Below are 57,671 nucleotides of genomic sequence, written 5' to 3' on the forward strand. Positions count from 1 at the left end.
AGATCTTCATACGACATGTTTTCAGCATCCATAAAATCAAATAAAAAAAACTTTCCAATGCTTCTCAGATATTCTTCATAAGCTAGGGGAAGTTTCCCTTTTTTATCGATAAGAGCTTTGATGTCATCATCATTGCACCCTGCAATTCCTTTTGTATTCTTGTCTATTTTAAGAATGGTCAAATATTCTTTTAAAGTTTGAAAATACTCTTTGTAGATATTCATAATTTTTATTGTATGCGTTTTTGTTTTTCACTTTCCTTAATGGTCCTCTCCAATCTCGACAACCTCGTTTTCTCCTGTTTGGCACTCATAATCCAGTGAAGCATTACTTTTTTATAAGATGGAGCCTGGCTGTTAAAGAATTCCCACGCTTTTTTGTTCGCTTTAAATTGCTTTTCAAATTCAAGATCGAGCATTGCCAGCTCTTTTTCATGAGAATAAATGGCTGATTTTTCCTCTTTTCTCAATTTGAAAGCTTTCAAGCCTGCCGCACTCATTAGACCTGCTTTTGTGAGTTCTTCGACTTTTTTAATATTGATAGCACTCCAGATACTTGTGGGTTTTCGGGGAGTGAAACGGATGCTGTAGCTTTCCTCATCAATCGATTTTCTCACACCGTCTATCCAGCCAAAACATAAAGCCTGATCTACAGATTCGGACCAGGTCATAGAAGGTTTCTTTGTTCCGACCTTGAAAAATCCAACGAGAAGTTCTTTTTCGTGTTGATGATTTTCCTCAAGCCAGTTTCGGAACTCTTGTGGGGTTGGGAAGAATGTTGGTGACATTTAGGTTAATTTATTTTGCAATTTCAATTTTTACAATCTCATTAAATTTATCTCCTTTGCTGTAAGTAACTCTTACGTTTAGATTATTATATAAGTCATTACTTCTGTCACCTCCGAAATGATTAAATTCAGATATGGCATTTTCAGAATATTGAAAAACCACAGAATTTACTTCAAAACTATCAATTTTTTGCTTTCCTTCTAATCTTTCTTTGTAATTGGAAATTTTACCTTCTACTTTTCCCAATTTTTCCGATTCAAGAAGTTTTGTAATTCGTTCTTTTGTATTATCAGGAGTGAAAAATCTTAGATAAATATATCCGGGAAGTGATGTTACAATGAATAAACTTATTAAAACTAAGTAAAGCTTTTTATCCTCGTTCTTCTGAAATTTCAATACTAAGAAAAATGCAATTCCTGAAAGAATAAATAGCATTAAACAGACTGAGTAAGATTTAATCGAATTACTTGGAGTGTCTAGAAGTGACCAATAAGTATAATATTCCACAGTTATTTGAATGAATGATTTGACTCAAATTTAACACATTTTATGCAAGTGATGGAGCATGTAAAATAAAATTGTAACATTTTGTAATCATAACAATAGATGTAATATTCAGGAATTTTTCAGAGGTTCCTTTTTGATTGCTTACATTTGTATACATTCTTGTCTTTAAGAATGAAAATGAGTTTATTTATGACCAACGGAAAATACAACGAGACCATTCATACAGATCCAAATAATTACGAATATATTACAATTTCTAATGACGAAAATAAGGTAAGAATCTATACATTAAAGAATGGCTTAAAAGTTTTTTTAGCCCAGAATTTTGATGCACCAAGAATTCAGACCTATATTCCGGTGAGAACGGGAAGTAACAATGACCCTTCTGATAATACAGGATTAGCCCATTATCTTGAACACATGATGTTTAAAGGAACATCAAAGATTGGAACACAGAACTGGGAAAAGGAAAGTGAGTTATTAAATCAGATATCAGACTTATACGAGCAACACAAAGCTGAATCAGATCCCGATAAAAAGAAAGAAATCTATAAAAAAATAGATGAAATTTCTCAGGAAGCAAGCCAGTATGCGATTGCCAATGAATATGATAAGGCAATTTCATCATTGGGAGCAACAGGAACCAATGCGCATACCTGGTTTGATGAAACGGTATACAAGAACAACATCCCCAATAATGAGCTTGAAAAATGGCTGAAAGTTGAAAAAGAAAGATTCTCTGAAATCGCTTTGAGACTTTTCCACACTGAACTGGAATCTGTATATGAAGAATTTAACAGAGCTCAGGATAATGATTCGAGATTGGTGAATTATGAACTGATGGATGCGCTTTTTCCAACCCATCCGAACGGACAGCAGACAACACTGGGAAAACCGGAACACCTGAAAAATCCTTCTATGAAGGCAATTCATAAATATTTTGATGAATATTATGTGCCTAATAATTATGCGGTGGTTTTAGTCGGGGATTTAGATTTTGAAAAAACGATTCAGCTTATAGATCAGTATTTTGGAGCCATTCCTTACAGAGAGCTTCCGAAAAAAACTCCGGTTACTGAAAAACCGATTACAGAAATTGTAAAAAGAACGGTGAAAAGCCCGACTACATCCAGAGTACAGTTAGCCTGGAGAACACAAAGCTACGGAACCCGGGAAGCGATATTAGCGGATATTGTAGCCAATATTCTGAGTAATAGAGGAGAAGCCGGATTACTGGATTTGAATATTAATCAGACTCAAAAACTGCTTTGGGGGCAGGCTTTTTCTGTAGGATTAAAGGAATACGGATATTTTTCCATTGTTGCCGTTCCTAAAGAAACCCAGACTTTGGATGAAGCTAAAGAATTGGTTTTAGAGCAGATTGAATTATTGAAAAGCGGAGATTTTCCGGATTGGATGCTTCCTGCTATTATCAACGACTTTAAGCTGCAGAGAATGAAAACCCTGGAAACAGCAGACGGATTGGCAACTAATCTTTATGATACTTACATTAAAGGAAGAACCTGGGAACAGGAACTCAATGAAATGGATGAATATGCTGAGTTTACAAAAGAAGATGTAGTGAATTTTGCCAATGAATTCTTCAGGGAAAATTATGTAATTGTATATAAAGAAAAAGGAATTAATGACAGGTTAATCAGAGTTGAAAATCCAGGAATCACCCCTGTGAAAATCAACCGTGAAAATCAATCTGAATTTTTACAACAGATTCTGGCGGAAAAAACTGAAGATATAAAGCCTGAATTTATTGATTATCAGAAAGAAATTAAAACAGATGTAATTAAAGATAAAAAAATAAGTTTCGTTAAAAATAAATATAATGATATTGCCCAGGTTCATTTTATTTTTCCTTTTGGAAGCGATCATGACCGCGATTTGGGAATTTCTACTCAGGTTCTTCAGTATTTGGGAACTGATCAGTTTTCACCCGAAGATCTTAAAAAAGAATTTTTTAAAATCGGGGTTTCCAATGATTTTAAAACCACCAATGACCAGCTTTTAATTTCTTTAAGCGGGCTGGAGGAGAATATAGAAAAGGGGATTGAACTTCTTCAACATTGGATGTATAAGATAAAGCCTGATCAGGAAATTTATCAGCAGTTCGTAGAAACTGTTTTAGAGAACAGAGCGGCTGTAAAAAAAGATAAAGGCCGGATTATGGCGGCTTTAACAAATTATACAAAATTAGGGGCGCTCTCACGGTTTACAGATGTTATTTCTGAGGAAGAGCTTAAAAATACTGATGTTGAAGTATTCACTGATAGGATGAAAAATCTGTTTAAATTCCCTTATCAGATATTTTTCTACGGGAGAAATTTTGAAAACTTTATGACTTATATTGGTAAATATACGGAGAATGCAAGTCTTCAGATTTCGGAGCCGAAACAATATCCGGAACCGGAAACAATGGGAAATGTTTATTTTACCAACTATGATATGGTGCAGATGGAAATGAGCAAAGTGGGACGGGGAAATCCTGTAAATATTGAAAACTTTGGGAAAATCAACGTCTTTAATGAATATTTCGGTAGAGGATTATCGTCCATCGTGTTTCAGGAAATTCGTGAAAGTAAAAGCTTGGCATATTCTGCCTATGTTTCTTATGCTCCTAATTCAGAATTGAATCATCCAGATTATATCACAACCTATATTGGAACACAGCCAGATAAGTTACAGATTGCGGTAGATACCATGGCAGAATTGATGAGTGAGCTTCCTGAAGTTCCCAGCCAGTTTGAAAATGCCCGAAATGCGGCGTTAAAACAAATTGCTTCAACCAGAATTACAAGAACCAATATCTTTTTTAATACACTGAGACTGAAAAAACTGAATATTCACTATGATTTTAGAAAAGATATTTATCATCAGATTCAAAAGCTGAGTTTTGAAGATCTGAAACAGTTTTATAATAAAGAAATTAGACCCATTCATTTTAATACAGCCATTATCGGAAAAAAAGAAAATCTGAATATGGAAGCCGTAAATAAAATGGGAACCTTTAAAGAAGTAAGCCTGAAAGATATTTTTGGACATTAAAAAAATAAAACCCCCGAACATTCTCGGGGGTTTTATTTTGTATTGATATAGTAAAAACTAATTATTTTACAACTTTCATTTCATCAATCAGCCATTTTGAATCGGCATATTTATCGATGATGAAAAGAATGTATTTGGTATCCACCATAATGTTTCGGCTGAAACGAGGGTCATAATTGATGTCACTCATTGTTCCTTCCCACTGTCTGTCGAAGTTCAGCCCAACAAGGTTTCCGTTAGCATCCAGAGCAGGGCTTCCTGAGTTTCCTCCTGTAGTATGGTTGGTTGCTGTAAATCCTACCGGAACATCTCCTGTTTTATCTTTATAAATTCCGAAGTCTTTTTTGTTGTAAAGATCAATCAGTTTCTTAGGAACATCGAATTCATAATCACCGGGAATATATTTTTCCAATACGCCTGCCAAATGGGTTTGGTAGTTATAAGAAACAGCATCTCTCGGGCTGGATCCTTTTACTTTCCCATACGTTACACGGAGAGTAGAATTGGCATCCGGAAAGAACTTTCTGTCTTTATCGGTTTCCATTTGCTGTGCCATGAATGTTTTCTGTAGCTCATCGATTTTACCCTGTAAAGAAGTAAACTGAGGATCTGCTGTTTTCATGTAGGTTTCTCTCAGGGTAACATAAATCTGATAAATAGGATCTTTTTTCAAGGTCTTAATTAATTTATCCTGATTGGAAAATGCTTTTTCAATATCTTTGGTAGTAGAAGCTCCGTTTACTTCAGTTCTTCCTGTAATGATTGAGTTTTTAGAGGCGTCTTCAATCATTTGAATATTCTGAGCTTCATTCTTATACTTATCAAATCCTGCAGGTAAGAATTGAGGAGCTGTTTTATTGGCATATAATGCTAACAATTTTGCTGTAACCTTTGCATCCAATTCAGCACTGTAATCTTTGTAGAAAGAAGTTAATCTGTTTTTGAAAGAAGTGGTTGATTTTTCATCCATTCTACCGGCTTCTACAGACGTCACATAATTGTAATAAAGATTAGCCAGCATTAATGTTTCAGCATTTCTTAAAACTTCCGTGTAATAAGCGTTGTTAAGTGCATAAGGAGCCTGATCGTTGTACAATTTATTAAGCTGGTCCAATGTAGATTTGATCTCATGGTTTTTAGCCACCAAAGAACCTTCATACATTACTTTTTTCTCAACTGCATTAGATTTTTTTAACCCTTCAACTTCACCGATCCATTTTTTCCAGTAATTAGCTACGGAAGCATATTTTGAAGCATATTTGATACGTGTGGCATCATCAGTACGCATTTTTTCGTCCAATGTTTTTAACGCTACATCTCGTACTGCAATTCTTGCCGGATCGATTTCCTTCATGATTTTTTCAACAGCAATGGCCGGTAAATATTCCGTAGTTCTTCCCGGGAATCCGAATACGAAAGTGAAATCATTTTCATTTTTATCCTTAATGGAAACCGGAAGATAATGCTTCGGAACATAAGGAACATTGTCTTTTGAATATTCTGCAGGCTTATTATCTTTTCCTGCATAAATTCTGAACATAGAGAAATCTCCCGTATGTCTTGGCCAAACCCAGTTATCGGTATCGCTTCCGAATTTTCCGATACTTTGCGGAGGTGCACCTACTAATCTGATATCTTTGTAAGTTTCAATAGTATAAGCGTAATACTTATTTCCGTAATACATAGACTTTACAGAAATAGACTGGTAAGGTTCTATTTTTTGAGAGTTTTTGTAAACCTCGATATTATTGGCGATTTTTTTTGAAAGTTCAGGTTCTGTTAATTTATCCGTTCCTTCAAGAATTTGTTGGGTAACTTCTTTAATATCTACGATGAAATCTACTGTAACACCGGGATTAGGAAGTTCTCCATTCGTATTTTTCGCCCAAAAACCATTCGATAGAAGGTCGTTTTCTACCGTAGAATGAGCCTGTATCTGTCCGTATCCGCAATGGTGATTGGTAAGAAGCAGTCCTTTTGGAGAAATAATTTCGGCAGTACAGCCTCCGTTGAACTGTACTACAGCATCTTTAATACTTGGTTTCTGAACATTGAATATATCTTTAGCAGAAATTTTCATTCCCAAGTCTTTCATTTCCTTTTCATTAAGCTCTGTCGGGATCCACATTCCGCCGTATTGCTGGGCAATTCCTAAAGAAAAACTAAAGAATGCCGAAGCAATGAGAATATTACGTTTTATCATTACAAAAAATTTTGCCTAAAAATACATAAAATTAATTTTTTACTAAAGAAAAAGACCGCTTTTGAGGCGGTCTGGTTATTTTTTTGCTTAAAATTGGTAGGCAATAATTTTTTCGTCTTCCATGAGATTTTTCATTAAAGCTTCATGATGGGTGTTATTTCCTGTAATAACCCACGTTGTGGCAAGATTTCCCTGAGTATACTGTTGTTTTGAAAGAATGAATTTTAAATTGTTTTTTGCAAAAAGTTCTTCACAATGTTTGATATCGTGATAATCTACAACGGCAATTTTATATTCCCTGATTTTATGTTTTTTATCAATGAATCGTTCAAAATAAGTTAAAGAATTTAATACCAATAATACTAAAGCAGTTCCCAGTAAGGCAAGGTAAACATATCCGGAACCGACTGCCATTCCAATGGAAGCGGTTGCCCAGATTGTGGTTGCGGTTGTAATTCCCCCAATTTTATTATCATCTTTAAAAATAACTCCGGCTCCCAAAAAACCGATTCCTGTAATGATATTGGCTGCCAGACGATCCGGATTATTAATTCCTATTTTCAAGGATAGAACGGTGAACAAACAAGATCCAAAACATACTAAAATAAAGGTTCGCAAACCCGCCGATTTGTTTCGGTATTCACGCTCCGTTCCGATCATGATTCCTAGCACAACGGATATGAAAATCAATAACAGTTCATTCTGGATAACATAATGGTCTTTTAAAAATTCCATTCTTAAGATTTTAAACTTCCTTGATTAAAATTACAATAAAATCTTTGATAATAGGCTATGGTTTATAGAGCGTATCTTAAAACATCGGATGTGCGTTGGCAGATTTCTCAGGAACAGTTTCATGAACGTCCCAATGTTCAGCAATTTTCTTGTTTTCAATTCTGAAAATATCAATTACGGATTGCAGTTTCCCGTCTGGCAAAACATCTCTAACATGAAGGAAAACCAAATCACCTTCTGCTGCAATATGCTGAATATCAATTTTCGTTTTTGGCTCATTTTGCAACCAAACCTTTACTGCTTTTTCAAATGCTTCCGAGCCATCGGCAACATTGGGATTATGCTGAATGTAAGTCGGTAAAAGATAATGATCAATATTGGTAAAATCATGATCTCCGAAAATCTTCTGATAAAAATCTTTTACCAGCTTTTTATTGTACTCAAGGTCAGCTGCTGATGCTTTTTTACTTTGTGCACCTAATCCTGCTGAAAAAAGAAATAATCCTAGTAAAACGATAGTTGTGATAGCTTTTCCCATTTTTTTAATATTAATGTCTAACAAAGATAATTAAAATGTAATAAAAATTATTACACTTTGGTGGCGAATTTTAAAATGAAGAAAATAACTCTTATTAAAATTTAAAAATATTATGCATTAATCAGATCCAAAAACTGCTTGAAAAATTTACCTATAGTGAAGTAAAGAAACGGGATTAGAAAACTCTAATCCCGCATCTTAATATCATTACAGCTTTGATTCAACTTAATTTTTAATAAATTTCTGGGTTGTAATTTTATCTTTTGTAGAGAATTTTATAATATAATTACCTCTTGTAAGGTCTGAAACATTGATTGTATTGTTTTTTACTGAAGTTGTTCTTAAAATTCTTCCGGCCGTATCATAAATTTCAGCTTTTATAATTTCACTTTTAGATTGAATATTCAAAAGATCTTTTACAGGATTTGGATAAATGGTAATATCGTTGTTTCCTTCCCCGATTTCGTTGGTAGCCAAAACATTTTGAACAGTAGTTGTGTATGTATTCGTAATGATCGGCTGGTTGTAATCGAAGTAGATTTTTGCAGTATTGCTAAAGCTGTTTCCGGTAGTTAAAGTAGATTTTGTTTTAATTTTAAATGAAACATATCCATCATTAGTCGCATTATTAAATGGAAGTTGAATATTCTCAAAGATAAATTCTACAATATTTGGATTCGTAATTCTTGTTACAAAATTATGACTTGCATTCAAAGGAGTCAATGTTGACAGATCCAGTTTTGAAGTATCTATTTCATCTTTGACTACAATATTCTGTGCATTGGCGGTACCAGTATTTTCAAATCTGATTAGGTAATGCACATAGTCTCCTACCTGAACCTGAGTAATAGAAGGTCCTTCTAGACATGTTTTATCGTTTGGATCGAAAGCGTTGACTACAGTTTGATTTAATGTAAAGGTATTATCTGAAGGAGTTTCATCTGTTGCTCCGTTAATTTGAGTGGTATAATGAAGAATATCACCCCCGTTTAAAGGAGGAGTCTGTGTCGGCGTATTTAAATGCATGGTTACCGTGATTTCTTTCGTTTCAAATGGAAGAAGATTGGTGAAATTCCAATTTAAAACTCCTGTTGATTGAGAGTTGGGAGTAATGGTCGCACTTATATAATGACTGATATTGTCATTATACGTGAAACTTAAAGTTCCCGATTGTGTAGAGGTTCCCTTGTTTTTGTAGATGATTTTATATTTAGCATCAAAACCCGGTCTAGCAACAGTAATAGGAATAATTACTGTCTCTAAATCGTTATGAGTTCCATTTGCCGTTATGCAGAAATTCTGATTTAAAGGGCTTGTTTGTGTTGGAAAATTTGCAGTGAAGCTGGTTGGAGAAATATTAAAATAACTTGGATTTTCTAAGACAGGGGAAAGTGTATGTGATCCTGCTATTACTGGAATAGAATAATTACCAGAATTGTTGGCAATAAAACTTCCTGTTACAGTTCCATTCGTAATATTAAATTGTTGAAAAGCTTTATTCAGATCATTTATATCACAACCGTTATTGTTGTAATCATATTTTGTATTCCCTTGTATTGTATAAAAATTTCCTCCGGGTGTGAAAGAACAATATGAGTTTAATACAACATTTGGTTGATTATAATAAACTAAAAGTGAATTTATCATTCCAAGCTCAAAATCATCAACACAAATATATTTTAAATTTGGTGTGTTTGAAAAAATAGGGGTTGCATTTTGAGTATAATTATTTTTACCATTTTTAATATTAAAACTTATAAGATTAGGATTATTAGAAAAATCGAAATAGCTGAGCTGTGTAAGTTGTCCTGCATCAATGGTGGTGAATAAATTATTATTTACATATAGGCTTATTAAGATAGGAGCCGCTCCCAATGGAATTGTTGTAAGCTTATTATTATTAGCAACAATGGATAGTAAGTAATTGTTGTTATTTAAATTTAATGACGTAATCAAATTATTATTACATTCTAAGTTTTTCAGATTGGGGAAAAGAGAAATATCAAGTGAAGTTAATTGATTTCCACTACAAGAGAGAATTTGTAAATTTGGAACATTAATAACTGAAAAAGTTGAAACCTGATTGTTAGCAAAAGAGATCGTCTTCAGATTACTTAAATTATTTAGAGAAAGATTAGTAAGAGTATTGTTGGAAACATTAATAGATTCAATATTTGATAATCCTGATATTTGTAGGTTGGTCAAAACATTGTTAAAAGCAATTAATGATGTGAGATTAATAAACTGATTAATCCCTGTAAGATCAGAAATCGCACTACTGGGATTACCGGGGTTGCTGCTAGTACCTCCAATATTTAATTTATACACATTCAGTGCTTCTGAAACCTGAATTTCGTTATCTCCATTCGTATCAATTACAATAGATTGGTTTGAGCTGTTAATTGCTATGTTATTGGTTGTATTTGCCGATAGAAGTCTGGCTTTAAAAACAGGATCCGGAATGTTTACAATTTGTGCCTGAAACACAGAAAATAACAATACCAAAATTAAAAAGTAATTTTTTTTCATATAAATTATTAGTTTTAAATTCTTTTCAGAGTGAAAAACAAAAATATACCATTAAGATTGAATCTCAATGGTATAAAATGTTAAATTATTAAAGATATTATTTTTCTATCAGATCCAAAAACTGCTGCTCATCCAGAATTTCAATCGTTCCGATGTCTTGTGCTTTTTTAAGTTTGCTTCCTGCTTTTTCACCTACCACGAGATAATTAAGGTTTTTAGAAACTGCAGAAATATTTTTCCCGCCATGTTTTTCTACCATTTCTTCGGCAGATTCTCTTGTGAACAAAGATAGCTTCCCTGTGAAAAGAAATGTTTTTCCTTCTAAAGTGTTGGATAAAACTTCATTGGTGCTTTCTCCTTTTTCTAGTTGGACTCCGTAGGATTTTAGTCGTTCTATCATTAGAATGTTTTCGGAATTGGCAAAGAAATCTACGATGCTTACCGCGATTTTTGTTCCGATGTCTTCCACCTGACAAAGTTCTTCTACCGTCGCATTTTTCAATTCTTCAATAGTAGGGAAATTCTTAACCAGTTTTTTAGCGACCGTTTCACCCACATGCTTTATCCCAATTCCATATAATACCTTTTCAAAGGGGATTTCTTTTGATTTTTCGATTCCGGAAATGATATTCTGTGCAGATTTTTCGGCCATTCTTTCCAGTGGCAAAAGCTGCTCTTTCTTTAAAGTATAAAAGTCTGCCGGATTTTCAATCAGCTTTTCTCTGTAAAGCTGCTCGATGGTTTCGCTTCCCAGGTTCTCAATATTCAAAGCTTTTCTGGATACATAATGGATCATTCTTCCCACAACTTGTGGTGGACAGTGAAGTTCATTCGGGCAAAAATGAATCGCCTGGTCTTCAATTTTTACCAACTCTGTTCCGCATTCAGGACAATGCTTGATATATTCAATTTCCTTACTTTCATCTGTTCTTTTCTCAGTATTTACTCCGACAATTTTTGGAATGATTTCTCCACCTTTTTCTACATAAACGAAATCGTTTTCATGTAAATCAAGTTTTTTAATGATATCTTCATTATGCAAAGATGCCCTTTTTACAATCGTTCCGGCCAGCAAAATAGGTTTCAGATTGGCAACCGGAGTGATGGCTCCTGTTCTTCCGACCTGATAAGAAACACTTTGCAGTTCAGTTTCCACTTTTTCAGCTTTAAATTTATAAGCCATTGCCCAACGTGGAGATTTTGCCGTATATCCAAGCTGTCTCTGTTGTTTTAATGAATTGACTTTTAAAACAATACCGTCAATTTCAAAAGGTAGGTTATGTCTTTCAACATCCCAGAAAGTAATGAATTCTTTTACCTCATCCAAAGTCCTACATAATTTTGCCTGCTGAGAGGTTTTGAAACCCCAGCTTTGTGCTTTCTGAAGCAGTTCCCAATGCGATTCGGCAGGAATATCTTCGGAAATAAACTGATATAACACTGAAGAAAGTCCGCGTTTTCTCACTTCGCCGCTGTCCTGCATTTTTAAGCTTCCACTGGCTGTATTTCTTGGATTCATGAACGGATCAAGCCCTTCTTCCTCACGTAATTTATTGATTTTATCAAAGTTTTTTCTGGTCAGATAAATTTCACCGCGCATAAAGAAATGTTCAGGAAAATCACCTTTTAATTTCAACGGAATATCCGAAATGGTACGGACATTAGCTGTAATTTCATCGCCCTGAAACCCGTCTCCACGAGTGACAGCCTGCGCTAATTTCCCGTTTTCATACAAAATAGAAATGGAAGCCCCGTCATATTTAAGCTCTGCAACAAACTCTACGGGTTCATCAATGGTTTTGATAATTCTTTTTTCCCAGTCTTCAAGATCATTAAAATCATAAGAATTGTCCAGAGAATACATTCTGAATTTATGCTGAACCGTTGGGAAAACTTTTGTTATTCCTCCTCCGACACGTACGGTAGGCGAGTTTTCATCATAAAACTCAGGATATTTTGCTTCCAGATCACGGAGTTCTTCCAACAGCATATCAAAATCAAAATCTGAAATTGTCGGAGTATCAAGAAGGTAATAGTTTTCATTATGCTGATGAAGCTCTTTGCGTAGATCTTCTATTTTTTGTTGAATGTTGTCGGACATTGGGTTTCTATCTTTTAAGCAAAAGTAATTAAAGTAATCGCATTTAAAAAATAGGTGAATTAAATATTCTGAGAAAATTAAAATCTATTAATACAGCCTAATCTACTGATTAAATAGCTGATAAAATGCCTGTTTACAATGGTTTAACATAATGTTATTATTTAATTGAAAAAATGTTAAAATTATCTTAAACACCTGACCTTGAGGGTCGATATACCTTTGCACAGCTAATTTGACAAAATGAGAAAAGTAAAGATTGTATTGGGATTATTGTTCTTGAGTTTCGGAACACTGGCGTATGCACAAACCACGCAGGCGTCGATTGTAGGAAAGGTAACTGGCGTTGGAAAAACGGCTCAGGAGAAAGTGAAAGTGACGATTATTAATGAATCTACAGGTTTTAAAACCGAAACTGAAACCAACTCAAAAGGAGAGTATATTTTCAAAGAAATTCCTTTGGGCGGACCTTATACGGTAATCGTAAATGATGAGAAAAGAGAAGGATACACGGTGAATTTCGGAGATCAGGTGACGGTAAATATGGATTTAGCCAGTGAAAAAAGAATCGAAGAAGTGGTTGTTGCCGGGAATCTTAAGAATAAGATCGGAAATCTTGGCGCTGCAACTGCAATTACCGCTAAGAATATTGGAATCTTACCGGTGAACGGAAGAAATTTTGCGAGCCTTACCGAGCTGTCTCCTTTGAGCGGTAAAAATGGAAACTTATCCGGGCAATTAAGTTCTTCCACCAACTTTACCATTGATGGAATGACGGCAAAAAACCCAACTTCTGCAGGAGCTACAACCAGCCGAAGCGGTGCTCCATTTTCTATTTCAATTGAAGCCGTGCGTGAATTTAAGATTACCACGAACCAGTACGATGTCACATTGGGAAGAAGTGGTGGTGGAACAGTAAGTGCGGTTACAAAATCAGGGACTAATAAGTTTTCAGGAAGTGCTTGGGAATATTTGAGAACCAACTGGCTTTCCAGTCCGTATGATATTCGCGGAAATAAAAGGAATAATGATTTCTCAACTTCTCAGTTCGGTTTCTCATTGGGAGGTCCGATCATTAAAAATAAATTACACTTCTTCGCAGCATGGGATCATCAGTTGGATTCTAGGCCGTTGATTATTGCTGATATTAAATCGAATGAAGATGAAGCGAGATTCAATATTACCAACCAGACTCTTAACCAGTTCCTGGATATTGCCAGAGCAAAATATGGTGTTGGAAATACACCGCAGTTCGGAAGTTTTGATAAAGTACGAAACTCGGATGCCGCATTTTTACGTTTGGATTGGCAAATTAATGATAAACACTTATTGACATTAAGAAACAATTTTACATATGATCTGAATAAAAATGGATTAGGAGATAATACGGCGATCAATTTCTTTGAATCTTATGGGAATGACAAAAACTTAGATAACAGTTTACTATTGACGTTAAGATCAAATTTAAAACCTAATTTAACCAATGAATTGAAGACTCAGTATTTATATACTTCCCAGGATAGTTATCAGAATGATGAGTTAGGTCATCCGGTTCCCAGAGCTATAGTGGAAGGAGTCGCTTCAAAAATTTATGATAATAGTACGAAAACCACGAGTATTCAGATTGGTGGCCACCGATTCGGTCAGGAAAGTTTCAGAAATAATGTATTCCAGCTGGTAGACAATTTATATTACAATACGGATAAAGTAAAATATACATTCGGAGCTGATTTAATGTATACAAAAGCAAGATCTGTGTATGGAAGTGAAGTGAACGGGAAATTTTATTATCAGGGAATTAATGCTTTTAATAACATGATCTCCAACAGGTATTACAGGGAAGTTCCTTTGCTGGATGATACTTCAGTTAAGTCCAGTATCTGGAATATTGGGGTATATGGACAATTTCAGACAAAAATTGCAACCGGTTTAGACTTTATGGGAGGTTTGAGATTGGATTACGGAGGATATCCTAAAGCTGAATTCAATCAAAAACTGTATGATGAAATGGGAATCAGAACGGATAATAAAATTAAATCTTTTGTAATCCAGCCAAGATTCCAATTTGATTGGAATATTAATGAAGCAAATAAAGACTATGTGAAATTCGGAGCCGGAATTTTCTCATCTGATATCAATAATTACATGATTATTAATAATTTGGTGTTTGACGGGAAACATTTGGCAACATTGGATGTAAATCCTTCTCAAATTGGGCTTACTCCGAATTTTATAGAATATAGAAATGATTATAGTACTGTTCCTAGTCTGGCTCAATATCAGCTTCCAACAATTAATTATACAGGAAAAGATGCTAAAATCCCGATTATATACAAAGCTAATTTTTCTTATACCCATTTCTTTAATGAAAGATTCAGAGCGGGAGTTGCGGGATATATGGCATTAGGAAGAAATAATTATTTCTATTATGATCGTAATATGGTAACAACTCCTTTCATTACTTTGGCTAACGAAGACGGAAGAGGAGTCTATGTGCCTGTAAGCGCCATTACAAACAATACTAATAATACGGTAACCCTTGACTGGAAAGAGGGAAGAATTAATAAAAACTTCGGAAGAGTTCTGGAATTGGTAAGTGACGGAAAGGTAAATCAGTTTTCATTTGTAGTAGACACAAGTTATCGTTACTGGAAAGATGGAGAAATTACAGCAAGCTACACGTGGTCTGATATTAAAGATAATACATCTTATAACGGAAATGTAGCGAACTCAGCCACTTTATCAACTCCGGTTCAGAGCGATCCAAGAGATTTGAGAATGACGTACTCAGACAACCAGTTTAGAAATAAAGTAGTGATCTACGGAAACTCACCTACTATTGCCGGATTTACTTTAGGGATCAGATATTCGGGAATCGGAGGAACTCGTTTTTCTTTAACTGCAGGAGGAAATATTAATGGAGATTTCGTAGATTCTAATGACCTGGCTTATATTTTTCCAAACTTAACAGAGTCCTTGCTTAATGATCCTGAAGTAGGAAAGGCATTGAAAAACTATATTACAGATTATAATAACAAAATTGCTGAAAGAAACGGAGGTAAAAACGGGTTTTATGGAGTTTGGGACGTAAGAGTGGTGAAGAAAATCAAATTTGAAAAAATTGGGGCATTTGAACTTTCTGTTGATATTTTCAACGTTGCAAATCTACTCAACAGAGAGTGGGGGGTAAACAAATCCTATACAAATATGGCTTTGTACAGAGCTACAAAATTCAATACGACAACCCAGCAGTTTGAATATGTAAGAAATACAAACGGATTGGCTCCGCTATCAGGAAATCCTTATCAGATTCAGGTAGGCGCAAAGTACTCATTTTAATAAATTAAATATTACTTTTATCTAAAAGTTTCAAAGCTTTTTATACAAACTATCAAATTATATTATGAAAAAAATTATCTTAGGGTTAGCAGTTTTAAGCACAGTCGTAATGAAGGCACAAACCCAGATTATTGCACACAGAGGATATTGGCAGACACAGCCACCCACAACGGAAAATTCATTAAAGTCGTTGGAAAATGCTCAGCATCTGAAAATATACGGATCTGAGTTTGATGTAAGAATGACCAAAGATGGCGTTTTGGTAGTCAACCATGATGAGCATCACGGAAAAATGGAGATTTCGGAAACTGATTTTAAAGAACTGGAAACCCTGAAATTGTCGAACGGAGAGAAATTTCCCACTTTAAAAGACTATCTAAAGCAGGGTAAAAAAGACAAATCGCTGAAATTGATTGTAGAAATAAAGCCGGATAAGACAAAAGAAAAAGAAGATGAATTAACGGCAAAGACCCTTAAGATGATCAAAGAGATGAAGCTTGAGTCTCAAAGTGAATTTATCTCTTTCAGTCTGAACATTTGTAAAGAGATCAAAAGGCTTGAGCCCACATTTAAAGTGCAGTATTTAAGAGGAGAATTATCTCCCGAACAGATTAAAAATGAAGGTTTAGATGGTTTGGATTATCACTTTAGTATATTCCAGAAGAATCCTACCTGGATCTCCAAGGCAAAAGCTTTGGGACTGATTACCAATTCCTGGACAGTGAACGATGTTGCTGTGTATGAAGAATTAAAAAAACAGGGAATAGGTTTCATTACAACCAATATTCCTGATCAGTTAAAAGGTAAATAATCGTTTTTATCAGAAGATGTTTTATACAGTCTGTTTCTTTAGAGACAGGCTTTTTCTGTGTTAATCTGAAGATGGGTAAAACTTTATCCAGAAGGGAAAAGCTTTATTTTATCAGGAAAAGACAATAAAGATATGCAAATACAATGTTGATTCGATATTAAAAATACATAATTATTTTAAGTAAATGATAACCAGTGTTTTGGTGTTTTTTGTTCAAAATGAATTAATATTTGGTTTAATGATTCTTTAATAAATGTTAAAACATTGTTAAAACCCTTATGGACAGGTCGTTTTAATTTTGCGCAAACAAAAAGGATATGCGTAAAGAGACTCAAAAGTTACTGGTTTTGTCACTGTTAGGATTAGTCAGTGTCAATCTAGCGGCTCAGCAAAAAGCTAAGAAAGATACCATTAAAAGTATTGATGAGGTGGTTGTAACAGCATTAGGGATTAAAAGACATGATAAATCTTTGGGATATGTTGCTACAAAAGTAGAGGGAGAAGAATTTACCAAAACTCAGAATAATAACTGGGCACAAGCTTTAGAAGGTAAAGTGGCCGGTTTGAAAATTCAGACAGCGGGATCGGGCCCGTTGGGGACTTCTAAAATTACATTAAGAGGTGCAATTTCTATGAACCTGGATCAGAATGGAGCGCTTATCGTAGTAGATGGAGTACCATTAGGAGGAACCAGCACAAGCAATGGTAGTGATGCGTATGCAGCGGGATCGGGTGGCGATGTACCCGTAGACTTCGGAAATAATTTTAACAGTATCAACCCGGATGATATTGAATCGGTAACGGTATTGCAAGGAGCTTCTGCGGCAGCTTTATATGGTTCTAGAGGAGCAGGCGGGGCCATTATGATTACGACAAAATCAGGAAAAAATAAGAATGGAAAAGTAAATGTAACCTTTAATTCTTCCTCTAGTTTTGATTCAGTTTTAAAATGGCCGGATTATCAGCATGAGTACGGACAGGGAACTTTGGCGAAAAATTCTGCAGGACAATACTATTATTCTTATGGAGCTTCAGCAGATGGAGTAAGTACAGGAGGAACGAGTAGTGCTTTCGGGCCTAAATTTAACGGGCAGTATTATTTTCAATATGACCCAACCATAGAAGGACAAAGTAAATCGAGACAGCTCTGGAGATCTTATGATAATAATGTGAAAGATTTTTGGCAGACGGGGAGCACTTATTCCAATACATTAGGAGTAGAAGCATCTAATCAAAATACAGCTTTCAGGACATCTTTAACCTATCAAAAAAATGAATGGATGATGCCTAATACGGGATTCGACCGTTTTAATTATGCATTGTCACTAGACCATCAGCTGAACTCAAAGCTGAAAGTGGTTGGAAAATTTGCTTTCAACAGTACGAAAAGTGACAATCTTCCGGCGACGGGATATAACAACCAGTCGATTTCGTATTTCATGATTTTCCAGAATCCGAATGTAGATTTGGCTTGGTATAAACCTGTTTGGAAGCAGGGGCAGTATCAGATTGCACAGATTCACCCTTTCAGTTCTTTTATTGATAACCCTTATCTTATTGCGTATGAAATGCTGAATGGTTTAGATAAAAAATTTATCAATAGCAATATCACTGCGACTTATAGTTTAACGAAACAATTTGATATAATGCTTCGTTCCGGGTTAGAAGTAACCAACGAAAAAAGAACAACCAAAAGACCTTGGAATTCCGCGAACTATGCTCAAGGGTATTACAGAGAACAATACATCAAAAATTCCGAGTACAACACAGACTTATTACTTACTTACAAGAATAAACTAGGCAAATTAAACTATAATATTTCTGCCGGAGGAAATATAAGATACAACGAATACGTTCAAAACGATTATAAAGCAACTGGCCTTAGAGTGGCAGGTTTATATGAACTTACGAATGCAGTTTCTTTACAATCTCTGTTTCCAATTCCTGGAGATAAAGAAATGAACAGTATTTATGGTTTGGTAAACTTAAACTATAATAATATTTGGTTTGTAGATGTGACGGCAAGAAATGACTGGAGTAGTGCTTTACCAAAAGAAAACAGGTCTTATTTTTATCCATCTGTAGCCACTTCATTTATTCTTTCCGATGCATTGAAATTGAAGTCAAAATCATTTAACTATTGGAAATTAAGAGGTTCCTGGTCTCAGGTAGGGAATGATACAGAACCTTATAAACTTTATCAATACTTCAATTCTAGTGGCTTTACAGGTGGGGCAGAAACCAACAATGTTTTGCTGAATGCCAATCTGAAGCCGGAAATGAATACCAATATTGAAGCAGGGATGGATTTTGGATTCTTTAATAACCGTTTGAATTATATTGTAACGGTTTATCAAAATAATACTAAAAATCAGATTATTCCGGTACAAACACTTGCAGAAAGTGGCTATACTCAGAGAATGATCAACTCAGGAGAAGTAAGAAACCGGGGTGTTGAGATGATGCTTACCGCTACACCGGTAAAATCCAAAGATTTCTCTTGGAATGTTTCTGCTAACTGGTCTTTAAACAAAAACAAAATACTTTCACTTCCTGCTGAATTTCAAGGGCAGCCTTATACCATGTCAAGTGTTGGAGGAGTTTTATTTTACAATGCTGTTGTAGGAGGTTCTTTAGGAGATATGTATGGATATAAATTACAAAGAGCCCCGGACGGACAGGTAATTTACGGAGCAGATGGTCTTACTGCGAAATCTACAGAAATAGAATACGTAGGAAATGCCTATGCTAAATGGAGGATTGGTTTACAAAACTCTTTCAGGTATAAGAACTTTGCTGTGAGTTTCTCTATTGATGGGCAGTACGGTGGTAGAGCGTATTCACAATCACATCACAAAATGTCTGAGCAGGGTAAGCTTACCAATACTTTGATGGGAAGAGAAAATCCTGAGGGAATGATTGTAGGGCAGGGTGTTGTGCAAAATGCAGACGGAAGCTTTTCTCCAAATACAAAAGGAGTACTTCTTACCAGTTATTATGCGGACTATTACAGAAGAGCCAATATTGAAACTAACTCGTTCGATACCTCTTTCGTTAAACTAAGAGAAGCTAATATTACTTATTATTTCCCTAAAGACTTAGTAAAATCTTTAAAAATGACAGATTTAAGTCTTTCAGTTTTCGGTAGAAACCTTTGGATGTGGACAAAATTCCCACTTTTCGATCCTGAAGCGGCCACTTTAAATAATGGCTCTATCACTCCTGGAGCAGAAGTCGGGCAGTTACCGACAGCCAGAACAGTAGGGATTCAACTTAATGTTAAATTTTAAAAACCTAATCATCAGATAGTCTTTCAAAGATTTTTAAGACAATTCTAAATGACATTTAACAACTATAAATCTACATAATGAAAAATATAATACTTAAATTTTTTGGTCTTTTTGCAGTAGCCTGTACTTTGACTTCTTGCGACAGGAATTTTGAAGAAATAAATACAGATACCAGTAAGTTGTATAATCCTACCGCAGGAAGTTTGCTTGCACCGGTGCAGTATAATATGGCTTCAACGGGATATATGAGGGCCAATGATTTTACGTTTGATATCATGCAGGAGGCTATTGATTTTCCCAATGAATCAGTAACTAACGTAAGCCGATATTATATCAGTGAATCTACAGGAACAGGTTATTGGAATAGTTCCTACAAATGGCTGAAACAAGTAAGAGATATTTACAATCTTGCCACAGCGCAAAACAACAAAAACTATCAGGCAATTGCTATGGTGATGAATGCCTGGCTGTATGCTAATCTTACCGATACTTTTGGAGACATACCTTTTTCTGAAGCATCACAACTTGCCGAAGGAATCAGTCAGCCAAAATTTGATAAACAAAAAGATATTTATATAAAACTTCTTGATGATCTAAAAACAGCCAACTCTCTTTTTGTAACAACCACAACTCTTACAGATACCGATTTGTTTTACAATGCCAACAAAGACGTAAACGGAATCCTGAAATGGAAAAAATTCTGTAATTCACTTTCATTAAGATTGTTGACCAGAATCCTGAAAAAGAACGGTGAGATTAACGTATATCAAAGAATAAACGAAATTGTAAACGACCCTACAACATATCCCATTTTTACCGCAAACACAGACAGTGCAATGCTTGGCATTACAGGAATTGAGCCTCTGAGTGCTCCTATCGCGAGATATCAGGATTTTACTACAGGACGTGCTGCCGGAGAATTTTTTATAAATACAATTAAAAATAATTCAGCGACTGATCCAAGATTAGCGAGGTTTTTTTCTACGGCGAAAGATCTTGCCACCAACGCAAGTTTAGGGTATAAAGGAGCTCCTGTAGGATATGCAGCAGGAACTACTTTTAGCTATCAGCCTTCTAACGTGAGTGCTACAAACTTGGCGATTGCCCCTTTTAATATTTTTGTTATGCATTATTCTGAATTACAATTTATCCTTGCAGAATTAGCATTTAAAGGAATTATCACGGGAAATGCACAAACTTATTACGAAAAAGGAGTCCAGTCTGCTATTGAACAATGGGGACTTACCATGCCTGCAGGATATTTGACAGGTGCTAATGTTGCCTATAACAATACTTTAGAAAGAATCATGATTCAGAAATACCTTGCTCTTTTTTTCGTAGATGGACAACAGTGGTTTGAGCAAAGAAGAACAGGTTATCCAGTAATGCCTAATAACGGGGGATTGCTTAACGATGGCAAAATGCCACAGAGACTTTTATATCCGCCGTTGACAAAAGTATTAAACACAGAAAATTATCAATCGGCAGTTCAGTCTATGGGTGGAGATAATATTAATGTAGTTAACTGGTGGAATCAATAAACTTTCAAAAAGAATAAAAATGAGTACAAAACTTATAATGCCGTGCCTTTTAATTTCAGCAATAGCATTTTCACAAACTTCTGTTTCGGGATATGTGTATGAAGATATCAACAAAAATCAGAAGAAAGAAAATAAAGAAAAAGGAATTGAAGGAGTAGCGATTTCTAATGGGGAGCAGGTTGTTTTAACCGATAAAAATGGAAGATACAGCTTACCGGTTCAGGAAGGGCAAACGATTTTCGTGATTAAACCTTCAGGGTATATGACTCCCGTAAATGAAAATAACTTGCCTCAATATTATTATCAATATAAGCCTAAAGGTTCACCTGCAGATTTTAAATACAAAGGTTCTGCTCCGACGGGAGAGCTTCCGAAAGAAATTAATTTCGCTTTAAACAGGCAGAACGAAAGCAAAAATTTTGATATTCTGGTTTTCGGAGATCCGCAGCCTTATACGGAAAAGCAGTTGGATTATTTTAAAAGAGCGATTGTCAATGAGGTTAAAACGACCAAGAAAAATGCAGTGTTGGGAATCAGTTTAGGAGATTTGGTGGGAGATGATCTAAGCCTGCAAAAACCTTATGCAGAGGTAATGGAGGAGATCGGTTTGCCTTGGTACAATGTGATGGGAAACCATGATATGAATTACGAAGCTAAAGAAGACAGGCTTTCTGATGAAACTTTTGAATCAAATTTTGGACCTGCTAATTATTCTTTCAACTATGGAAATGTTCATTTCATTGTTTTAGACGATATTTTATATCCGGATCCTAGAGACGGAAAAGGCTATTGGGGAGGATTCCGTGAAGATCAGCTGAAATTTGTGGGAAACGATTTGAAACTCGTAGATAAAAACAAATTGATTGTTGTCTCTTTCCACATTCCATTGGAACATAAAAATGAAGACAATTTCAGAAACTCGGACCGTCAGAAATTATTTGATTATTTGGCTCCTTTTCAAAATGCATTGATTTTATCAGCGCATACGCATATTCAACAACAAATTTTCTACGGAAAAGCGGCAGGTTGGAGCGGCTCAAAAGATCTTCATGAATACAACGTAGGAACAACCTGCGGAGATTGGTGGTCCGGAACTTCAGATGATTTGGGATTACCGACCTCAACCATGAGAGACGGTACCGCAAAAGGATATTCTTTTATCAGCTTCAATGACAATCAATATAAAGTTAAATACAAAACAGCTGGGAAACCGGAAGATTATCAGATTAATCTATATGTTCCGAAAGTAATTCCTTACCCATCAAAAACATCTGCGAAAATCTTGGCTAATTTCTTCATGGGAAGCAAAAAAGACAAAGTGGAATACAGGATTGACGACGATAAGTGGGAATCAATGGACTATGATGAAACCTTAGATCCGAATTTTGTAATGTCGGTGTTCAAATGGGATACCACACAAAATATTTTCCCGGGAAGAAGACCTTCAAATCCGGAAATCTCAAAACACATCTGGACAGGAGATTTCTCTAAAAAGCTTTCTTTAGGAAAACATAAAGTTGAGGTAAAGGCGACGGACATGTATGGAAATCAGTTCTCAACATCACAGGAATTTGAGGTTCAAAACTCAATTCTTATTCCTTAATTTTTCAATTTTTATTATACTTTCAAATGAAGCCGGCCCTTTTTAGGGCCGGTTTTGCTTTTCATTAAAGACACTCCAGCTGCTTAAATGTTATGCTTAGCTTGCCGAAACATCCTTTATATGGATACGTATAAAATTTAGGTTTCATCAACATTATCCAGATCATCTTTCGTAAATTTGCTTACACGAATAAAATACTATTTAATATGAATATAAGCGGAAAAAATGCCATCATTACAGGTGGAGGAAGAGGATTAGGAAAAGCGGTAGCATTAGCATTGGCCAATGAAGGAGTGAATATAGGAATTACCGGAAGAAACGAAGAAAACCTTAAAAATACGGTAGAAGAAATCAAAAATATTGGGGTAAACGCAGCTTATGCCGTTTTTTCTGTTGACAATGAAGCTGAAGTAAAATCAGGAATCGAATCTCTGGCAGAACAATTGGGTGGAGTTGATATTCTGATTAACAATGCAGGAATCGGAGACTTCGGTTCCATTGAAGAAATGCCTTCCGAAACTTGGGAACAGGTGATTAAAACCAATCTTTTCGGAGTATATTATGCTGCAAAAGCAGTTCACCCGTTCCTGAAAGCAAAAGGAGAAGGAGATATTGTTAACGTAGCCTCTACAGCAGGTTTGAAAGGCGGACCGAATATGTCAGCGTACGCCGCTTCAAAAGCAGCGGTGGTTTCCTTATCACAATCGATGATGGCAGAATGGAGAAAACAGAATATTCGTGTGATCACACTTACGCCAAGTACAATTGCTTCTGATATGTCCATTCAGGGAGGACTTACAGACGGAAATCCAGACAAGGTGCTTCAGCCGGAAGATTTCGCAGAATGGGTAAGAGATATTCTGAAAATGAACAGACGTGCTTTGATAGCAAATGGTTCTATTTTCTCTACAAATCCATAGAATTCGAAATTCAAAGTTTAGAGTGTAAGGTTTAAAATTAGCAGCAAAGAATTTTTCCTCTATTCTGATAAAGAATCAATAGGAGCGGGCTTTAGCCCGCTTTCTGTTTTCATGGGCTCTATATGGCTTTAGCCAAAGCTTAGAATTTTCCTGCAATAAGAAATCTGTATCATCTTCGTAATCTGTGGAATAAAATCTTCACCAATAAACTTTCCTGGTACATTCATTCAAAAAACGTAAAAATCCCTGATTCCAGCCAAATTTACTTCATCATTTTTTTAACAATAATAACATTAGTATTTTTGCAGCAAATTATTCACATGCAAAATTATTTAGAATTCGATTTTAAAATCTCTCCGCTTCAGCCCTGGAATGAAATATTAATGGCTGAGCTTATTGAGATAGGCTTCGACAGTTTCACAGAAGAGCTGGAAGGGATTTTGGGGTATATTCAGAAAGACTTATTCAATGAAGAAGATCTTAAGGCACTTCCGCTTTTCCAGAATGAAGAAGTAAAAATAGAATACACTTTTCAGGAAATGCCGAATATCAACTGGAATGAAGAATGGGAAAAGAATTTCGAACCGATCAATATTGATGATAAAGTATTAATCAGAGCAGAATTCCATGAATCTGTTCCGGGAATGCATGAGATTATCATTCAGCCCAAAATGTCGTTCGGAACGGGACATCATCCTACGACCCATTTGATGATCCAGCAAATGATGGATATCGATTTCAACGGCAAAAAAGTATTGGATATGGGTTGCGGAACCTCTGTATTGGCGATTTATGCAAAACAAATAGGAGCGGGAGAGACCAAAGCGATTGATATTGACGAATGGTCTGTGGAAAACTCAAAAGAAAATGCTGTAAGAAATAATGTAGAGTTAGATATCGAATTGGGAACTGCTGAAAATTTAGGCAAAGAAAATTACGATATTATTCTAGCCAACATCAATAGAAATATCCTTATTTCAGATATCCCTACCTATGTTTCGGTACTGAATGAAGGTGGTAAATTATTGCTTTCCGGACTATGTTTCTTTGATGTAGATGATATTCTGGAAGTTTGTAAAGAAAATGGCTTAGAACTTAAAAAACAGCTTCAAAGAGAAGAATGGGTAAGCTTATTGCTTGAAAAATAACCACATTTTTTAACCTTAAACTTAGCCTAAACCTAAATTATGAAAACCTTATTCACTGTTTTATTTTTATTCATTATTCAGATTTTTTCCGCGCAGGAAGAAGATTACGAATACGCCAACGGAGTTTTCCATTTTGAAGAAAATAAAACACAGAAAATATTTACGGATTGGACAAGAATCCGACAATCTCCCAATGTGAATGCTCAGATTTTGGATTCTTTGCAGACGAATCAACCGATTGTAATTCTTAAAAAAGAAGAAGCCATTCTGAAGTTGGGAGAAAGAAGAGCCAATTGGTATAAGATTTCCTATCAGAAAGGAGATAAAACTTCCGAAGGTTATGTTTGGGGTGGGAACCTTTGTGTGGGCTACAGAAATAAAAACGGCTATGATTTTCTATTTGGCTTAACGAAAACGGTCAATAAAAAAGACAAACAGTCTCCCGAAATAACGGTCCAGCAAAATATTGCATCGATAAAAGTGCTGGAAGGAAATACTTTGATTGATGAGGTTTCTTTCGAGACGGGTTCAGGTGAAAGCCTGAGTTTTGGGACATTTAATATTGAAAGCAATCATAAATTGCAAAACGTGGAACTGACATTAAAAGCAACTGTTTCCGGCGAAGCATGCGGAATTCCGAGTTATGACCAATATGTTTTGTTTAAAGATAAAAAGATGATTGTTCTTCCTCAGCTTATGAATGTTGGAGATGCCGATATATATTATCACAGCGAAGAATTTGTTTTCCCGAATGATAAAGGCGGAGTTCCGAATGCCTTTATTTTTAAAATGGAAGAAATGGAAAAAGATGACAGGGATCGTGAAAAGAAGAAAAGAGCTTCAAAGACGTATCTTTGGGATGGAAGTTCTTATAAATTGAAATAGAAAAATTTAAAATAAAAACACCTGCTTTAAACAGGTGTTTTTTTATTTAATCAGCCTTATTTTTCAGCAACATCAGAAGGCTATATGCGCCTTTCTGTACAATTTTTTTATCCTTTAAATAATCTGCTTTTAAAATTTCCGTGAAGTGATCATCTGCAATTCCGGTATTCACGGGAATCATCTTATATTTTTTATGGCCCAAATCTTTAAAAATATAATTTTTATTTTCAAAAGAAACAACGGATTCATTAGGAAGACCTATTGTATAACGACTGTTCACGGTAACTTCGGCATTAATGTACATTCCTTTGATAAATTCAGGATTCGGACTTGAAAGTTTCGCAACAGCCATCGACGAACCTCCATTTTCAATACTCGGAACAATACTTATAATTTTTGCAGCCGATTTTTTATCAGGGTTTTGATTGTTGTACACTAAGATCTCCTGTCCGATTTTTACATCATTGACATCATTTTCAAAAACCTTTAATTCAAGCAGTAAACCGGAAGGATTGATAAGCTCAAACAACGTATCCGAAGGATTAATATACTGCCCGTTATTCACTGAAATTTTGCTTACAAAACCACTGAAAGGAGCATAAATATTAATCCTGCTTCTAATATTGGATGAATTTAAACCTTGGGCATTGATTCCAATCATTCTTAGCTTTTCTTCCAGTCCTTTCAATGTTGCATTCAACGTAGAATAATCTGCCTGAGCTATTTGCAGGGTTTTATCACTGCTTGCTTTGCTGGTATTCAGATCTTTTTGACGGTTGAAATTCAGTCTTGCAGATTCCAGTTGTGCTTTGGTTACCAGATAATCCTGTTGAAGCTGAATAAACTGTTGATCTTCAACTACAGCCAAAACCTGTCCTTTATTGAAATGACTTCCGTTAATCACATTGATCGACTTAATATGACCGCCCATAATGCTGGAAACCGAACTGATATGAGACGGCGCAATTTCCACTTTCCCATTTAGACGAACGAGTTTTTGCATTGTTTTTTCCTGAATCATTGTTGTTGTTAAACCAACCGATTGTATTTGCTGATCTGACAATTGAACTGTATTTTGGTCTTTCTCTTTGAATTTTGTGTTTTCGTACACCGTTTTTTCTTCCTCTTTTTTTCCTGAGCAGGAAGTTAAAGCCAGGATTATGCTTAAACTGAAGATTGCTATATTTTTAAGATACATTTCGCTGTTATTTTGATAGTAAGAAATTAAGTTCCGCGCCGATTTGATTGAGCTTCTCGAGATTGTCTATATAATCAACCTTGGTTTTTACAGCCTGGTTGGTCAGAATAACCCAGTCCAGATAATCGATCTCACCCACTTCCATTTGCTTTTGAGCAGTTTTTAAAATCGTTTCAGACTTAGGAAGCTGTTTCCGTTCATAATTTTCAACGATTTTTAGTTGATTGGTATAAAGAGTTACCTGTTGTCCGAATCTGTTTTTCAGTTCAATTTCTTTTAATTGATATTGATTTTCAGAAATCGCCACTTTAGCTTTTGTTGCTTTGGCCAGTGCTCGTTGACCTTTTGTAAACAAAGGAATTCCGACACCGATCTGAACTGCATTAAAACGGTTGTTATTAAGGTTTTTCATGCTTTGGTTCGTGTATCCAATCAATAAGTCCGGCAACAGTTTAGATTTTTCAAGCTGGGCTTCTGCTTCGTTGACTTTAATTTGCTGATGTAAATATTGCAATTCAGGATGTTGCTTAACCATTTCTTCTGAGACCTGAAGATTAATATTCATCGTTGGTTTATCAGAAATTGGCTGATACTGTGAATCTGACTGAAGCAGTAACTGAAGCTGAAGTTGGGCAATATTCAAATCATTTTCAAGCATATTCAATTGATTTTTTGCCTGTTCCTTTTGAATTTCAGCGGTAGATTCTTCCATAATATTGGCTTCTCCTTTTTTCAGTCTCAGGCTGGCTTTATCGGCAAAACTGCTGTACAGTCCGCTGATGTATTCAATCACTTTTTTCTTTTCCTGAAGCGTCAGAATTCGGTAAAAAACATCGGAAACTTCCTTCGTCAGTTGGGCTTTTGTCAGACTTTGGTTGATAACACTCGCATTCCATTCCGCATCCAACATTTGTTTTCTTTTAGTATAAACCGTCGGAAAACTGAAACGTTGGGAAATGGAGAACGAATTATCAGTTTCAACACCATTGATTTGCCCGATTTGTGTACTGACTTCTGTTTGGGGAATATCTAGATAACTCGCCTTTAATTTTTCCTGATATTCAGAAACTAATCTTGAATTTTTTAAAGTCCCGTTTTGCTGAAAAGCTTTTTCCAGAGCCTGTTCGTAAGTAATATTTTCCTGTGCGTTCATCATTCCGAAAGAAATCAGGAATAAGAATGCCGCTATTTTTTTATGTTGGTTTGAAAATTTCATTTTAATTACATTATAATTGATTTATGAATGAGCCTGATACTTTTTCTTTTTACTGATCCGTTCAAATAAGACATACAGAATGGGTAAAACGAATAAAGTCAGAAGCGTTGCAAGCATCAAACCTCCGATAACTACGGTTGCTAAAGGTCGCTGAACTTCCGCTCCGGCTCCGTTACTGATGGCCATCGGTAAAAATCCTAATGAAGCCACAAAAGCGGTCATTAAAACCGGACGAAGACGGATTCTCGTTCCCATCAAAACGATCCGGCTTAAGTTGGTAACACCATCTTTTTTCAGACGGTTGAACTCGGAAATCAAAACAATTCCGTTCAAAACAGCCACTCCGAAAAGAGCGATAAATCCAACGCCGGCACTGATGCTGAAAGGCATTCCTCGCAGTGCTAAAAAGTAAATCCCTCCAATTGCAGACAATGGAATCGCTGTGTAAATCAGCAAACTGTGTTTTACAGAACCGAAAGCAAAGAACAGCAATAAGAAAATCATGACTAGAGAAATCGGAACGGCAATTCCTAATCTGGATTTGGCTTCATTTAAATTTTCAAAAGCGCCGCCGTAAGAAATGGTGTACCCTGCGGATAGCTTTAAGTCTTTATCAACCTTCTGCTGAAGCTCTTCCACGATACTTTGAACATCTCTTCCTCGAACATTAAATCCAACCACGATTCTACGTTTTGTATTCTCTCTTTGAATCTGATTCGGACTTTCTTTTAATTCTACTTTTGCCAGTTGAGACAAAGGAATTTGTTCACCATTCGGAGTCGGAACCAATAGATTCTGAATGCTTGAAATATCTTTTTTGTGCTCATTATCCATTCTTACCACCACATCAAATTTTCTTTCCCCTTCATATAAGGCCCCTGCAGTTTGTCCTGCAAAAGCCATATTGATGACCCGGTTAATTTCCGCCACGGAAATATTATAACGCGAAAGTTCAGCCCGGTTATAGTCAATCACCACTTGCGGAGCACCTACAACAGGCTCCAGATATAAATCCTGAGCACCATTGACGGTTGAAATAATTCCGCCTAATTTCTTCGCATACGTTGCGAGGCTGTCTAGATCTTCACCATAAATCTTACATACCACATCCTGTTTTGCTCCTGTCATCAGCTCATTGAAACGCATCTGAACCGGAAACTGAAAACTGGCGGTAAGTCCTGGAATGACCTGTAAAGCTTTATTCATTTTCTCTGAAAGTTCAGGGAACGAATGCGCGGAAGTCCATTCTTTTTTAGGTTTTAAAACAACAATCATATCGCCTCCGTCCATCGGCATCGGATCGGTTGGGATTTCTCCGCTTCCGATTTTCATCACGACTTTCTGAACTTCAGGAAACTGTTTTAATAAAATCTTAGCGGCTTGTGTGGTTACTTTTTTTGTTTCTTCGATATTGCTTCCCTGAAGAATTCTCATTTCCACTGCAAAGTCACCTTCTTCCAGAGATGGGATAAATTCTCCACCCATTTTTGAAAGCACGAAAACGGCTCCTGCAAACAAAATAATAACCGTTGCAATGATTGTTTTTCTGAATTTTAAAGCTTTAATCAATAATTTCTGATGACCAGTTTCCACTTTTGCCATCACTCTGTCAGAAATATTGTCTTTCGTTTTTTTCTTTCGGCTTAATACCAGGGAGCTCATCATCGGAATATAAGTCAGTGACAGTAAAAATGCACCAATTAACGCAAAAGCAACGGTTTGCGCCATCGGCTTGAACATTTTTCCTTCGATTCCCTGTAGCGTAAAAATAGGTAGGTAAACAATTAAGATAATGATCTGTCCGAAAACGGCACTGTTCACCATTTTTGTCGCCGAACTTGAAACCTGGGCATCCATTTCAGATTTTGAAAGCATATTGTCTTTTCCGAAATGTTTTTTGTGGGCTAACTGATGCAGAACGGCTTCCACAATGATTACAGCACCATCAACAATCAGTCCGAAATCCAAAGCACCGAGACTCATTAAATTTCCTCCGACTCCGAAAATATTCATCATAATAATCGCAAAAAGCATCGCCAAAGGAATTACGGAAGCCACTAATAATCCTGCTCTGAAATTTCCAAGGAATAAAACCAGAATGAAAACGACAATTAAAGCGCCTTCCATTAAATTGGTTTTTACGGTACTGATGGTGTTGTTTACCATTTTCGCCCTGTCTAAAAATGGCTCGATGACAACACCTTCCGGTAAAGATTCCTGAATCTTGTCTAGTTTTTGTTTGATATTTCCGATTACTTCATTGGCATTTTCTCCTTTTAACATCAAAACAATGGCTCCGGATACTTCACCCTCGTCATTATAAGTCATCGCACCATATCGTGTTGCAAAGCCAATATTCACCTTCGCAACATCTTTAATATGAACCGGAATTCCTTCTTTTGTATTGGAAACCTGAATATTATTTATATCTTCAATGCTTCCTAAAAGACCTTCACTACGGATAAAAAGAACGGTTTCTTTTTTTTCAATATAAGCTCCTCCTGTGTTTTGATTGTTCTTTTCCAACGCATCAAAAACATCATTAATGGTGATATCAAAAGCCTGAAGCTGATTAGGATTGATGGCAATTTCGTACTGTTTTAATTTGCCTCCGAAACTGCTGACATCGGCGACTCCTTTTGTCCCTAATAATTGTCGGCGAATTACCCAGTCCTGAATGGTTCTCAGTTCCGTTTCATTATAAACGTGCTCGTAACCTTTTTTAGCCCTGACTACATACTGGAAAATTTCTCCCAATCCCGATGAGATAGGTCCTAATTCCGGTTTTCCAATTCCTGCGGGAATATTTTCCTGAACCAGCTGTAAACGTTCCTGAACTTGTTGTCGAGCCCAGTATACATCTGTTTTATCGTTAAAAACAACTGTTACTAAAGATAGTCCGAAACGCGAAAAGCTTCGGAGTTCTGTAATTCCGTTGATGTTGCTGGTAGCCTGTTCTATCGGGAAGGTTACCAGTCGTTCGATATCTGCTGCTCCGTAAGATGGTGCCACGGTAATAACCTGAACCTGATTACTTGTAATATCGGGTTGTGCATCTATGGGAAGTTTGGTCGTTTCATAAATTCCAAAAAGGATAAGCGCAATAGTAAACAGCGCAATGATGAGTTTATTCTTTACAGAAAACTCAATGATTTTATTTAACATGAAAAATGTATTAATTGAACTAAATAGAAATCGACTGCTCTAGGTGAATCCTAAAACATTGATATTTAACTTAAAATCAATTAACAAAAGCGGGGTGGCTGGAAAATACGGGAAAGATAGCTGCTCGATTTATCTTTTTCCTCAAAAATAGTGGGTTTGGGAGAAATGATGATCTCTTTGATTTTTTCGATACGGTAAGTATCCTGTGGAAGCTGAGCGTGAATCATCAGTACAACAGACGGATTGATAAAAGGCAATTTTTGATCGGTATCCCAGTCTGCATCTTTATGATGGTTGTCATAATGCTCAACCATAAATTCTGAAAAGCTTCCCTGGTATTCCATTAAATGCTCTATCAATACAGGTACTTTCAACACTTCCGAAACATTGGTCGTTGCAAATACATATATCATTGAGCATAGTATGGAAAACCATCTTAACATGTCTGCAAAGATAAGATTTTTTAGTGGTAATCAGGGGTAGAGTTTGTTAAATTTCAGTTTCGGGGTAATGATTTTCATTGATTTTATAATAGCTTTAAGTGTTTTTAATTTTTTTATATAAAGTAAATCATAACGTGAAATAAAAGAGACAGCATATGAAGCTTTTTTTGAATCTACAATAAATAATTATTAGATTTGGATGCTGGATTCAGGTAATCCATAGAAAATAAATGATGAAAAATTGTGAGATGATGAATGTATTTGAAAGCTACCTATTTTCAACCGGAGAATTATCAGCTGAGGAAATTAACTATTCTAAACAGTTCTTCAAGCCGGTCCGCTTAAAAAAAGGTGATTTTTTTATTCGTGAAGGTGAAATCTGTCTCCATATTGGATTTATTGCTAATGGAGCAGTAAAAGCATATGCAATTGACCAGGAAGGAAAAGAAAATATAACCTGCTTCAAGTTTGAAAATGAGTTTGTCACGTCGTTTCCGGAGTTTGTTGCACAGGAAAAATCCAGAAGGAGTATAAAGACTATAGAAGATAGCTTAATCTATACAATAAGCTACGCTGATTATCAGCATCTGCTTGGTCAGTTGACCACCTGGAATGGAGTGATAAAATCAGTGATAGAGAAGGAGTATAAACAAAAAGAAAGTTATCTGCTGAATTATAATAATAGATCGGCTGTCGATAAATACCGTCATGTTCTGTCCAGCGAACCTATACTTGTTCAGCGTGTAGCAACGCAGGATCTGGCATCGTATCTGGGCATCACACAGCGATCACTGACAAGGGCGAAAGGGCAAATCCATAGACCAAATGTATTATAGGACAAATGTCCTTATCCGATCAGGCGCATCAACATAAATTTGCACAAAAAAATTATGTTACGTCAAATTGCTCCCAAAGTGTTCCAAATTCCACTGATGCCACGAAATAGCATCAACTGCTATATTATCGAAGGTGTATTGGTAGATTCAGGAATACGCAGTTCATATACCACAATAAAGAAAGCTCTCCGGGAAGTCCCAGTTTATCAACATATTCTGACGCATGCTCATGCGGATCATCAGGGATGTAGTGATCAGATATGTGCAGAGTTCTCAATTCCATTACTCTGTCATCCCGATGAAGTTTTCAGGACTGAAACGGGCATGGTGACCAATGATTATCCAACTCCTCAACATTGGATCGCAAAACTGCAGCAAAAGTATTGGGCAGGTCAGGGACATCAAGTCGACCAAACTATTGTTGAAAATGATAGTATCGGGAATTTTAGGGTCATAGAGACGCCTGGACATTCGCCCGGACATATTTCTTTATTCCGCGAGAGGGATGGTGTATTAATCATTGGAGATTCAGCGACAAATATGAACCTGCTTACTACAGTGGCTGGTTTGCGGCTTCCGCCAAATATGTTCACCACAGATCAACAGCGCAACATCAAATCACTCCAAAAATTAGCACAATTGAACCCTTCCGTTATCTGTTTCGGTCACGGACCAGTCCTGCAAAATACAAATCGTAAGTTCGAGCAATTTGTGGCTAGATTTTAAAGCAACGACTTTAATGTATACATTGGGTTTAAAAGTAAAATTTTTATACTCCAACATTCTCTATATGGTTTGGAAAATTAGACTCCGAAATGATATTTACAAAGTGTATAATAACAAAAAACCTCACAATTCTTAATTGTGAGGTTTCGTGAGCGCGAAAGGATTCGAACCTTTGACCGTCTGCTTAGAAGGCAGATGCTCTATCCAGCTGAGCTACGCACCCTAAAATATTTTGATTGTCGGGGCGGCAGGATTCGAACCTGCGACCTCCTGGTCCCAAACCAGGCGCGATGACCGGACTACGCTACGCCCCGATTGAAGTCATCTTTTAACAAGAATTACCTTGTTTTTTGTGGGTGCAAATATAGAATGTTTTTTTTAATTATGAAAATAAATGTACAATAATTTTTTATTAATTTTTTTGAATTGATTATTGTTGTTTTTATAAGATTAATAATCATTGCTTTAAGTGAAAAGGTTTGCAATTTAAAATCTAATTTGTTTTGGATTAGTATGAGGTGAAAAAATAAAAATGGATTGAAGATTAAAACGTCGTGCTTCATCTGTGGAAATATTTTAAAACAGAAAGTTGAAAAGTGGTAAAAATATAAGAGACCGAAAATATATTATAACCTCAAAAGTATAAAACTATAATTATTGGTTTGGGTTTTGTTCGACTCTCCTTCGAGACTTGTTCGGGTGAACTTCTTAAAAAAGTCCATTTTTCCGAAGAATTCTCGAAGCTGATCCGAAGAACACCCGAAGAAAAGGATAATATCAGTCAGAACCAACCAAAAACCAATTGCTGTTTTGATAAAGGATTGAATACGTATTTCTGCTATACTTTCGTGTTTACCCTCTCGGAAAAAATAGAAGTAGCCTAGGTAGATTAATAAATAAACCGTCTAAGATAAAAACACGACAGACTTTGTCGCTGCACAATAATACCTTTGTTTCAGCGTTATCAGCGATAAATTAACACTAAAATAACCAGATGAATTTCCGAAATATTTCAATACAAACCCTGTTCATATGAAGTAAAAACCATATTTTTGCAACGTTTTTAAAAAATTAATAACAGTAAACTTAAACATACACGGGATGAAAAAACTCTATATCGGTGCATACCTTCTATGCACAGTTCTGAGCCTATCCGCTCAGGAAGTTCTATGGCAGAAAGACATCAAATCTAATACCCAGGATTTTCTAAGCCAGGTGACTCCCACCGTAGCCCTTCAGTACTTAATTACCGGAAGCTCCATTCAGTCTAAAAGCCTGTCGCAAGCAGCCGGCAGCCAAAAGCAGAACAACGGTTACGATTTCCATCTCGTAAAACTCAATCAACAGGGCGAAGCCGTCTGGGAAAAATACTTTGTAGGCAAGAACCATGATTACCTTTCCGCATCCCTTTCCACTCAGGATGGAGGCTTTGTTCTCGCAGGAACTTCCTATTCAGGCAAAGGGCTAGACAAAAAAGACGACTCCAAAGGAGGCTCCGATATCTGGCTTATCAGAATCAATGAATTCGGAGATGAATTATGGCAGAAAACCATTGGAAGCACTTCCGATGAAGAAGCCAGAGCCGTCATTCAAACCACTGACTTAGGATTCTTTGTCGCAGGAAACGTTCAAAACTCCGCGCAAGGTTACGGTTCCAAAGATGTTCTTGTCATTAAACTAGACAAAGACGGAAAAGAAATTTCCCAACTCATTTTAGGCGGAAAAGGCTTAGACGAAGTAGAAAAAATGATTCCCACCAGAGATGGAGGAGTTTTACTCGGAGTCTATTCAAGGAGTTCCGAGGTTCGAGGTTCGGGTTCCGGGTTACAGAATTCGGAGACAAATTCAGGTACTGGCAGTACTACCACGAATCCCGTATCCCGTCACCCTAAATCCACGAATAATCAAGGAGAAGGCGATTACTGGATCATTAAACTCAGCAAAGACGGCAAAGTAGAATGGGAAAAGAACTATGGCGGAACAGGAGATGATCACTTAAGAACTATGGCTATGACCACTTCAGGTTTTATCATCGGAGGCGAAAGCCGTTCAGAAAGATCAGGCAATAAAACCGTAGGCGTAGAAGAAGGTACCGACCTTTGGCTCATCTCCTTAAATGAAAAAGGCGAAGAAATCTGGCAGAAATCCTACAATTTTAAGAACAGGGATGTTTTAATGGGCATGCATGTCATCTTAGGCCACAATGAAAGAGAAAAAAATAAAGACCTAACCAAAGGAATCTTACTCGGAGGCTATACCCAGGCAGAAGGCAGGATAGAAACCGATGATGAAACATTCTGGATGCTGTATGTAGATGAAAACGGCAATGAACAGTGGCGAAAACACGTCAAAGGAGAATCCAGAAAAAGAGAAGAAAGATTAGCAGATATTAAATTAAACCGGGACGGATCCATTATCCTGGCAGGAACCAGTGCCGAAGAACTGGGCAAAGAGAACTGGAAAATTGTAAAGCTTGGAGATCAGCAAGTAGACCAATTAATAGAAAAGCAGGATATCAACATCTATCCGAATCCCGTATCCGATTATGCGTATGTAGAGATTGGCTTTGAATTCAAGGAAGCGGATATTACGATGTATGATATGTCAGGAAGACAGCTTCAACAAATAAAAACCAAGAACAAGGTAACGAAGATCAATACTCAGCCTTTGATACAGGGAGCTTACCTGATTACGATTAAAACAGATACCAACAAAACTGCGAATGCTAAATTGATTAAAAAATAATGAAAAGACTACATATACTATTTACGATTGTATTGCTGCTATTTTCCAGCCTTTATTTTTCACAATCGACGGGTTCTTCTGTAAGTAACCCAATGGATAACATCAATCAGATGTATCCTGCGGCACCTACATCTAATAACTTAATGAGGTTTGAAGAAGTACCTGTGAGTAATTATACAGGAATTCCGGATATTAAAATTCCTATTACAAGCATATCTACAAAATCTCCCGGTGTAAAGGTTAATGTATCATTAAATTACCATCCGAACACGGCAAAACCGGAAGATAAATCTTCGGAAGTAGGGCTTGGCTGGAGTTTGTTTGCAGGTGGGTCGATTTCCAGAACCGTCGTTAATGGACCGGACGGGGATGTTGTCATTCCAAATCCGCATCAGCCGGCAAAAACCGGAATTTATTATGATGAATTTTCTCCCGGTTCTGAAACAAATCTTACAAGAAAATTTCTGGACTCTCTTGAAACGGCAGGAACTTATGTTCCTGTTCTGGTGTCTCCAACCTATAACAGCTTTTTAAATTTTGCCTATAAAGCTTGTTATTTGAATTTATTTGATACGGAATATGATCTGTATCAGTATAATTTCATGGGGTATAGCGGCAGATTTATTATTAAAAAAAAATCAAGCAATCAGTTGTATGTTCAAAAGCTTGATGAAAACAATCTGAAAATTGAAATTAGCTCACTAAACCCAAGTAAAACATATGATGTCGCTAGCTTTACCATCACTGATGAATTGGGAAATAAATATATTTTCAATGTGACGGAAAGTTCGGAAATCACATCCTACAGCCACAGAATAGGGTTTAATGGATATATTAGTGATAATATGTATAATATAGGAACTATTACCTCTGCTTTTCATCTGGGTGAGGTTCAGGATGTATCGGGAGATATGTTGTTAAAGTTCAATTACTATCCGTTAAGTCCGGTTTTCTTTACGACGAACTCGAGTATTACAAGGGATGTTTGGAATCCGATTGAAAATTCTTATACCTATCCTCATAATTTTGGAAATGTAATTCCGGCTGCACAGGAATTTTCTACCAACAGCATCCATTCGCAAACAAGGCTGCTGAAAGATATAGAAGTCGTAGGGCGAGGAAAAATTAATCTTTCCTATCTCCAAAACAGAACAGATACCAATTATAGTAATCCAACTCAACTCAGTAAACTTGATTATATTCAAATTCTGAATCCGGCGGGTAACATTATGGATACCTATAAATTCAATTATTCAAATTTCAGTTTTAATTTACACGACACGCAGGAATACCGTTTAAAATTGGATAATATAAGTGTTTTTGATGCTTCGCAACAGAAAAAATATGATTATCAGTTGAAGTATACGAGTGATGTCCCATTATCTTCTTCAAAGCTGAATATCGATCATTGGGGGTGGTTCAATTGTATTAAGCCTACTGATAATGTTCTTTTAGCCAGAACTCCGTCTCCTGCATGTATAAAATACAATATTTTGGAAAGTATCAAATTGCCGACCGGTGGAATACAGAAATACAATTTCGAAAGCAATACCTATTCATTTATCGGTTCTGAACCGGCCGATATTTATGATAACCCGGATAACTGGAACACCAACAGCTATATGACTATCCATAGCGGATCCCAGCAAAACGTAAAGAATTATTTCTTCTCGTTGTCCAGTGCACAGAAGATGGAGTTTAGTTTCCCGGATATTGAGGGTAATTATAATGTCAGAAACAATACCTGGACGCTTAGTATTTATAAAAAAGTTGGGAGTGTTTATAATCCCGTTGCGGTTATCGGACCATCAGTTGATCCGGATCCTGATTTTCCGGTGTATCATGTGAGAAATTTAGATGCTGGTGATTATTACACCACATTCCAGGTTATTTCAAATACCAGCTATGTTAATTATGGCCAGGTAAAAATAACTGCGGAGTTTAAAGAAAAGAAAAACACGAACCTTACCCAATATGTAAACGGAGGCGGTATCAGGATAAAAAATATCAGCTATTATACGGATGAAAATAGCTCTGTGTCTGCAAAATCGGTAAACTTTGCTTACAATAACATTGAAGGCGGACTGGAAAGTTCAGGCGCTTTAATTTATCCGAAACCGCTGCACGAATATATTTACGATTACAGCAATATCTTTACGGGATCGGCAGGATCTGTAAGTTTTGATAAAAGATATACCATACTATCCTCCGACAATTTTATTCCCGCTCAAAAAACGCAGGGGGGAGATGTAGGATATAAAACTGTATCGGTTTCAGAATTAAATAAAGGAAAGTCTATTTATACCTATACCTATCCTGAGGACACTCCGAATGCTATATTTCCTTCGTCTTTTGCTCCTCCGTTTATATCATATCCGAATTTTGATTTTAAAAGAGGACTTTTGGTTAAAGAAAGAAAGGTGGATATATCCAATAATAATTTATATGTAAGTGATAATGTACATCAGCTTCGCTCTGTTTATAAATATACGGGAATCAAATTTCAATATCCGGATTCGCCTTATAAAGAGTTTACAACGGGTGGTGCATTTGTAGATTATGATCATTATCGTCAAATGTGCATAAATGGTACTCCTACCCCAAACTGTAATTTCTATAAAGATCCCAAAATTTTTGTCAATTTGGAAGTGGTAGGAAAAGCCAATATGACTCATTCTGTTTCAAAAGATTATAACAACGGAAGTTATATCCAAACAACTACTAATATTTTATTTAATGCGAGAGACCTTCCGATTAAGAACGAAACGATGCTGCCGTCTCAGGAAGTTAATGAGACCCTTTATTCTTATGCCCACGAAAAAGGCAATCAGTTGATGATCGATAAAAACATGGTTGCTATTCCATTGGAAACGGAGGTTAAAAAAAACGGAAAAACCATTAGCAAAGTAGAGACATTGTATGCTGTAAACCAGACAGAAGCAGATGCTAAAACTTCAGGATTGGTTTTGCCTTATAAAATTAATTCTACAGATTTATTAAATGTGGTTTCCACAGAAGTCATTTATGACAAGTATGATAACAAAGGAAACTTACAGCAGTACACCAAGAAGAACGGAATTCCCACTACCGTCATCTGGGGCTACAACACTACCCAGCCCATTGCCAAGATAGAAGGGGCTAAACTTTCCGATATCAGCCAGTCTCTGATTGATACCGTTGTTTCTGCTTCCAATACCGATGCAGCAGCTGCTCTTAACAACGACGAAACTGCATTATTAGCAGCTCTGAATACCTTCAGTACCGATGCAAGCCTATCCAGGTATCAGATCACCACCTATACGTACGATCCATTGGTTGGTGTAAGAAGCATTACTCCTCCGTCAGGAATTAGGGAAGTATATATCTATGACTCAGCCAACCGCTTGAAAGAAGTAAGAGAACAAAATCAAACAGGTAAACTCTTAAAAGAATACCAGTACAACTACAAACACTAATACCGATGAAAAAAATTATAATTCCCATAAGTGCCTTATTCATTACCGGTTGGGTACAAGCGCAGCTCAATACAACAGAAAACTATGTGTACAGCAAAACCTACCTTGATTATAACGGAACCACGCTAATAAAAACTGCAGAATCTGTGCAGTATTTCGATGGGTTGGGAAGACCCAAGCAGATTGTCAATATCAAAGCTTCACCTTTAAGTAAGGATATTGTCACCAAAATAACCTACGACCAGTTCGGAAGACAGACCTTAGACTACCTTCCCGTTCCCCAAACCGGAACACAGAACGGAGGAATCTATACCGATCCATTAGCTAATGTCACAAGCACTCCTTACGGAACCGAAAAGATCTATGCCGAAAAACAACTGGAAAACTCTCCATTGGATAGAATTCTGAGCCAAAAGCAGGTTGGTAATGCCTGGAACGATAAACCTGTGCAATTCGGTTATGATGCTAATGCCGATGGAGAAGTAAAAAAATACATAACGACCCTCGATCAGGTGACCTTTAAATCTTCCCTTCCTACTTCTGCCACGTATTACGGAGCCAATCAGCTTTTTAAAAATACCGTAACCGATGAAGACGGGAACAAAACCATAGAATTTAAGAACACTAAGGGACAGGTCATACTCGTAAGAAAGATGCTCACTGCCACTGAAAGTACCGATACCTATTATCTGTATAATGACTATGATCAGCTGGTGTATGTCATTCCTCCGCTGGCATCTGTGATAAGTACATTAGATCAGGCTGCTTTAGATAACCTGTGCTATCAATATATTTATGATGGCAGAAATCGATTGGTCGAAAAAAAACTTCCCGGAAAAGGCTGGGAATATATGGTGGATGATAAAGCAGATCGTTTGGTAGCTACACAAGACGCCAATTTAAGACTTACTTCAACATAGCTCGTTACCAAAATACGACAAATTTGGAAGAGTGGCTTATACAGGACTTATGCCCCTTGCTGGTAAAACACGTGAATGGCTGCAAGACATCACCAATCTTTATGTAATCACTGAAAATAGGGATGCACAGGGCTTTAGCATGAGCGGAATGCAGATTTATTATAGCAATAGTTTATATCAACAGATAGAAACCATACTGTCTGTCAATTACTATGATACCTATCCTGTAGGAAGCCCTTCTTTTACACCGGCCATTTCCAGTCAGAGTCCTGTATTGACAGATAATATGAACCTGGAGCTTCGTACAAAAGGTCTGCCGTTAGCATCCTATGTTAAAAACATAGAAGATGATAACTGGACAAAGAATTACAGCTATTACGATACAAGAGGAAGAATCATTGCCACCCATTCCATCAACCATTTAGGAGGCTATACCCAGACAGAATCCAGACTTGATTTTGCTGGATTAGCTCAGCAGACCATTACCCGTCACAAAAGACTTTCTACAGATACAGAAAGAGTAATTACTGAAACCTTTGAATACGACGCACAAAACAGGCTGAAAGTTCACAAACATAAAGTAGACTCTAACCCTGAAGAAATCTTAGCGCAGAATGAGTACAATGAGCTCTCTCAGCTAACCACAAAAAAAGTGGGAGGATCGTCTTTGGGAACCGGACTTCAGGATATTAATTACACTTACAATATCCGGGGCTGGATGACCCAGATCAATGATCCTGCTAATTTAGGAACGGACCTGTTTGGATATGCAATAAGATATACCAATCCTCAATATACCTCGCTTGCTTCCGCAAAATACAACGGAAACATTGCAGAAGTAGACTGGAAAACTTCGAAAGACGGAATCTTAAAAAAATATTCTTATCAGTATGATGGGCTGAACAGGTTGCTATCAGGTATCTATACAGAACCATTTTCTACAATACCTCAAAACAATTCTTATAATGAAACATTAAGCTATGATCTGAATGGAAACATTACCAGTCTGCAGAGAAACAGTTACTTAGAATATGTCGGATTACAGCAGATGGATAGTCTGACCTATACTTATACCGGAAACCAGCTTAATACAGTTACCGATTCCTCGTCCAATTATTTCGGGTATCCTGATTCGTCAGGAAATTTAATGCATTATGATCTTAATGGCAATATGACTGATCATGTAGATAAAGGTATTTTACAAATTAACTATAACCATCTGAATCTTCCAGACTATGTGAAATCTTTTACTGATATTGAAAAAACACTAAAAATATGTTTTGATTAATAATCTTTTCTATTTTTTTATTGATTCTAATCCTTTTTTTGTGTGTTCAATGCGAAGCGATCATAAATACTATTGATAATAACTAATATTTGAATTAGATAAACCTACAAAGCTGGCTGAGAATTGATTGTATGCTAAATTATTGTTTCCGTTTTTAAAAATCTTGATAGTGAAATTTATATATGTTATTATATTTCTTGCTAGTTTTGTAAGGTGGTTAAAGTAAAAAGAATAACGCCAAAAGATTTCAGGGGAGATTATATGCCTGAAATGTCGACTGATTTCCCGATATTAAAAACAGCTGTCCAGATTCATGATATTGGAAAAACATCAGGCTTTATTAAAGTGCCTACGCCTTTACACAGACCGGAATACAATTTTATTGTTCATGTTACCAAAGGTAATGCAAAACAGCAAGTAGATGCGGATTTAATATCAATAAAAGAACATGAAATCTTATTGGTAAGGCAGGGAAATGTAACTTCACTGAAGGAAGTAAGTCCAGATGTTGAAGGGCACATTATTTTATTTGAAGACCAGACGCTTAACCAAATCCTATCAAAGCAGGAACTTATCAAGCTGTTTTCAGTTAATAATATTATTCATTTATCGCAAGAAAATAGCATCTGGCTAACTTCCCTATTTGAACTTTTGAGTACTGAGTTTTATTCTCAAAATGCCAACTTAAACATTTGCTATTCACTTTTACAGGCTGGGCTTCAGAAAGTTTTCAGTTCAGGTTACGAACCAAAGAAAGGAGTCAACCGAAGTGCAGAAATTACTTTCAATTTTAAAGAATTGGTGTATAAACACTATATTGAACATAAAACAATTTTGTTTTACGCTGCTGAACTATCTGTTTCTGAAAATTATCTTCACAGGTGCATTAAAGAAACGATAGGTGAGAGCCCAAAAGAATGGATTAATAAAGTAAGTATTTTGCAAAGTCAATTGCTATTACAGGATTTAACCAAGAGCATTTCACAAATCGCTTTCGAACTTAATTATGGTGATCCCAGCTATTTTGGACGCCTGTTCAAGAAAATAAGTGGAGTAACACCTTCAGAATACAGAATGGCATTTATGCAGGATTTGTCCGAGTAAAGGTTGATTTAGTTTTAACGTATTTCTTGTTTTCAGACCACCTTTGTATTATTAAAATTCAAAGAAAATGCAAACATTGATTACGGTAAGAAATCCCATCAGGGAAAAGGTTAAAATAATTTTTCCTTTTAGACACAGCGCGATTGTCAAAAGATCCTGCCTTTGTATAATCGTTTCGGCTTTCTTCCTTTCAAACAAAAGCCAGGGCCAGATTATTCAGGATGTTGCTGGTATTGCTGTCACGGCTCATTCTAAAGCTGATTTTAAAGATGTTCCTCAGGAAAGTTCTCTGTCTGAGAATAAGTTCCAACTCAATTCTTATGACGCATGGGTAGCTATACCTCCTTTCAAAGTTGGTAAAACAAGCGTTGTTGGTAATCTGAACTATCGGATGATGGACTTCAATTATGACACAAATTCTATACAGGATCCCGGTCGTATTGAAAGAATTCACGAGGTAAAATCTGTATTTATCATTAGACATCCAATTTCCGAAAAGTGGTCGGTTTTAGGAATGGTCATGCCAACAATTGCATCCGACTTTAAAAAACCGCTTTCTTCTGATGATTTAATTCTAGATGGAATAATCGGAGTATCTAAGAAATTCGGTAGGGAGTCGAATCTTGAAATCGGATTCGGAGTTCATGTCTTACGTTCTTTTGGGGAGACTTTGGTGACTCCGGGAATATCAGTTGATTACCAAAGTACTGATAAAAAGTGGTTGGCTCAATTTTATTGGCCGAGGTTAAATGTCCTGTATAGTGTAAGTCCAAATACACAAATAGGTTTAGCCGGATCGATTGACTGGACACGCTTTAACCTGAAAAATTATAAAAACTATGATCTTAAAGAAGTCGATTATGCTCAGTTTTCTACCATTCATGGAGGTCTTCAGGTTCATCAGCGTTTAGTGGGTGGAATTTGGCTGCAAGCTCAGGCCGGAATGGGACTTTTTAATCGGTATGAATTGTTCGATATCAATCAAAAAACAGTCAATGATTTTTCTGTCTCCAACATGGCTTATGGGAAAGTTGCCATTACTTATCGTATTGGCAGAAAATAGACAGATAAAAATAGTGAAAACAATTATTTTCAGTTTCGTGACCATACAGTGTATTAGGTGCTTTCAAGATCTGAAAATTAAGTGAATCAAACCCAATTTTATAATCAAATTCCAATTATAGTTTTATGAACACTACCAATTCTCTCGAATCAGCTTTTAACCTTCGAGACCTGATTACTGCAGCTCTGCCTGCTTATATTTTTCCAGCCTTAATGTCTTTTATATCTGGTTTTCTGCTTCAGAACAATAATCTTATGGCAGCCAGTTACAGCACCATTGGTTTGTCTTCCTTATTATCAACACTTTGTAGTTTTACCCTGCTTTGGCAGCTTGAGTTGAGACGAATATTAGTAAAAAACAAGTTAGTCAGATCTTTGTTGATCATTGTAATGATAATGGGTTTAGGAACCTTATGTGTATGGCTATTCAATTGGCACCACGAACGGTTTAATATTTTATTCAGTACATTTTTGGGTGCTGCAATATTCATCATTCGTGACCTTGTGAGCAAGCGTAACGGCTAAATTATTTATTGATAAAAACTCATCAACAAAACATCTCAAACTTAGAAAAAATGAAAAATAAACTAATTAGAATGCCCATAAAGAATAGGGATATTGAACGCTTAATCCATACTAAAAGAATCAATTTATTTCAATGAAAAAAGTAAAGCCAGTTATCGTTGTTTTTGGATGTACAGGTACCGTTGGAACTGCTGTGATGCAAGAGCTCAAGAGTCGGGATTGTATGGTAAGAGGTATTCTTCGAAATCCTGAAAGATCATATCCGGTACCATTGGATAAGACTCTATCGAATATAGCCTATGCAAGTGCCGATTTAAATTCTATTAACCAGCTTAAAGAAGTTTGCAAAGGGGCCGACGCTTTGTTTCTTTTAACAGCAACTGATCCCAATCAGGTAGAACATGAAATTAATGTTATTGATGCTGCAAGACAAACCGGCGTAAGACGAATCGTCAAATTATCGGCTCCCATAGTTACGAAGTCAAAGGTAGAGGTTAGTCAATGGCATAGCGCAATAGATCAGTACCTTTGGCAAAATATGGATGAATACTGCTGTCTTAGACCACATTCTTTTATGCAAAATTGGGAGCGAAATACTTTTACAATTCAGTATTTTGGGAAAATTTACGGAGCACTTGGTACAGCACGAAGAAATTATATCGATTGTCGTGATGTAGCTGAGATAGCCGTAAATTATTTGCTGACACCCGAAGAAATAAAAGAAAAGTCGGTGGTTCTTGCAGGTCCGCAAGCCATTAGTCATATAGAAATGGCGGCTAAATTATCGCATGTAACTGGTCGCACTATTGAATATGTAGATGTAACACCAGAAGAACTTTTTAACCAGCTAATGAACCGGGCAAAATTCCCTGTATGGCTGGCTAACCATATTGTTGAACTTGATGAGCTGGCCATAAAAATTCCTGAACCGGAAAGGGACAATATCACCAATTTACTGTCACGAAAGCCACGCATTATGGAAGAATATTTACAGGAAAACAGACATCTGTTTAAACGGAAACCATTGTGGAAGTTGTTGTTTTAAGCTTCTCTATGGCAATCTCATAAATATTTTGATATAGAGATTTTTTATAGGTAAAAAAAAGAGACAACTATTTAATAGTTGTCTCTTTAAGTGAGCGCGAAAGGATTCGAACCTTTGACCGTCTGCTTAGAAGGCAGATGCTCTATCCAGCTGAGCTACGCACCCATTATAATTTTGAGAAAATTATGAAAACTGTCGGGGCGGCAGGATTCGAACCTGCGACCTCCTGGTCCCAAACCAGGCGCGATGACCGGACTACGCTACGCCCCGAAAGATATATAGAAAAGCGGAGGGTAAGGGATTCGAACCCTTGCGACACTTTCGCGTCGACAGTTTAGCAAACTGCTCCGTTAACCACTCCGGCAACCCTCCTGTTTATCTTATTTTTTGATGATCGTTGTTCTGTTATTGCGAGTGCAAATATAGAATAGATTTCTTTATTTACCAAATATTTTTCAAGAAAAATTTGTGTATTTTTACGCTAATAAACGACTAAAAAAGTAAACGAATGCGTAAAACATTATATATCATCGGCTTAAGTTTTTTTGTTTTTTCATGCACCTCACAGAAAAATGTGAAACAAAATGCTTCGCGCAATAACAAACAGGTTGTACAGCCAAAAACTCCGGTTGCAAAGACCCCTAATGAGAAGCCAAAACCTCAGATTACGCATGAAGGAGGAGTAGATTTTTTCACAACCAATATTGCTGATGCGACTAAAAATAACAATACGATAAGCTATGGTTCGATTGTGTCGGCAAAACCAGCCGGATATAAAGTGGTAAAAACGTATTTTCCTGCGGTAGGACAGAATTTCAGACAACGTTATTTGATTCTCCACTATACCGCTTTGCCGGATGATAAGTCGATTACGGTTCTTACGCAGCAGGAAGTAAGCGCGCACTATCTTGTCAATAATACCGGAGACAATGAGATTTACCAATTGGTAGACGAGAACAAACGTGCTTATCATGCAGGAGTAAGCTCTTGGAGAAGTGACAAAAATCTGAATGACACTTCCATAGGCATAGAAATTGTGAATGCAGGGTTCAGAACAGATACTACAAAGACCAGAGTATTTGCAGCTTTTAGTGATGACCAGGTAAAAAAAGTAGCTGCATTGGCTAAAGATATTATTACAAGATATCAGATTCCTGCTACCAATGTATTGGCTCATTCCGATATTGCTCCTACGAGAAAACAAGATCCAGGACCGCTTTTCCCTTGGAAAAAATTATATGATGAATACCAGATCGGAATGTGGTATGATGAAGCGGCTAAACAGACTTTCCTTACCCAGGCACAGGTAGATTTTACGACAAGATATAATGAACCTGCCTTTATTTTTATGATCCAGACAGCCTTGCAGAAATTTGGGTATGGACTTGAGCTTACCGGAGCATGGGATGATGCTACGAAAAAAACAATTGAAGCTTTCCAGTATCATTTCAGACCTCAGAAATACGACGGGATCATGGATGCCGAAACATGGGCAACTTTACAGGCATTAAATCAAAAATATCCGATAAAATAAGTAATTTTGAAGTGCATCTTAATGATGCATTTTTTTGAATCAATACATTAAGTCTTTAAATACTATTTTAATGGAAAATTACAGAAAGGAAAGCGATCTTTTAGGCGAATTAAATGTGCCGATAAACGCTTACTATGGTGTACAAACTCAAAGAGCAATAGATAACTTTAAGATTTCCGGACAGCTGCTGTCTTCCTATCCTGAATTTATAAAAGGATTGGCCTTTGTGAAAAAAGCAGCGGCTAAAACCAATTATGAGCTTGGTCTTTTGAATGAGAACCTGTATTTTAAAATTGCTGAAACCTGTGATGAGCTTATTAACGGAGAACTGCACGAACAGTTTCCGGTAGATATGATCCAGGGTGGAGCAGGAACTTCAATCAATATGAATGCGAATGAAGTGATTGCGAACAGAGTATTGGAAAAACTTGGAAAAAATAAAGGAGAATATGAATTCTGTTCTCCGAATGACCATATTAATCTTTCTCAGTCTACCAACGATGCCTATCCTACGGCAATCAAAATGGGATTGCTGCAGATGAACGATACTCTGGTAGGAAAACTTATCAAAATTGTTGAAGCGTTTCGTGAAAAAGGAAGAGAATTTCAGGACGTTATCAAAATGGGACGTACCCAGCTTCAGGATGCAGTTCCGATGACACTAGGGCAGGAGTTTGAAGCTTTTGCTGCTACTTTGGAAGAAGATATTTCCAAGCTGAATAACAATGCAAACCTTTTCGTAGAAGTGAACATGGGAGCAACCGCTATCGGAACAGGAATTAATGCTCCTTTAGGGTATGCAACCCTTTGTGCTAAGAATTTAGCTGAAATTACAGGTTTCCCTGTTGTGTCTGCTCCGGATTTGGTAGAAGCAACTCCTGATACGGGTTCTTATGTCATTTATTCTTCAGCAATGAAACGTCTTGCGGTAAAATTATCTAAAATCTGTAACGACTTAAGATTATTATCTTCAGGACCAAGAGCCGGACTTTCTGAAATCAATCTGCCTCCAATGCAGCCCGGATCATCTATCATGCCTGGAAAAGTGAACCCTGTGATTCCGGAAGTGGTAAACCAGGTTTGTTTTAAAGTTTTCGGAAACGATCTTACGGTAACTTTCGCAGCAGAAGCGGGACAGTTGCAATTAAATGTAATGGAACCGGTACTTTCACACGCTATTATGGAAAATATCCATTTCCTGAGCAATGCATTAGACACCCTGCGTGAAAAATGTATCGTAGGAATCACAGCGAATAAAGAAGTTTGTCTGAATATGGTAAAACACAGCATCGGTATTGTGACGGCACTGAATCCTTATATCGGGTACAAGCAATCTACCCAGATCGCAAAAGAAGCCTTGCAAACAGGAAAAAGCGTATATAATTTAGTACTGGAAAAAGGACTGCTTTCCCAGGAAAAGCTGGATGAGATTCTTGATCCTAAAAATATGCTGAAACCCCACAATAAATAAATACAAATGATGAGTAATAAATGATAGCAGATACAAATCGATATCGTTTATTACTTATCATCCATCATTGATAAAAATACCTTTTGAAGTTTTTAATTATCATCCCTGCGCATAATGAAGAAGCGCATTTGTCATTTACCTTAGAATCTTTACAACAGCAGAGTTTTAAAGATTTTAAAGTAGTAGTCGTTAATGACGGTTCTACAGATACAACGCCTGATGTAATCAAACGTTTTACAGACGCAGACTCGCGTTTTGAAACCATTAATCTTCAGAAGTCTGCTCATCAACCCGGTTCAAAAGTGGTTGCGGCTTTTAAAAATGGCTTAAATACCCAAAACCCTGAAGAATTTGAGATAATCTGTAAATTTGATGCAGATATTATTCTTCCTGAAAACTATCTTCAGACCATACATGATGCCTTTCAGAATAACCCGAAATATGGTTTGGTTGGAGGATTACTCTATGTAGAGAAGAACGGAAACTGGATATATGAAGGGAATTCCAATAAAAACCACGTTCGTGGACCGATGAAAGCCTACAGAAAAGAATGCTTTGACGCGATGGGCGGATTGAGGGAAACGTTAGGGTGGGATAATATTGATGCCATTTTGCTTGAAAATTTAGGCTGGAAAGAAGTGGTTTTGCAGCAACTCCAGGTAAAGCTATTAAAAGTAAAAGGAAGTGATTATATCATAAAGCCGGCAGATTATTATGGCAGATACTTTTATTTCTTAGGATTGAACAGGTTTCTTGCCTATGTCGCCTCATCAAAAGAAGCGATGAAAAATAAATCCTTATCATTCTTCATACAAATCGTTAAAGCTTATGAAAGGTGTCGTTCCCAACGATTAGAACTTAAAATTTCAAAAGACGAACAAAAAGCAATTAATGGCCAGCGTTGGAGTGCTTTAAAAAAGAAATGGTTGAAAATTTGAAAAAGATCGCCTACATAGAAATTGATACCCATGCTGAAATTGCACAGGATTTTCTGGACTTGATGCAGGATTCTGAAAACTTTGCAGTAGATTATTACTTTTCTGAAAAGATTAAAAAACAAATCCGGGCAGATAAAGAAAACGTTTTCCTTTCAGACAGTTCGATGATTATGGAACAGCTGAAAGCTAAAAAATATGATCTGGTTATTGTAGGAACTGTTCATAGGTATTTCAATACTTTTCAAACAATTGCTGAGAAATACAACACGGCTTTTATTGTTCATAATATCAATTTTACAAGTCTTTCAAAATTCAGTCTGTTCAAAAATATTTTTAAAGAAGATCTTGTTTACAGGATAAAATTATGGTGGAAAGAAGGGCTTTTTAGTAGTTCTGCAGCGTATAAAAAGACAAAGACATTGTTGGTGTTGGATGAAGCATTCCGTTCCGAAAAATATAAATTTTTACCACTTTTCTATACCAAAGATTTTGAAAAACCATCAGATTCAAAATTAGTGATCGTTATTCCGGGAGGGGTATCCCAGAAAAGAAGAGACTATAAAAGAGTTTTTTCTAAAATAAAAAAAATAGAGAAGAGCGCTAAAGAAGGAAGTATTCTGGAAAAATTAATTGAATTTGTCTTTTTAGGAAAAGCGAAAGGATCAGAATTAAAAGAAATAACAGATTTGGAGCGGTCCCTGGAATATGTTACGATTCAATATTTCCCGGAAAGGGTTTCTTCAGAAGATTTTAATGAATGGATGCAGAAAGCCAACGTTTTGTGGTGTCCGATTCAGCAAGAAACAGAATTTTTCAGTCATAAAGAAATCTACGGAATAACTAAAATGACAGGAAATCTTGGTGATGCCATCAAATTCGGAAAATGGGCTGTTTTTCCGCGTAATTACCCTTCAAAATCAGACTTTATTATTCCCGAAGAAGAAAATGTTGTTGAGCAGTTTAAAAGACTTAAAAACACATCGTATGACTTTCAGGAAAAATATAACAGGAAATCCGTTCAGGAAAATCTTGAAAATACTTTAATGGGTTTAATTTCTATTTAAACTTAAAAATACTTTTGATAAAGTTTTTGTTCAGATAATCTTCGATCGGGAAAACTTTTGTGAAATAGTTTCCGATAAAAATCAATATCAGAACCACTGCCGGTTTATAAATTAAATTGATGAAATTGTTGCTGAAATTAGGCAAAACAATCGCTACCGTAATGGCTAAAGTGCAGATGATGGAAACAAAGATCATTTCTATCGTTAACGGAGATACTTTGAAAACAATATAATTGAAGATAATTTTCACCACATTGTATGTCGTTAAAGAAATAGCCGTAGATAAAGCAATTCCGACCAGTTTCAGTTCCGTGTTTTTAATAAAATAAAAATTCAAACTGATCGTTAAGCCCGCCAATAAGAGCATCACCAGAATATTGAAACGGTAGTATTTTGAGAGCGAAATGATGTTTCCGTTGAACCCTGTTGCCAGATCCACTAAAACGGCAGAACCCCAGATCCAGATCACCGGTTCGTACATTCTCAGCATGACCCCGTTTTTAGGCATAAACTGCGTGAGATACGGGAAACCTACCATAATGCAGGAAAACAATACGGCTCCTAAAAAATATAAAGTAAGAGAAGTCTTTTTATGAAATCTGTCGAGTCCTTCCATATCACCATCCGCAAGATGCTGACTGATAATAGGTGCTGAAATATTGAATAATCCAAGCTGCGGAATCGAGATGAGCGAAATCAGGGCATACAGAACAGAATAAATCCCGTTTTCTTCCATCCCCATAAATTCACCGATCATAAAGCTGTTGATGGCAAGATAATTTCCGAAAGTTCCTAGAAATCCAAAGAAACTGTAGTTCATAAATTCTTTCCAGAAACCGTCTTTTTTGAAATAATCGGTGCTGAGATCAAAATTGATCTTCTGAAGCTTATTGGTATAATAAATATATCCGAAAAGCATGAGGGCAAAGATCCCGAAGAAAAATGCCAGCGCGATATTCTGGGAAAAAGAAAAGTAAAAGAAAAGGCAGAAAGCCCCCAGATTGGCGATCTTAGGAAAAAGATTGTCAAAAATATTGGAAACTACAATTCTTTTAAAATTGGAAATATATTTATTGAAAATCGCACAGAGCGACAACACTAAAATTAAGGGTAAGATAATGTCTTTTATTTTCCAGGCTTCCGAATGCAGGAATTTTGGATAAAAATAAGGAAGAGCGAAAAATACAATGCAAAAGATGAGAAAATTAATCAGGATGCTCACAAGCGACAGGGACAGCATATTCTGAGTTTTTCCGTCTTTTTGTAAAGAATGAAAAAATTTCACATTCGCGTAAGAAATTCCAAAAACAACGAAAGGCACGAGCATCTCTGCAGTCTGCATGCTGTAGCGAAGCTTCCCGTAAAATTCAAAATCATTTGGAAAAATAAAAAGTGCCGAAACCGTCCCCAGTAAAAAACCAATATACCCGATAATGGAATATTTGAAGCCCTGTCTTGCTACTAAACTCATAGGTTTTCTTATTGGGTTTTAGGGGTGAAAATGATGTTATTAATGTATTCGGTCTTGTTTTTTTCATTAGTGCTGTTTTTCAGTAAAACCTCTTCGGTGAGTTCTTCCAGCTTAAAGTTTTTTCTGTTCAGGTATTTTACATCAAATCCCCATGAAGCTACTTCAGCAATTTCATTCCAGATAGGAGTGTTGTGATGTCTTTGCTCCATTTCTACCATGAGCGTGGGCTGAAATTTTTGTATGGTTTCTTTAGCTCCGTTCAGGGTTTTCATTTCATTGCCTTCAACATCTATTTTGATAAAATCCAGCTTGGTGATGGCTTCTTTTTTTGTCCAGTCATCCAGTTTGATAACTTCTACCTTTTCGGTATAGCTTTTTTCTTCACCTTTTTCTTTATAGGACGTATTTAGCGTTCCGCGGGAAGCAATCATTTTGCCATTAATAATGGGAACTTTAAATTCAGCTGTGGTATTTTCGTCAGAAAGTGCTACTGAGTGGATGTGCATTGACGGAAACAGTCTTTTTAATCTGATATTCAGCTTTTTATTAGGCTCAAAACCATAAATATTCTGAGGTTTCAATTTGTCTTCCAGTTGATACAAAAACGTCCCTACATTGGCTCCAATATCAAAAATGACTGCATTTTCGGGAAGATACTCCTTGATCCAGACCAGTTCGGGTTCCACATTGCGTGTAGAAAAGTTTTCTTTGGTAAGCTTGTGTAAGCTTTTGAAGTACCTTCTTTTGTAAAAGCTCGGACTGATATATTGAAGATTTTCCGCAATCCTTTGGTATAAAGACATTAGTGTAGGTTTAGACGAAATGCAAAGATACACAAAAATGTTAAATGGATGTTAAAAAAAAATAATTCTATTGTGTTGATTATCAGTATTTAATTTGCTTTTATATTCTCAAAATCAGGGTTTGGTTTATAATTGAATCAGAATGGAATTTAAAGTTTTATAAAAAAGGAGCATTGAGAAAATCATTCAGAGGTTTCGTCAATTTAAAGATCTTTGCCAGGTTTTTCGCGGCATCATTTTTCAGGATTTCTTCGTCTTTCAGGTAATATACCACGATGAAATTCTTTAATTTTAAAAACTCTGCCATCGGATCGTCTTTTTCAAAACCCTGTGGGATTTTTTTGAGCTTGTCATCCTGATCCAGTTCTGGAAAATGCTTTTTGAATTCTTTATTGTTCAGAATTGCCAGAAACTCATTTCTATACAATGAAATCTCCTTTCGGAGTTCTTTTAAAACCGAAGATTCCGGCATGTAAATTCCCCCTGCAATAAAAGATTTTCCGGGTTCTAAATGAAGGTAATACCCTCCTTTTTGGCTTCCTTTTCCCATTCCCAAAGACGCTCCGAAATTGGTCTTGTAAGGAATTTTATCTTTAGAGAATCTTGTATCTCTGTAAATTCTGAATAATGATTTTTTGGCATCAATTTTAGCCAATTCTTCATCAAATTCAGACATTTCTTTAAGCAGATCTTCCAAAAAGGCAATGACGTTTTGCTGGGACTCTGTGTAAAGGTTTTTATTTTCTGTAAACCATTCGCGGTTATTATTTTTATTGAGCTTTTTTAAAAATCCGAAAACTTCAGGAGAAATTGCTGCCATTGGTGGAAAGTTTATATTTTAAAATTTGTGTAGACTGTTTTTTGATACCAGTAATGGTATCGGTCTTTTATTCAAAATTACAAAAACTATTCATATCTCAGTGCTTCAATCGGATCAAGTTTTGAAGCTTTCAAGGCTGGATAATATCCGAAAAATACGCCCGTAATCGCACAGACGATAAAGGATACAATAATTGACGACTCGGTAATGAAAGTAGGCCAGGAAAGAAAAATAGTAACCAGTTCTGAAGCCAGAACTCCGAGCAGGACACCGAGAATTCCACCGGTAACACTGATCATAATGGCTTCAATTAAAAACTGATACAAAATGTCCTTTCCTCTTGCTCCGATCGACATTCTCAATCCGATTTCTTTGGTTCTTTCTGTTACGGAAACATACATGATGTTCATAATTCCGATTCCGCCGACAATGAGTGAAATTCCTGCAATAGCGGATAAAAGTACGGTCAGAAGCTGACTTGTGGAGCTCATGGTAGAAATCAGTTCTGCCTGAGTTCTCACCGAAAAATCATCATTGCTCCCGTCTTCTGGAAGTTTATGTTGTTTTCTTAGAATTTCGGAAACCTCATCTGTAGCCTGTGCAGAAGTATTTTCGCTGGATGAGGAAGCGTAAATAGTCTGAACATAGGTAATTCCTAAAAATCTTCTCTGAACCGTATTGAAAGGAGCCAGGATCACGTCATCCTGATCCTGTCCAAATGCGTTTGAACCTTTTGAAGCCAAAACACCAATCACCTTCATCGGAACTTTATTAAATCGGATAATGCTTCCGACGGGATCTTCACCATTGGGAAACAAATTTGTGACAACAGTCTGTCCAAGCAGGCAGACTTTATTGGATGAGCTGACATCTTTTCTGGTAAACAGTGATCCTTCTGAGATTCCCCAATCCCTGATGCTGAAATATTCTTCATTGACTCCCTGAAGCTGTGTGGGCCAGTTGTTAGGTCCGCTGATCGCCTGTCCGTTGGTCTGAACCGCAGGAGAAACATAAGAAACATCGGGAGCGCCTTTGGCAATGGCATCTGCATCCTGAGTTTTTAGAGTCTGTAAGCCTGTAGCACCTATTCTTGCTCCGCCTGAAACATTGACATTACTCGATGGCCGGATTGTGACCATATTTGAACCCATGGATGAAAGCTGATCACTGATGCTTTTTTTGGATCCTTCTCCGATGGCGGTCATAGCAATAACCGAAGCTACCCCAATAATGATTCCGAGCATCGTAAGAAATGCCCGAAGTTTGTTTCTTAAAAGTGCTTTCCAGGCAATTCTGAAGAGATTTGAAAGATTCATTTAGATTCAGTTTGGGGTTAATAATCATTTATAATCATCATTTTTAGGAAGGTTTTCTAAAGCTTCCCGTGCCGATTTTATATCTTCATTTTTAATGTCTTTAATGACTTTTCCGTCTCTTAAAGTAACTGTGCGGCTGCTGAATGTGGCAATATCCGGTTCGTGGGTTACAAAAACGATCGTACTTCCCTGATTATTTAAATCCTGCATTAAAGCCATGATTTCATAAGATGTTCTGGTATCTAGGTTTCCTGTAGCTTCATCCGCCAGAATCATGACAGGTTCATTCACTAAAGCTCTTGCAATAGCAACTCTTTGTTGCTGCCCTCCCGACATCTGATTGGGCAAATGGTCGATTCTGCTTTCCAGTTTTACGGCAGCCAGCGCTTTTAGAGATCTTTCGTGTCTTTCCTCAGAAGATATTTTCGAATTGTATAAAAGAGGAAGTTCTACATTTTCTTTGGCAGTTGTTCTGGGTAAAAGATTGTAAGATTGGAAAACAAAGCCTATTTTTTTGTTTCTTAAAACAGCCAGCTCATCACGATCCAGATTTTTGATATTGATGCCGTCAAGAAGGTAATCACCGCTGGAAGGCTTATCAAGACAGCCAATAATATTCAGGAGTGTAGATTTTCCCGAACCACTGCTTCCCATAATAGTTACGAATTCACCTTTTTCTACGGTAAATGTTACGCCTTTCAGAGCGTGAACGATTTCGTCCCCCATTCTAAACTCTCTTTTCAGATCGTGTATTTCGAGAATTTTGTCAGCCATGGTTTCTTTTTATTATTGAAAATGTTTTATGTGTCAAATCACTAACCCCTTTTATCTGGGACCGCCGCCTCCAGTTCCGCCTTTGTTCCCTCCGCTATTTCCACTGCCTCGTCTCTGAGGCATAAACGGACTTTTTGCAGAGCCTCCTGAAGATTTTTTAGATAAATTTTTATATCCGGTAATGATATTGTCGTTTTTATTTAAACCGGAAATTACCTGGATTTCTGTGTCATTATCCATTCCTGTTCTTATCCGTTTCCGGGTGATAATACTGTCTTTTCCGATTACCCATACACTTGCTTGATTATTGCTTTCATTGCCGGACTGTGCATTTTTCTCTTGGTTATTTTCTCCTTTTTTACCCTTTTTACCTTTTGCAAAAGGAGCATTGAGCTTATATTTTTTAATGACCAGACTGTCAGGTCTGAAGCTGGTTGCTGATGCCGGAATTTTCATCACATTTTCTAATACCTGCGTATAAATCGTAATATTAGCGGTCATTCCCGGTTTTAATTTTAAACTTGAATTGTCAGCATTGATCATTGTTGTATAGTTAACAACATTCGAAGAAACGGTAGGTTGAAGCCTCACTTCCGAAACATTCCCGTTGAAAGTCTCGTTGGGAAAAGCATCAACAGTAAATGTTGCTTTTTGCCCGACTTTTACATTTCCGATATCCGCTTCGTCCACCGACGCCCGAATCTGCATTTTGGTTAAATCTTTCGCAATACTGAAAAGGGTAGGAGTACTGAAACTCGATGCAACGGTTTGTCCTTCGCTTACATTTCGGTTCAAAACGGTGCCGTCTATCGGAGAGTAAATATTAGTTAGGGATAAATTTTTATTGGCAGTAGAAAGCTGGGCGTTCACAGAATTGACTTGGGCTTTTGCTACATTGATCTGGTTTTGTGCCACATCGTAATCTGCTTTACTGATTGCCCCTACTTTGTACAATTGCGACTGACGGTTGAAGTTGATTTCATTATATGCCAGGTTGCTTTTTGCGTTCTGAAGATTGGCATTGATCTGCTCTGTCTGATATTTCAGTAAATCAGGGTCTAACGTAGCCAGAAGCTGTCCTTTTTTCACGGTAGAATTAAAATCAACATAGATGTTTTTAATGATTCCCGAAACTTGTGTACCAACTGCAACGGTATCAACAGGCTGTACTTTTCCGGTTGCTGTGATGGAGTTTGAAATTTCACCCATTTCCGGCTGTACGGTTTCTAGCTTAATTTTCACCTCTTCTTCTCTGATGAAAAAATACCAGATTGCACCCAATACAATGATACCACCAGTGATCCAATACAGCCATTTTTTATTTTTTGCTTTCATAGTTTACTTGATATTTATTGGGTTTCCTGCGTAAAATTCGTAGATCTGTTTATTGAGAACTGCAGAATACTTTACCTGCAGATAATTTTGTATAGATTGAATATAAGCCAGCCTTTGCTGTTGGAGCTGTACATAGTCGATGCTTCCGATTTTCATCTGGGCATTTACAATGTCATAGCTTTGTTTGTTAAGATTCATCTGCTTGGAAGCGGATTCATATTGTGAAAGCGAATTTTGAAGATTGATATAGGATTGTTCAACTTGTTGATTGAGAAGGGTCTTCGTATTTAATAAATCCAGATTCGCCTGCTCAATTTCAATTTTAGATTTTTCAATAGCTGTTTTGTAGATCCTGTTGTTGTAGATGGGAATTCCCAAACTTAATCCAATAGGTAGATAAAAGTTATTCCCTAACTGACTGAAAT

At 36.5% G+C, this 57,671-nt stretch carries 40 protein-coding genes, 5 tRNA genes and 1 pseudogene (2 of these 46 cut by a window edge); 22 read left to right on the plus strand and 24 right to left on the minus strand.

From position 1 onward, the window contains the following. The 3 genes in view from P0Y62_18225 to P0Y62_18235 are tightly spaced (at most 10 nt apart) and all read right to left on the minus strand, a layout consistent with a single transcriptional unit that may run on beyond the window. Positions 1-224 carry the start of a hypothetical protein gene (locus P0Y62_18225; GenBank protein WEK69738.1) on the minus strand. It extends 487 nt beyond the left edge of the window, so the window shows 224 of its 711 coding nt (coding positions 1-224); the start codon lies at positions 222-224; the stop codon falls past the left edge of the window. A gap of 5 nt (positions 225-229) precedes the next feature. Continuing rightward, positions 230-787 carry a YdeI/OmpD-associated family protein gene (locus P0Y62_18230; protein WEK69739.1) on the minus strand — a complete coding sequence of 186 codons (558 nt, stop codon included), beginning with the start codon at positions 785-787 and terminating at the stop codon, positions 230-232. Positions 788-797: 10 nt separating this feature from the next. Continuing rightward, on the minus strand, positions 798-1,223 hold the full coding sequence (locus P0Y62_18235) for a hypothetical protein (protein WEK69740.1): 426 nt from the start codon (positions 1,221-1,223) through the stop codon (positions 798-800). 261 nt (positions 1,224-1,484) lie between these two features. Between P0Y62_18235 and P0Y62_18240 the strand changes: the two genes are divergently transcribed. Then, the gene (locus P0Y62_18240) at positions 1,485-4,352 is read left to right on the plus strand and encodes an insulinase family protein (GenBank protein WEK71828.1); all 2,868 of its coding nucleotides are present in this window, start codon (positions 1,485-1,487) and stop codon (positions 4,350-4,352) included. A gap of 61 nt (positions 4,353-4,413) precedes the next feature. On the opposite strand, the gene P0Y62_18245 is transcribed toward P0Y62_18240, so the two are convergent. The 5 genes from P0Y62_18245 to ligA all read right to left on the minus strand — a co-directional run bounded on the left by P0Y62_18245 (position 4,414) and on the right by ligA (position 12,458). Then, complete coding sequence (locus P0Y62_18245) at positions 4,414-6,555, minus strand: S46 family peptidase (GenBank protein WEK69741.1); 2,142 nt, start codon at positions 6,553-6,555, stop codon at positions 4,414-4,416. Positions 6,556-6,642: 87 nt separating this feature from the next. Beyond that, entirely contained in the window at positions 6,643-7,290 is a 648-nt protein-coding gene (locus P0Y62_18250) for an MgtC/SapB family protein (GenBank protein WEK69742.1), read from the minus strand. Positions 7,291-7,366: 76 nt separating this feature from the next. Then, entirely contained in the window at positions 7,367-7,828 is a 462-nt protein-coding gene (locus P0Y62_18255) for an ester cyclase (GenBank protein ID WEK69743.1), read from the minus strand. A gap of 225 nt (positions 7,829-8,053) precedes the next feature. Further along, positions 8,054-10,357, minus strand: coding sequence for a T9SS type A sorting domain-containing protein (locus P0Y62_18260; protein WEK69744.1), 2,304 nt, complete (start codon positions 10,355-10,357; stop codon positions 8,054-8,056). Positions 10,358-10,454: 97 nt separating this feature from the next. Beyond that, positions 10,455-12,458, minus strand: a complete 2,004-nt coding sequence (gene ligA / locus P0Y62_18265; protein ID WEK69745.1) for an NAD-dependent DNA ligase LigA — start codon at positions 12,456-12,458, stop codon at positions 10,455-10,457. A gap of 240 nt (positions 12,459-12,698) precedes the next feature. Here ligA and P0Y62_18270 point away from each other — a divergent pair, with 240 nt between their 5' ends. The 8 genes from P0Y62_18270 (at position 12,699) to P0Y62_18305 (ending at position 25,992) form a co-directional block, all read left to right on the plus strand. Then, positions 12,699-15,794, plus strand: a complete 3,096-nt coding sequence (locus tag P0Y62_18270) for a carboxypeptidase regulatory-like domain-containing protein (protein ID WEK69746.1) — start codon at positions 12,699-12,701, stop codon at positions 15,792-15,794. A gap of 64 nt (positions 15,795-15,858) precedes the next feature. Beyond that, positions 15,859-16,605, plus strand: a complete 747-nt coding sequence (locus P0Y62_18275) for a glycerophosphodiester phosphodiesterase family protein (GenBank protein WEK69747.1) — start codon at positions 15,859-15,861, stop codon at positions 16,603-16,605. A 317-nt stretch (positions 16,606-16,922) separates the two neighbouring features. Continuing rightward, positions 16,923-19,895, plus strand: a complete 2,973-nt coding sequence (locus P0Y62_18280; GenBank protein WEK69748.1) for a SusC/RagA family TonB-linked outer membrane protein — start codon at positions 16,923-16,925, stop codon at positions 19,893-19,895. 77 nt (positions 19,896-19,972) lie between these two features. After that, positions 19,973-21,436, plus strand: a complete 1,464-nt coding sequence (locus tag P0Y62_18285) for a SusD/RagB family nutrient-binding outer membrane lipoprotein (GenBank protein WEK69749.1) — start codon at positions 19,973-19,975, stop codon at positions 21,434-21,436. A 19-nt stretch (positions 21,437-21,455) separates the two neighbouring features. Further along, a complete protein-coding gene (locus tag P0Y62_18290) occupies positions 21,456-23,039 on the plus strand; it encodes a calcineurin-like phosphoesterase C-terminal domain-containing protein (protein ID WEK69750.1) in 1,584 nt (527 codons plus the stop codon). 206 nt (positions 23,040-23,245) lie between these two features. Beyond that, a complete protein-coding gene (locus P0Y62_18295) occupies positions 23,246-23,959 on the plus strand; it encodes a 3-ketoacyl-ACP reductase (protein ID WEK69751.1) in 714 nt (237 codons plus the stop codon). Positions 23,960-24,279: 320 nt separating this feature from the next. Continuing rightward, entirely contained in the window at positions 24,280-25,107 is an 828-nt protein-coding gene (prmA, locus tag P0Y62_18300; protein ID WEK69752.1) for a 50S ribosomal protein L11 methyltransferase, read from the plus strand. A 39-nt stretch (positions 25,108-25,146) separates the two neighbouring features. Then, positions 25,147-25,992, plus strand: coding sequence for an SH3 domain-containing protein (locus P0Y62_18305; GenBank protein ID WEK69753.1), 846 nt, complete (start codon positions 25,147-25,149; stop codon positions 25,990-25,992). A 46-nt stretch (positions 25,993-26,038) separates the two neighbouring features. Here the strand turns inward: P0Y62_18305 and P0Y62_18310 are convergent, their stop codons facing one another. The 3 genes and pseudogenes from P0Y62_18310 to P0Y62_18320 form a co-directional block, all read right to left on the minus strand. Beyond that, entirely contained in the window at positions 26,039-27,190 is a 1,152-nt protein-coding gene (locus tag P0Y62_18310) for an efflux RND transporter periplasmic adaptor subunit (protein ID WEK69754.1), read from the minus strand. 7 nt (positions 27,191-27,197) lie between these two features. Next, a pseudogene (locus P0Y62_18315) lies at positions 27,198-31,571 on the minus strand (CusA/CzcA family heavy metal efflux RND transporter). 80 nt (positions 31,572-31,651) lie between these two features. Further along, positions 31,652-31,984 carry a hypothetical protein gene (locus tag P0Y62_18320; protein ID WEK69755.1) on the minus strand — a complete coding sequence of 111 codons (333 nt, stop codon included), beginning with the start codon at positions 31,982-31,984 and terminating at the stop codon, positions 31,652-31,654. 278 nt (positions 31,985-32,262) lie between these two features. Between P0Y62_18320 and P0Y62_18325 the strand changes: the two genes are divergently transcribed. Further along, the gene (locus P0Y62_18325; protein WEK69756.1) at positions 32,263-32,850 is read left to right on the plus strand and encodes a Crp/Fnr family transcriptional regulator; all 588 of its coding nucleotides are present in this window, start codon (positions 32,263-32,265) and stop codon (positions 32,848-32,850) included. Positions 32,851-32,904: 54 nt separating this feature from the next. Beyond that, positions 32,905-33,576, plus strand: a complete 672-nt coding sequence (locus tag P0Y62_18330; protein WEK69757.1) for an MBL fold metallo-hydrolase — start codon at positions 32,905-32,907, stop codon at positions 33,574-33,576. 149 nt (positions 33,577-33,725) lie between these two features. On the opposite strand, the gene P0Y62_18335 is transcribed toward P0Y62_18330, so the two are convergent. Together P0Y62_18335 and P0Y62_18340 are read right to left on the minus strand one after the other, a co-directional pair. Beyond that, positions 33,726-33,799: transfer RNA gene (locus P0Y62_18335), tRNA-Arg, on the minus strand. A 16-nt stretch (positions 33,800-33,815) separates the two neighbouring features. Next, positions 33,816-33,890 (minus strand) — tRNA-Pro (locus P0Y62_18340). Between the two features lie 787 nt (positions 33,891-34,677). On the opposite strand from P0Y62_18340, the gene P0Y62_18345 reads away from it, so the two are divergent. From P0Y62_18345 to P0Y62_18370, 6 genes are all read left to right on the plus strand, one after another. Next, positions 34,678-36,321, plus strand: coding sequence for a T9SS type A sorting domain-containing protein (locus P0Y62_18345; GenBank protein WEK69758.1), 1,644 nt, complete (start codon positions 34,678-34,680; stop codon positions 36,319-36,321). Then, positions 36,321-39,776 (plus strand): hypothetical protein, encoded by a 3,456-nt coding sequence (locus P0Y62_18350; protein ID WEK69759.1) that lies wholly within the window; start codon positions 36,321-36,323, stop codon positions 39,774-39,776. The genes P0Y62_18345 and P0Y62_18350 overlap by 1 nt, the downstream gene beginning before the upstream one ends. Before the next feature lie 5 nt (positions 39,777-39,781). Next, complete coding sequence (locus tag P0Y62_18355; GenBank protein WEK69760.1) at positions 39,782-40,696, plus strand: DUF6443 domain-containing protein; 915 nt, start codon at positions 39,782-39,784, stop codon at positions 40,694-40,696. 31 nt (positions 40,697-40,727) lie between these two features. Then, positions 40,728-41,984: a hypothetical protein gene (locus tag P0Y62_18360; GenBank protein WEK69761.1), complete on the plus strand. Its 1,257-nt coding sequence runs from the start codon at positions 40,728-40,730 to the stop codon at positions 41,982-41,984. Positions 41,985-42,197: 213 nt separating this feature from the next. Then, the gene (locus tag P0Y62_18365) at positions 42,198-43,088 is read left to right on the plus strand and encodes a helix-turn-helix domain-containing protein (protein ID WEK69762.1); all 891 of its coding nucleotides are present in this window, start codon (positions 42,198-42,200) and stop codon (positions 43,086-43,088) included. Between the two features lie 67 nt (positions 43,089-43,155). Then, positions 43,156-44,151 (plus strand): DUF6268 family outer membrane beta-barrel protein, encoded by a 996-nt coding sequence (locus P0Y62_18370; GenBank protein WEK69763.1) that lies wholly within the window; start codon positions 43,156-43,158, stop codon positions 44,149-44,151. Positions 44,152-44,416: 265 nt separating this feature from the next. Here P0Y62_18370 and P0Y62_18375 read toward each other — a convergent pair whose 3' ends face one another. Next, the gene (locus tag P0Y62_18375) at positions 44,417-44,644 is read right to left on the minus strand and encodes a hypothetical protein (protein ID WEK69764.1); all 228 of its coding nucleotides are present in this window, start codon (positions 44,642-44,644) and stop codon (positions 44,417-44,419) included. Between the two features lie 164 nt (positions 44,645-44,808). Between P0Y62_18375 and P0Y62_18380 the strand changes: the two genes are divergently transcribed. After that, a complete protein-coding gene (locus P0Y62_18380; GenBank protein ID WEK69765.1) occupies positions 44,809-45,720 on the plus strand; it encodes an NAD(P)H-binding protein in 912 nt (303 codons plus the stop codon). 91 nt (positions 45,721-45,811) lie between these two features. Here P0Y62_18380 and P0Y62_18385 read toward each other — a convergent pair. The 3 genes from P0Y62_18385 to P0Y62_18395 form a co-directional block, all read right to left on the minus strand. Further along, positions 45,812-45,885, minus strand: a tRNA-Arg gene (locus P0Y62_18385). A 30-nt stretch (positions 45,886-45,915) separates the two neighbouring features. Further along, positions 45,916-45,990: transfer RNA gene (locus P0Y62_18390), tRNA-Pro, on the minus strand. Positions 45,991-46,007: 17 nt separating this feature from the next. Continuing rightward, a tRNA-Ser gene (locus tag P0Y62_18395) sits at positions 46,008-46,092 on the minus strand. 136 nt (positions 46,093-46,228) lie between these two features. Between P0Y62_18395 and P0Y62_18400 the strand changes: the two genes are divergently transcribed. From P0Y62_18400 to P0Y62_18415, 4 genes are all read left to right on the plus strand, one after another. Further along, positions 46,229-47,254: an N-acetylmuramoyl-L-alanine amidase gene (locus tag P0Y62_18400; GenBank protein WEK69766.1), complete on the plus strand. Its 1,026-nt coding sequence runs from the start codon at positions 46,229-46,231 to the stop codon at positions 47,252-47,254. A gap of 70 nt (positions 47,255-47,324) precedes the next feature. Continuing rightward, the gene (gene aspA / locus P0Y62_18405; GenBank protein WEK69767.1) at positions 47,325-48,725 is read left to right on the plus strand and encodes an aspartate ammonia-lyase; all 1,401 of its coding nucleotides are present in this window, start codon (positions 47,325-47,327) and stop codon (positions 48,723-48,725) included. An 83-nt stretch (positions 48,726-48,808) separates the two neighbouring features. Then, positions 48,809-49,663 (plus strand): glycosyltransferase family 2 protein, encoded by an 855-nt coding sequence (locus P0Y62_18410; GenBank protein ID WEK69768.1) that lies wholly within the window; start codon positions 48,809-48,811, stop codon positions 49,661-49,663. After that, a complete protein-coding gene (locus tag P0Y62_18415; protein WEK69769.1) occupies positions 49,660-50,727 on the plus strand; it encodes a hypothetical protein in 1,068 nt (355 codons plus the stop codon). The genes P0Y62_18410 and P0Y62_18415 overlap by 4 nt, the downstream gene beginning before the upstream one ends. On the opposite strand, the gene P0Y62_18420 is transcribed toward P0Y62_18415, so the two are convergent. The 7 genes from P0Y62_18420 to P0Y62_18450 all read right to left on the minus strand — a co-directional run. Further along, positions 50,720-52,198 carry a polysaccharide biosynthesis protein gene (locus P0Y62_18420; protein WEK69770.1) on the minus strand — a complete coding sequence of 493 codons (1,479 nt, stop codon included), beginning with the start codon at positions 52,196-52,198 and terminating at the stop codon, positions 50,720-50,722. The two genes, P0Y62_18415 and P0Y62_18420, sit on opposite strands and share 8 nt — an antisense overlap. A gap of 8 nt (positions 52,199-52,206) precedes the next feature. Continuing rightward, positions 52,207-53,001, minus strand: a complete 795-nt coding sequence (locus P0Y62_18425; protein ID WEK69771.1) for an FkbM family methyltransferase — start codon at positions 52,999-53,001, stop codon at positions 52,207-52,209. 157 nt (positions 53,002-53,158) lie between these two features. After that, complete coding sequence (locus P0Y62_18430; protein ID WEK69772.1) at positions 53,159-53,821, minus strand: DUF2461 domain-containing protein; 663 nt, start codon at positions 53,819-53,821, stop codon at positions 53,159-53,161. A gap of 86 nt (positions 53,822-53,907) precedes the next feature. Continuing rightward, entirely contained in the window at positions 53,908-55,137 is a 1,230-nt protein-coding gene (locus tag P0Y62_18435) for an ABC transporter permease (GenBank protein ID WEK69773.1), read from the minus strand. 24 nt (positions 55,138-55,161) lie between these two features. Beyond that, positions 55,162-55,911 carry an ABC transporter ATP-binding protein gene (locus P0Y62_18440; protein ID WEK69774.1) on the minus strand — a complete coding sequence of 250 codons (750 nt, stop codon included), beginning with the start codon at positions 55,909-55,911 and terminating at the stop codon, positions 55,162-55,164. 51 nt (positions 55,912-55,962) lie between these two features. Continuing rightward, the gene (locus P0Y62_18445; GenBank protein ID WEK69775.1) at positions 55,963-57,246 is read right to left on the minus strand and encodes an efflux RND transporter periplasmic adaptor subunit; all 1,284 of its coding nucleotides are present in this window, start codon (positions 57,244-57,246) and stop codon (positions 55,963-55,965) included. Between the two features lie 3 nt (positions 57,247-57,249). Further along, a protein-coding gene (locus P0Y62_18450) for a TolC family protein (protein ID WEK69776.1) crosses the window boundary here: on the minus strand, positions 57,250-57,671 show its 3' portion. It continues 889 nt past the right edge of the window; only the last 422 of its 1,311 coding nucleotides appear in the window; its start codon lies beyond the right edge, outside the window — the gene reads right to left on this strand; it ends in the stop codon at positions 57,250-57,252.

This window comes from Candidatus Chryseobacterium colombiense (genome assembly GCA_029203185.1).
GTDB lineage: Bacteria > Bacteroidota > Bacteroidia > Flavobacteriales > Weeksellaceae > Chryseobacterium > Chryseobacterium colombiense.

Excerpts from the sequence above, each read along its gene's own strand:
- P0Y62_18230 (WEK69739.1), bottom strand. The coding sequence starts at position 787 with ATGTCACCAACATTCTTCCCAACCCCACAAGAGTTCCGAAACTGGCTT.
- P0Y62_18235 (WEK69740.1), bottom strand. The coding sequence starts at position 1,223 with ATGCTATTTATTCTTTCAGGAATTGCATTTTTCTTAGTATTGAAATTT.
- P0Y62_18240 (WEK71828.1), top strand. The coding sequence starts at position 1,485 with ATGACCAACGGAAAATACAACGAGACCATTCATACAGATCCAAATAAT.
- P0Y62_18245 (WEK69741.1), bottom strand. The coding sequence starts at position 6,555 with ATGATAAAACGTAATATTCTCATTGCTTCGGCATTCTTTAGTTTTTCT.
- P0Y62_18250 (WEK69742.1), bottom strand. The coding sequence starts at position 7,290 with ATGGAATTTTTAAAAGACCATTATGTTATCCAGAATGAACTGTTATTG.
- P0Y62_18255 (WEK69743.1), bottom strand. The coding sequence starts at position 7,828 with ATGGGAAAAGCTATCACAACTATCGTTTTACTAGGATTATTTCTTTTT.
- P0Y62_18260 (WEK69744.1), bottom strand. The coding sequence starts at position 10,357 with ATGAAAAAAAATTACTTTTTAATTTTGGTATTGTTATTTTCTGTGTTT.
- ligA (WEK69745.1), bottom strand. The coding sequence starts at position 12,458 with ATGTCCGACAACATTCAACAAAAAATAGAAGATCTACGCAAAGAGCTT.
- P0Y62_18270 (WEK69746.1), top strand. The coding sequence starts at position 12,699 with ATGAGAAAAGTAAAGATTGTATTGGGATTATTGTTCTTGAGTTTCGGA.
- P0Y62_18275 (WEK69747.1), top strand. The coding sequence starts at position 15,859 with ATGAAAAAAATTATCTTAGGGTTAGCAGTTTTAAGCACAGTCGTAATG.
- P0Y62_18280 (WEK69748.1), top strand. The coding sequence starts at position 16,923 with ATGCGTAAAGAGACTCAAAAGTTACTGGTTTTGTCACTGTTAGGATTA.
- P0Y62_18285 (WEK69749.1), top strand. The coding sequence starts at position 19,973 with ATGAAAAATATAATACTTAAATTTTTTGGTCTTTTTGCAGTAGCCTGT.
- P0Y62_18290 (WEK69750.1), top strand. The coding sequence starts at position 21,456 with ATGAGTACAAAACTTATAATGCCGTGCCTTTTAATTTCAGCAATAGCA.
- P0Y62_18295 (WEK69751.1), top strand. The coding sequence starts at position 23,246 with ATGAATATAAGCGGAAAAAATGCCATCATTACAGGTGGAGGAAGAGGA.
- prmA (WEK69752.1), top strand. The coding sequence starts at position 24,280 with ATGCAAAATTATTTAGAATTCGATTTTAAAATCTCTCCGCTTCAGCCC.
- P0Y62_18305 (WEK69753.1), top strand. The coding sequence starts at position 25,147 with ATGAAAACCTTATTCACTGTTTTATTTTTATTCATTATTCAGATTTTT.
- P0Y62_18310 (WEK69754.1), bottom strand. The coding sequence starts at position 27,190 with ATGTATCTTAAAAATATAGCAATCTTCAGTTTAAGCATAATCCTGGCT.
- P0Y62_18320 (WEK69755.1), bottom strand. The coding sequence starts at position 31,984 with ATGATATATGTATTTGCAACGACCAATGTTTCGGAAGTGTTGAAAGTA.
- P0Y62_18325 (WEK69756.1), top strand. The coding sequence starts at position 32,263 with ATGATGAATGTATTTGAAAGCTACCTATTTTCAACCGGAGAATTATCA.
- P0Y62_18330 (WEK69757.1), top strand. The coding sequence starts at position 32,905 with ATGTTACGTCAAATTGCTCCCAAAGTGTTCCAAATTCCACTGATGCCA.
- P0Y62_18345 (WEK69758.1), top strand. The coding sequence starts at position 34,678 with ATGAAAAAACTCTATATCGGTGCATACCTTCTATGCACAGTTCTGAGC.
- P0Y62_18350 (WEK69759.1), top strand. The coding sequence starts at position 36,321 with ATGAAAAGACTACATATACTATTTACGATTGTATTGCTGCTATTTTCC.
- P0Y62_18355 (WEK69760.1), top strand. The coding sequence starts at position 39,782 with ATGAAAAAAATTATAATTCCCATAAGTGCCTTATTCATTACCGGTTGG.
- P0Y62_18370 (WEK69763.1), top strand. The coding sequence starts at position 43,156 with ATGCAAACATTGATTACGGTAAGAAATCCCATCAGGGAAAAGGTTAAA.
- P0Y62_18375 (WEK69764.1), bottom strand. The coding sequence starts at position 44,644 with ATGATGAATATTGCAGCACCCAAAAATGTACTGAATAAAATATTAAAC.
- P0Y62_18380 (WEK69765.1), top strand. The coding sequence starts at position 44,809 with ATGAAAAAAGTAAAGCCAGTTATCGTTGTTTTTGGATGTACAGGTACC.
- P0Y62_18400 (WEK69766.1), top strand. The coding sequence starts at position 46,229 with ATGCGTAAAACATTATATATCATCGGCTTAAGTTTTTTTGTTTTTTCA.
- aspA (WEK69767.1), top strand. The coding sequence starts at position 47,325 with ATGGAAAATTACAGAAAGGAAAGCGATCTTTTAGGCGAATTAAATGTG.
- P0Y62_18420 (WEK69770.1), bottom strand. The coding sequence starts at position 52,198 with ATGAGTTTAGTAGCAAGACAGGGCTTCAAATATTCCATTATCGGGTAT.
- P0Y62_18425 (WEK69771.1), bottom strand. The coding sequence starts at position 53,001 with ATGTCTTTATACCAAAGGATTGCGGAAAATCTTCAATATATCAGTCCG.
- P0Y62_18430 (WEK69772.1), bottom strand. The coding sequence starts at position 53,821 with ATGGCAGCAATTTCTCCTGAAGTTTTCGGATTTTTAAAAAAGCTCAAT.
- P0Y62_18435 (WEK69773.1), bottom strand. The coding sequence starts at position 55,137 with ATGAATCTTTCAAATCTCTTCAGAATTGCCTGGAAAGCACTTTTAAGA.
- P0Y62_18440 (WEK69774.1), bottom strand. The coding sequence starts at position 55,911 with ATGGCTGACAAAATTCTCGAAATACACGATCTGAAAAGAGAGTTTAGA.
- P0Y62_18445 (WEK69775.1), bottom strand. The coding sequence starts at position 57,246 with ATGAAAGCAAAAAATAAAAAATGGCTGTATTGGATCACTGGTGGTATC.